The sequence below is a fragment of the Bacillus sp. LQ16 genome (assembly GCF_057784645.1).
This window is the reverse complement of record NZ_CM173491.1, coordinates 3,075,987-3,133,657: the sequence shown is the minus strand read 5'-3', so window position 1 is coordinate 3,133,657 and position 57,671 is coordinate 3,075,987. Positions and strand designations below refer to the sequence as shown.

Sequence of the window (57,671 nt, the reverse complement as noted above, 5' to 3'; positions counted from 1 at the left end):
CTCATGGTGGTCCACAAAGTGCTGAGACGAAAGATTTCAGAGCATTATTTCAATATTTATTAAGGCAGGGATATAATATTTTTGCGCCAAACTTTAGAGGTAGTACAAGATATGGTTCAACGTTTACAAAAATGATTGAAGGTGATTGGGGAGAAGCGCCGCGTTTAGATTGTGTAGCAGGGATCGAATGGTTATTTGAACAGGGGATATCAACTCCTGATAAATTATTTGTTATGGGCGGTAGTTATGGAGGATATATGACCTTATTGCTTCACGGGCGTCATTCAGAGTATTTCCGTGCAGCCATTGACATTTTTGGACCTAGCAATTTATTTAGTTTTATCGAATCTATGCCTGAAAATTGGAAACCGCTCGCAGTTAATTTAATAGGTGATATTAATAATGATAAAGATAAGCTTATACAAGATTCACCAATTACTTACTTAAATCAAATGAATAAACCACTCCTTATCATCCAAGGGGCAAATGATCCACGAGTTGTAAAGGAAGAATCGGATCAAATTTTTCAAGCGTTGCAAGAACAAGGAGTAGATGTAGAATACCTAGTATTAGACGATGAAGGGCATGGATTTTCAAAAAAAGAAAATGAAATATATGTATATCGTCGCATAACAGAATTTTTAGCAAAGCATAAGTAAAAGAAATGGCATTTTACGGGTTATGATCATATCGCTATCAGGCTAAAAATGCAGAGAAATGACAATGAAATTATTGAATAAATAAGAATGAAACAACTTAATTGTTACGTAACAAAAACGCTATTCTTTCCCTAGAATCAAAGGAAGAGATGGCGTTTTTGTTATGAACTTATCAATTTTTTATGAACTGGAATTGTTGTCTAAAGAGTTGCAACAGATTTTTTTATAAATTGAAAGACAAGGAGACGAACTTGGGTGGAGTATTGGAAGCACACAATAAATATATTGAGGAGTACATGTTTGAAAACATTAAATCAATGGAAAATGAAATATTTTGTTGGAATGTCTGAGCTGCGGACCAATTCTATCACTTTAATTAACTAAAAGAAGAATTTCCCCATCCCGATTAGACTACTGATCATTCCTATTCCACTCATGGTGCCTTTTCCTGCTGTAAGTAAGTTTCCAAGCATTCCTAGCTGACCGTTACCTCCGTTATTTCCCCATCCCATTGGGGCCCACGGACTACCCCATCCTGGAGGGTTTCCAAAAACACCCGAGTTATTGGTATTGAAATGAAAAGACTTGGCTGGCGGCGATAGTAAAGCCGCAAGATGACCTTGTGCGAACATCCCTGTATGATTGAATGGCTGGGCCCAGGGGAAGGAAGCATTTTGAAAATTAAAACCTGCATGACTTGGTAATGGAGTCCAATTAGCAGGCTGACCTTGTGGCATTATCCCTGCATAATTGATTGGCTGCCCCCAAGAGAAGGGAGGGGGTTGGGGATTGAACCTCGTATAATTGGCTGATGAATCCCAACTAACTGGATAAACTCGGTAACTCCAATTCTCAGGAATCTTCAAATCATTCATTACCTCAGATTTAGTTAATTCGGGCTGTGAATATAATGAAATTTCGTTAGTATATTGTTCCCCGTTTCCCTTTGAATTCAAATACCAATATTGGTCCATACGCTTATTCTCCTCACTTTAAAAATGTAATGTTAGACTTAGCCTATGTAATATTCCTTTTTATGGATGGTTACATAACTAGATCTACAAGCCTGTATTTAAAGGAATGGGTGCGTGGTCTTTTTGATTTTTCTCGCTGCCCGTAAAATACCCATTGATTTAAAGTTTCACTTTATTTTAGAAGGTGATTTTCAGTTGCTTATTTTGTGTATTTCAGCCTAATTTAAATTCCGTTAACAAACGTTTTTATAAAGGTTTCATCAACAAAAAGATTTTAAAATGGTATGTTGAGCAAGTGGAATTGCTAAAAAGAGAATATCCATTCGAAGAGTTTGGCAAAATACTGCAAGGGTAATGTTTTCTTGTGCAAATATGTAAACGATTTAAACGAATCAATGAAATTTATAATGAAGGGGCAATTAAATATATGAGTGAAACATTACATAAAAGAAAACCACCATATTTAATGCTTGTAATCCTTTTTATTGGGGCATTTGTTTCATTTCTAAATAACTCCCTTTTAAATGTAGCCTTGCCATCAATAATGAAAGATTTAAACATTCAAGATTATTCAACGATCCAGTGGCTTTCTACAGGGTATATGCTTGTAAGTGGTGTATTAATTCCGGCATCAGCATTTTTAATAACGCGTTTTTCAAATAGGAGCCTATTTATTACATCTATGGTGATTTTTATTCTTGGTACTGCCTTAGCGGCTGTAGCACCGAACTTTGGTTTATTACTTACTGGTCGGATGGTTCAAGCGGCAGGCTCTTCAGTTATGGGACCTTTGTTAATGAATATTATGCTAGTAAGCTTTCCGAGAGAAAAAAGGGGAACAGCAATGGGGATTTTTGGACTAGTTATGATTACAGCTCCAGCAATTGGGCCGACACTATCAGGTTATATTGTAGAGTATTATGACTGGCGCTTGCTTTTTGAAATGATTTTACCGTTAGCAATCATTAGCTTACTGTTAGGGATTTGGAAATCTGAGAATGTCATGAAACAAAATAAAAATGCAAAACTTGATTATCTCTCATTACTATTATCTTCTGTCGGTTTTGGTGGTTTGTTATATGGATTCAGTTCTGCAAGCTCCGATGGCTGGACGAATAAAGTTGTCTTAACAGCCTTAATCATAGGCGCTATTGCCTTAATTGCTTTCATTATCCGTCAATTAAAAATGGATGAGCCGTTATTGGATTTACGTGTTTACAAGTACCCAATGTTTGCACTTGCGTCTGTAATTGCAATTGTCAACGCGGTGGCCATGTTTTCGGGTATGATTTTAACACCAGCTTATGTACAAAACGTCCGTGGTATTTCGCCGCTGAGCTCTGGGCTGATGATGCTTCCAGGTGCGGTTATAATGGGGATTATGTCACCAATTACAGGTAAACTATTTGATAAATATGGTCCTCGGATTCTTGGCATAGTGGGGCTTTCCATTACAGCTGTTTCAACTTATATGTTGGCAAGTCTGCAAATTGACTCTAGTCACACACATATTATTCTTATCTACACACTGCGAATGTTTGGGATGGCGATGGTTATGATGCCACTTATGACAAATGGTCTTAATCAATTACCAACTCGCTTAAATCCGCACGGTACAGCTGTTAATAATACGGCTCAACAAGTGTCCGGTTCGATTGGTACTGCTATTCTTGTTACGATTATGAACTCTGTAACAAAAACAAAAGCTGAAAGTTTAATGTCTCATATAGATCCAACAACCTTTACAGAAACTACGAAGGCAATAGTAACTCAGAAGGCTTTATTATCTGGAATTCAATATTCATTTTATGTAGCGCTTGGTATGAATGTTGTTGCACTACTATTAGTTTTTTTCGTTAAACGTGTAGATACAAGTGCGGAAGCTGTCGAGAAGTTAAATCGGTAGAGAAGAATAAAACGTTAGATAATGATTCCTACAAGTTGTTTGCTGCTAAGGCGCCGGTATTTAAAGCTGGAAAAGAACTGAAAGAAGCAGTGAAATAATTATGTGGTGAAAGAGGACCTGATATGAATATCAGGTCCTCTTTCATTAGTAACACGGTATACTTGCTTATCGTATTGGTTTAACTAAACTACTGATTTTTCGAATACTACAATCTTAAGCTCGTCAACTTTTCTATTTTGGGGTGTTTTAGAAGAAAATAAATCAAAATAATCGTTTTTATAAACAAATACAAGAGATGAGATCCGTTTGCAATTTCTCATAAACATTACAAGTCTAGATTATCTTTTAACACCAACATTAAAAGGCTCCAACTATATTTATTCGTTTCATTTTAATTTAGTATTTTTCTACAAGTTATAAGTCTAATTGCCAAGCTTATACGTAATATCATAATCATGAATAGTTAGGGAAAAGATAAAATAAGGTAATCAATTACATATCTTTATCCCAGGCGATTAGTTGCTATTTCTTCTTTATTAAATGGGATATTTTATCCCGAATTAACGGGCAGTAAGACCCCCACCTCAAAATTTAGCGGAAGCAAAGAAGTTAGGTGGGGGACCAACTGCCCGTAAAAGCCCGATTGGTTCAACTAATAATCAGTGGGGGATGAACAAAACCCCCACTGATTAAAGTTTCACTTTATTTCATGCTTTTTTGAAAGGGTGTTTTAAATGGAAAAAAAAGTATCTGCCATTCCTCAGCCGAAAACATATGGACCGCTGGGTAATCTCCCATTAATCGATAAAGATAAACCGACCCTATCCTTTATCAAGATAGCGGAAGAGTATGGTCCCATTTTTCAAATTCAAACTTTAAGTGATACCATTATTGTCGTTTCCGGACATGAACTGGTAGCAGAAGTCTGTGACGAAACACGGTTCGATAAAAGTATAGAGGGTGCTTTAGCAAAAGTTCGCGCCTTTGCTGGAGACGGATTATTTACTAGCGAGACTCACGAGCCTAACTGGAAAAAAGCTCATAATATTTTGATGCCTACATTTAGCCAACGGGCAATGAAAGATTACCATGCTATGATGGTTGATATTGCTGTACAACTCGTTCAAAAATGGGCACGACTTAATCCGAATGAAAACGTAGATGTTCCGGAGGATATGACTCGTCTTACGTTAGATACAATTGGTCTATGTGGTTTTAATTACCGATTCAATAGCTTTTATCGTGAGACCCCTCATCCTTTTATTACTAGCATGACCCGTGCTCTAGATGAAGCGATGCACCAATTACAGAGGCTGGATATAGAAGATAAACTCATGTGGAGAACGAAACGTCAATTTCAGCATGATATTCAATCTATGTTTTCTTTAGTAGATAATATTATTGCTGAACGTAAAAGTAATGGGAATCAGGAAGAAAATGATTTACTTTCCCGTATGTTAAATGTGCCAGATCCGGAAACTGGTGAAAAATTAGATGATGAAAATATTCGTTTCCAAATTATTACCTTTTTAATAGCTGGACATGAGACAACAAGTGGATTGTTATCTTTTGCAATTTATTTTTTATTAAAGAATCCGGATAAGTTGAAAAAAGCCTATGAAGAAGTAGACCGTGTTTTGACAGATCCTACTCCAACATACCAACAAGTTATGAAACTGAAGTATATACGGATGATTTTAAATGAATCGCTACGTCTATGGCCTACCGCTCCAGCATTCAGTCTCTATGCAAAAGAAGATACAGTGATTGGCGGGAAATACCCAATTAAGAAAGGCGAAGATCGTATTTCTGTTCTTATTCCACAGCTACATAGGGATAAAGATGCATGGGGAGACAATGTGGAAGAATTCCAACCTGAACGATTTGAAGAGCTGGATAAGGTTCCTCATCATGCTTATAAGCCATTTGGAAATGGCCAGAGAGCATGTATCGGTATGCAATTTGCACTTCATGAAGCCACTCTTGTAATGGGAATGCTTCTTCAACATTTTGAATTAATCGATTATCAAAACTATCAGCTGGACGTAAAACAAACATTAACGCTAAAGCCCGGTGATTTTAAGATTAGGATTCTACCCCGAAAACAAACTATTAGTCATCCTACTGTTCTTACACCTACAGAGGACAAGCTTAAAAACGATGAAATTAAGCAGCACGTTCAGAAGCCACCTTCTATTATTGGGGCCGATAATCTTTCACTTCTTGTTCTGTACGGCTCGGATACAGGTGTAGCAGAAGGTATTGCAAGAGAATTAGCAGATACAGCTAGTTTAGAAGGAGTTCGAACGGAAGTGGTAGCTCTTAACGATCGGATTGGAAGTTTGCCAAAAGAAGGAGCGGTTCTTATTGTAACTTCTTCTTATAATGGAAAACCGCCAAGTAATGCAGGACAGTTTGTGCAATGGTTGGAGGAACTAAAACCGGATGAGCTAAAAGGTGTTCAATACGCAGTTTTTGGTTGTGGAGATCATAATTGGGCTAGTACCTATCAACGGATTCCAAGATACATTGATGAGCAGATGGCTCAAAAAGGAGCAACAAGATTTTCTAAACGCGGAGAAGCAGATGCAAGTGGTGATTTCGAGGAACAGCTTGAGCAATGGAAACAAAACATGTGGTCTGATGCGATGAAGGCATTTGGATTGGAGCTCAACAAAAATATAGAAAAAGAGCGCAGTACTTTGAGTCTGCAATTTGTTAGTCGTCTTGGAGGATCTCCTCTTGCACGAACATATGAAGCAGTTTATGCATCTATACTAGAAAATCGTGAACTCCAATCACCCAGCAGTGATAGAAGTACACGACATATCGAGGTATCTTTGCCAGAAGGCGCTACATATAAAGAAGGAGACCACCTTGGAGTGTTGCCAGTTAATAGCGAGAAAAATATCAACCGAATTTTAAAACGTTTTGGATTAAATGGGAAGGATCAAGTTATACTGAGTGCAAGTGGACGAAGTATAAATCACATACCTTTAGACAGTCCTGTTAGTTTATTGGACCTTCTTAGTTATAGTGTTGAAGTTCAAGAAGCTGCCACTCGAGCACAAATACGAGAAATGGTAACATTCACAGCATGTCCTCCTCATAAAAAAGAATTGGAAGCATTATTAGAAGAAGGAGTTTACCATGAACAAATACTAAAGAAACGGATTTCAATGTTGGACCTTCTTGAAAAGTATGAGGCTTGTGAAATCCGATTTGAACGCTTTTTAGAACTTCTTCCTGCGCTCAAACCGCGTTACTATTCTATTTCAAGCTCTCCACTCGTTGCACACAATCGTCTGAGCATTACGGTCGGTGTTGTTAATGCGCCTGCATGGAGTGGGGAAGGGACATATGAAGGAGTCGCTTCTAATTACTTAGCTCAGCGTCATAATAAAGATGAGATTATCTGTTTCATTCGAACGCCACAATCAAACTTTGAATTACCTAAAGATCCAGAAACACCAATTATTATGGTTGGGCCAGGTACTGGAATTGCACCATTCCGTGGATTCTTGCAAGCGCGTCGTGTTCAAAAGCAAAAAGGTATTAACTTAGGACAAGCGCATCTATATTTTGGTTGTCGTCATCCTGAAAAAGATTATCTCTATCGTACAGAATTAGAAAATGATGAAAGAGATGGATTAATCTCTTTACACACAGCTTTTTCTCGTCTAGAGGGACATCCAAAAACATATGTACAGCATTTAATAAAACAAGATAGAATCAATTTAATTTCGTTATTAGATAATGGAGCTCATCTTTATATATGTGGTGATGGAAGTAAAATGGCTCCAGATGTAGAAGATACCCTTTGTCAAGCATATCAAGAAATTCATGAAGTCAGTGAACAAGAAGCAAGAAATTGGTTGGATCGTGTGCAAGATGAAGGGCGATATGGAAAAGATGTTTGGGCTGGTATATGAATGTTTCTTAATTAGTTACGTATTAACTAATAAATTTCACTTTATTAGTATAGTGTATCTAGATGAATAATGATTAACCGGACTATTTAGTATCTACTAAATAAAAACAGGACCTGATATTCATCTATCAGGTCCTGTTTCACATAGACATTATACATGGATATTTTCCACACATTATCAATGTTTGTAATGTAGTTAGCCTTGTGGGTCAGCAATAAAATCAGATATTATTTTTTCGATATCGAAAGGAGTAATCCCTTTATCCAAAGAAAAAATGCTTTCTGCTTCTTCGATTTCTTGAACGAGTTCACCTCTAGCTTCAATATGTAATCGGAACAAGTCATATAAATTCGGTTTAACTAAATTAGTTAAAGCCTTTCCAACTAGTATCATACCTTTTTGATTAGCCTCGATGGTATTATCATAAGTTAGATCTCTTGTAAGAGACAAATCTGTCCAAATCAATTTTCGTTCCTTTAAGTCTAAAATAACTGGAATAGAGATTTGGGTGTCGGCAGTAATATCTACTTTATCTTGAACAGTAGAAGGTTCAAATACTTCACCTGAACCAGGATATTGACGAACCATCCAACCAGTAAAGCATTCTGGTAAATCTTTATATGGTTGGTCTGTGTAAGAAAGCAAAGTCATAACTACATAGCGTCCACCATATTTCAGCACAGACGGAATATCGAAATCAATGAATTCAGATGCTCCCTTTGGTGCAGAAGTAATATCTCCGCTATGGTAGGCTTTGAAATTTTTTGAACGTAAGTTCGTGAAGGATACATGTTCTTTGTATTGCCAATCTTCGTCGTACATTGCAGCAGACAAATCAATGTCAACGCGTCCTGTATGTTGTCCATTCACATAGCCTTCTTTCCACCATAGGAAAAAACGAATCGTATCTCCTTCTGGCAAATCTACTTTACTTCCTCGAGATAATGTGCGAAGCGCTTTGCTGGCTGAACGTTGAGAGAAGGGAACTAAGTGATTTTTTAACTGTTCATCCAAAAATACTTTTCCAAGACTTGGAAGTTCTGTGAAGCGATTTTTTAAAGTATCTTCACACATTTTTACAATCATTAAACAAATATCCTCTGAGATAAATGGAAGTGTATTTTCAATACCTATAGCTTTTGCTACATTTCCCTTTGGAAAAAAGGTACGAAATTCATTTTTATCATTTCGATGCTTAAAATGAGCCGTGAGTTGAAGTAATACAGGAGTAGAAACGTTTCCTATTATACTTAGAAAATCTTCGAGAATATTGAAAACATCTGTTGACTTATTACTACATAAACGGATTAAATGATCCAAGCGTCTGGCAAATTCCCCCGGGCGAGTTTTTAAAAGATTTTTCGCTGTCATGATATCACGATTCAACAAAGCTGCTTCTATTTTTCCATTAAATGTTTCAACTTTAATGTTGTTGCGAAGCATCTCAAATGCTCGGTGGGTTTTTGGGAAACGAGTATGATATTCTGCTGGATGAAGAATTTCACCTAAACGAATCCAACGTTTTTTGTATCGAATCATATCTTCGGTAATGTTTCCGCATTGCTCTAACAATCCTAAAAGGAAGCGTCTTTCTGCTCGGTTAAACTTCTTGAATCGAACGGAGGATGCTAAACTCACATCGCCTTCAGATAAAGCAACTGCAAGGCGAAGAACATCAGTTGCCGTTTTAAAATACTTTGCAGCAGCATCGGCTGATATTTTTCTGTTTATTAATAAAACCCCAATTATAAAAGACATATTTTCCTTATGAGGAATTACATTAGGTAGAAAACAGGAAACATCTTCAGTGTGTGTAATAGCCCATTCTACATCTGTCTTATCAGTTGAGGAAATAGAGCTGTTTGCACTAATCAATTGAGAAATCATTTGATTGAAATCTTCTTCACTTCCTAAGTCAATAACTTTCAAATCAACGCTATCTAAAAGAGGGAGTCGTTCTTCTACTTTTGATACAGGTAGGCGCAACGTCACATAATGAATAACGGCATTGATGTATAAATCAGCGTCACTTAAATCCATCATTTGTTGCGGAAAGTTTGGATACATAGGAGTAAACTGAATATGTGCACCAACCATTTCTTTTAAATGTTTTACCAACTCTTTGTAAAACGATGTGAATGCATCAACCGAAAGTGTTTGCAACTCTTCTATTAAAGGCTCGGAAAAAGTAAATCCTAAACTTTCCAAGTTTTTTAAAACAGTGGCTAAATACATGTTCGGTAGTTTATTTTCTTCTCTTTTTATAATTACTTTCAAACTTCTTCTTATGTAAATAGAATTTTTCATGAGAACGCCAGCTATTCACTCCTTATAAAAGAGGGGAATAGTCTGACTGTCCTCCTTTCAGTGGTAGATTTTTATTTTTACATGCATAAACACACTAATTGTAGAGAAATGCACTGAGGGTATAAAGCTATTTTTTAGTGAAAAATTAGGGGTATAACATTTAGTTGTTAAGTGGTAATTTGTTAATTAAGAAAAGAAAACCTCTACATCAATGGTTGATAAACTAAAGTTTATTCAAACCCAAAGAAGAAAGAGGTTTTATAGTCTAATTATTTTCATAGGAAATTGACAACTCTAAAACAATTTGAAATTTCTACAAAGAAGGAAGAATTGTCATAGCCTATGTGTTTAGCAGGAAAGTAACATCCCTATTTCGCCAAAGAAGTTAGAAGGAAGGAACGTCATAGCCTGCTTTATTAGTATATTCTCTTGCGGAGAGCAATTCAAGTATACTGTCTGATTTTTTAAAGTTTTCCTAAATGGGAATTTTCATGTTTATCCCGTATTAAAGGAGGATTTTTATTTTTGATATATTATGGAATGGAGTTGAATGAGTATTATAAATACAAAAGGTGAAATTAAAAAAACAAAAAGAAAAGTATTACTAACTATACTTACTATGTTAGTAATTATAATTGGATTTGGATATTGGAAACTTTTTAGTTTGCAAGGTGTTCCAAAAGGGGAATTAATTCGAACAGTGAAATCTCCAGATGGAAAATATCTCATCAAGACTTATTTCCATAATGCAGGATCATTAAGTGCGGATGCTGTTAGGGGTGAATTAGTTAACCTTGATACAGATTCAGAGAAAAATATATATTGGAATTATCCAGATACCGATCCATATATTGAATGGGTAAATAAGAATATTGTTAGAATTGGAGATCAAACTTTAGATGTTTCGCAGAAAGAAACCTATGATTGGCGTGATGATGATAAGCACGTTAAAGAAATGCCTAAACAGTTTAGTAGATAAAACAAGAAAATTTAAATGTATTTAATCTTATTTGTTTAACTATAGATAGTATTATATGAGTGAAAGAGTCCATTTAAATCTTCTAAATGGACTCTTTTAGGTTTCTAGATACGACTACTGATAAAAATGGAACAAACTTGTTACTTAGGTTGTCTATTAAGTATACGTATAAAACAGGTGTTCATGATAGTTCAATCATTTTATGAAAAGTGAGATGCAAGAAGAGTGATATCCGATACACTCTTTAATTGTATCGATATGTATAACACCTAGAAAAACTATATATTCTTGAAAGAGGTTGAAAATATATGATAGTCTTAAACAAGTTTTTTAACATTTTACATTACAAAAAGATGGTACCTGTAGTATTTCTTTCGTGTGCAACGCTTATAGGCTGTTCCGATGGCAATACTCAGTCTGAATTACCTAAACAAACAAAACAAACGAAACAAACAAATCAAACCAAACAAGAAACTACTGGTAATGATTCTTTTGCTAAACTTGAAAAAGAATTTGATGCTAAACTCGGTATTTATGCATTGGACACTGATACGAATCAAACCGTTACGTATCAATCAGATAAACGGTTTGCATACGCATCTACCCACAAAGCTTTAGCTGTGGGAGTACTTTTACAAAAGAAATCAATAGAAGATCTAAATCAAAGAGTTTTGTATACTCGTGAAGATCTTGTTAATTACAATCCAATTACAGAAAAGTATGTTGATAGGGGTATGACTCTGAAAGAGCTTGCAGATGCTTCCCTTCGATATAGTGATAATACTGCCCAAAATCTTATTCTTAAACAATTAGGTGGACCTAGTGAATTCAAAAAATCACTGAGAGAAATAGGAGATACCGTTACAAATCCTGAACGTTTTGAACCAGAGTTAAACGAAGTGCATCCAGGAGACGTACATGATACTAGTACCCCAAAGGCATTAGCTACTAGTCTTCAGGCTTTTGCGCTAGGAGATGTACTTTCAACTGAGAAACGGGATTTATTAATAGATTGGATGAAAAGGAATACTACGGGAGACAACTTAATTCGTGCTGGAGTTCCAGGAGGATGGGAAGTAGCTGATAAGACTGGATCAGGATCTTATGGAACCAGAAATGATATCGCAATTATTTGGCCACCAAATAAAAAGCCAATTGTTCTTGCGATACTTTCTAATCATGATAAAGAGGATGCTAAATACGATGATAAGCTTATTGCAGAAGCAACCAAAATAGCGCTGGGTGTCTTAAAAGCTAAAAATAAATAATAATAGTATTAGTTATTGAAATTTTCTTGTTTTTTAGTCACAATACTGTGACGGTCTTTTTGTGTATTTTACAAAAAATCGTCTTAAGTAAAGAAAGAAGATAGAAACCATCTCTATTAAGTTTATTAACTAAGTAACAACAAATATATGCTTTATTGGATACTTATTGCATTTAATGTGGAGGAATAATATGGAGTCAAAAATTCTTATTGTTGATGATGATAAAGAGATTAGAAATCTTATCTCTGTATATCTGGAAAATGAAGGCCTAAAAACTCAAAAGGTAGAAGATGCTATACAAGCTTTACAACTGTTAGAAGAAAAGGAATTTGATTTGATTATTTTAGATATTATGATGCCGAATATGGATGGCATTGAAGCATGTATGAAAATTAGGGAAGATCGCAATATGCCTATCATTATGCTATCTGCAAAATCTGAGGATATAGACAAAATTCAGGGCCTAGCCTCTGGTGCAGACGATTATTTATCAAAACCGTTTAACCCACTAGAATTAATTGCTAGGGTAAAATCCCAATTAAGAAGGTTTAAAAAATACAATACGTCCATAGAACATAATAAAAGTATTCTAGAAATTGGTGACTTAACCGTGAATACAGATACTCGTCAAGTATGGGTAAGGGGAAAAGAAACAAGGTTAACTCCAAAAGAGTTTGCTATTCTCGAACTACTCGCCCGCAACAAAGGGATTGTCCTGAGTGTAGCAAAAATATATGAAGCAGTTTGGAAAGAGGTTTTTTATAAATCAGATAATACCGTCATGGTGCATATTACAAAAATAAGAGACAAAATTGAAGAAGATTCTAAACATCCCATTTATATTAAAACTGTTTGGGGAATTGGGTATAAAATATGAAGAATGTTAGTTTCAGAAATAAGATTATTATAAAACTTCTTGGTGCTGTTGCAATTAGTTTTTTTATTTCATTTGGTTTAACAATTCTCATTGTGCAATACGTCATAGATCCATTTTTTATAAAACACGAAGATTTTGGCATGTTTGAAGTGAGACTCGCAATGTTGTTCTTATTTACGTTCGCAATCTTAAACTTTATAGTAATCTTTTTGCTATTGGTTCGAAAGAAAATAGTATATTTGAAGCTCATTTCGGAAAATGTGAATGATATTGCAAATGGAAAACTGGGTTTAACAATTGGGATTAAGGGGAAGGACGAATTGACCCAACTTGCTCAAAATATCAACTATATGTCCAAGGAATTGGAGAATACATTTGAACAAGAAAGACAATTAGAACGTACAAAAAATGAACTTATCACCAATGTATCTCATGATTTACGCACACCTTTAACATCTATTATTGGCTATATAGATTTATTAAAAAGAGGGCAATACAACAGTAACATACAATTACAGGAATACCTTGAAACCACGTATTCAAAGTCACAGAGACTGAAATATTTAATTGATGAGCTGTTTGAGTATACTCGTTTATCAGGTATAGATGCTAAGTTAAACCTTAATGAAGTTGATTTATCAGGTTTGTTGGAACAAATAGTTGGAGAATACATACCTATATTTGAAAAGGAAAGTTTAATCGTTCAAAGATCTATCGCGGAAGAAACAATACCTATCTTCATAGATGTAGAAAAAATGGTACGTGTTTATGAAAATCTTTTTATGAATGCGATAAAGTACAGCATGAAACCATCCGAATTATCTATATGTCTTGAACTAATAGGTAACAAGGCAATGTTGAAAGTATCAAATAAAGTCGAGAAACCGCCTGTTAGCGATCCAAATAAATTGTTTGAAAGGTTTTTCAGGGGGGACAAGGCAAGAAAAGATGACCAGGGAAATGGACTGGGACTTGCTATTTCAAAAAGAATTGTTGAACTTCATCATGGTAATATACATGCAGAATATAAAGATGGTTGGATGTCTTTTATTGTTGAACATTCAATTAGATAGAAAGCTTATGGAACTACAGGTTCCATAAGCTTTTTTTAAAACTTAAGAAATCTTAAGGATTTTACGGGGTGTTTCCTAATTTTCATAGTTTATCATGGGTGTATTCAAAGTGATGAGGTGAGCAAAGAAGATAAAAGGAAAGATTTCATTGTAGCTTATTGTAATGAAATAAAAAAATGTAGGAGGATATAAATGATAAAGCCAGTTGTAGATGTAAAAAACATTCAAAAATTGTACGGTAAAAAAGGTGAGAATCAATCACGCGCATTAAAAGGTGTATCATTCTCAATTCAAGAGGGAGAGTTTGTTGGTATTATGGGGCCTTCTGGTTCTGGTAAAACAACATTATTAAATGTAATTTCAACGTTAGATAAAGCGACAGGCGGCGTTGTTGAAATTGCAGGAACGGATATTACGAGGATGAAGCAGGGTGAACTTTCTGATTTTCGTTCACAAAAGTTAGGATTCATTTTCCAAGACTTTAACTTATTGGAGAATTTATCTATCTATGAAAATATCGCACTCCCACTTTCACTTCAAGGTGTTTCATCTCGTAATATTGGAAAGAAAGTAGAAAAAGTAGCTGATATGTTAGGCATTACAGCGATACTTCAAAAATATCCTTCTGAAGTATCTGGTGGACAAAAGCAACGTTCCGCAGCAGCACGTGCGTTAGTTCATGAACCAGCAATTATTTTGGGAGATGAGCCGACTGGAGCTCTAGATTCTAAAAATGCAACGAGTTTACTTAATGCCATGACAAGCTTAAATAAAGAGCAAGGTGTATCCATTATGATGGTTACGCATGATCCTTACAGCGCAAGTTACTGTCAACGTATTTTATTCATTCAAGATGGTGAGTTATATAAAGAAATTCATCGCGGTAGTACCCGTGAAGAATTCTATAAAGAAATTTTAGATGTGCTTGCAAACTTAGGCACACAAAAAGCGTAAGGAAGGAAGTTCAATCATGTTATTTAAGCTTTCTATGTCAGGCCTAAAAAGTAAGTTGCAAGATTACATTGTTTTACTTGTTGGTCTTATTGTCTCTATTTCAACTTTTTATATGTTTCAAACGCTAGCATCCAATAAAACGTTCCTTGAATCTAACTCTTCTATTAGGGATATTGTGGCTGTCTTTAAAATTGGTTCCGTTTTGTTAGCGATTATCACATTTTTCTATATTTTATATGCAAACTCTTTCTTATCAGCTCTTCGTCAAAAAGAATTTGGTATGTATATGATGTTAGGAGCAAAAAAGCATAAAGTTACCTTACTTATGTTCATTGAAACAATCATATTAGGTGCCACCTCTCTTTTGATTGGAATTACAATTGGTGTAGGACTTGCAGAAGGTATCGGTCAGCTATTAATGAAACAACTCGAGTTTGCTGGCGAAGGTTATAAAGCATTTTATCTGCCATCTATAGCTATTACTTGCATCTTTTTCTTTGCACTCTTTGTATTATCTGCAATTATGAATAGTATTAAATTATCTCGTATTTCTGTACTGCAACTTGTACATGCTGATGAACAAACAGAACGTGTTGCCATAAAAGGAAAAATGACAGTTGTAGTTGCATTCCTTGGTATTCTTTTATTGGGTATTGGTTATACATCACTTATTTATATATCATATGCAAATTCGCTAATTGTTTTGGGATTAATGGCTGTTGGATTAATCTCAGCAACTGTTGGTACTTACCTTATATTTGGATCACTTCTTCCAGTTATGATTAACAAGCTAAAGAGTAATAAAAAACGTAGTGAAAAAGGCCTCAATGCTTTTACTTTTGCACAATTAAATTTCCGCATTAATAGTCTAACAAATGTGCTTGCAACAGTAGCAATTTTAGTGGCTCTTGGTGCTGGTGGAATTGCTTGTGGTATGGCATTTAAAAACAACATCCTAAAAATTACAGATCAAATACAAATTTACGATTCAGTCATTCATAATCCAACAGTGGAAGAAAAGACAATTTTGGGTAGTATCTTATTTCAAGAAAAACTTGAATATCATTACAAAGTTGATGATAGATATGTTTATTATCTTAAAGAAGATGTAGAGAAAAATCGCCCTTTCTTGCAAGGTATGAAAATAGAGAAAGCTTCAGAGGAAATACCAATTGGTGCATTTTCAATAAAACGGGCTGAAGGAGAGACAGACACAAAACAATGGATTCAGGTTTTCAGAACGATCCAGCCCAATTATTTATATCCTGATTATGAAATAAAAATTGTAGATTATAACATATACAATGGATTGAAGGGTAAAGAAAGTATTGTGTTTATGGGGAAAACAGATGATTTTGGATCATACATAAAAGAATGGAAAAAACTTGATGAATTACAGATAGCAAAATATAAAAATGTGAAAGCGGAAGAATTGGGTAGTAAGTATCAAACATATATTATGAGTCATGATTTTGCCAGCGGACTAATGTTTATGGGTTTCTTCGTTGGAATTGCATTTTTAGCAATGATGGCAAGCTGCTTAATGTTTAAAGTTCTGTCGGGAGCATCAAAAGATGTAACACGTTATCAAATGCTTCATAAAATTGGTGTTCGCCGAGAGTTATTAACAAAATCGATTTATAAAGAGTTATTCTTCATATTCTTATTCCCAGCAATTGTAGGGATTACTCATATATTAGTTGGTATGAACATGTTTAGCCCTCTTGTAATCGATCCGTACTCTCGCATTTGGTTACCACTTGTTATTTTTGTAGTAATTTACTCGATGTATTACTGGATTACTGTTCAATTATTTAAAGGAATTGTACTCCCTAAAAAAGATTAATGTAATGATGTTGTTTATCCCGCATTAACGGGCAGCACGATTGGTGAGGGCTCATAATCAGTGGGGGATGAACAAACCCCACTGATTAAAGTTTCACTTTATCTTCTACTGTACCTTGTAACTACATTTTACCTTGCTGTAGAGAAACAAAAAAACATTTTTCTTATTCAATAATTCCAATTTCTAGAGCCTTTTGAACAGCTTCTTCTTTGTTACGGACTCCCAGCTTTGTATAAGCTGTGGAAGCATAATTTCTGACCGTACCATTCGATAAATATAACCTTGATGCTATGGTAGTGTATCGAAGTCCCTTTGCTACTAGCTGCAATATTTCTATCTCCCTAGCTGTTAGCTCATAAGCGGTTGCTTTTGATTGTGGTGTCTCTTTTTGCTCATCAAATTTCTCAAATATTTTGTGAGACATTCCTTGATCAATCAGTGTCCCACCTTTGTGAATAAGTCGGATCGTATTAGCTAGCTCCAATGTTTCAATAGATTTGAGTAAAAAACCATCCGCACCGTTGCGAAGCGATTCCAACGCCTGTTCGGTATCCTGAAAAGTGGTAAAAATCAATATGCGGATATGTGGCCATTGTTGCTTAATCTTTTTGGTTGCTTCGACTCCATCCATGTGTTGCATATCTAAATCCATAAGTATAACATGAGGCTGAAGGCGCCCACACAAATCGATGGCTTCATTGCCATCCTCGGCCAAACCGACTACATTTAAATCTTCATATCTATCGAGTAGTGTCCTCAAACTTTCCCGAACAAACGGCTGGTCGTCTACAATTAACAAACGAATAAGTCCATCTTTTATTTCAGTTTGTCGCGGTATGGTACATGTAACAAGCATTCCTTCATCTGGCTTTGTATATACAGACAATTGACCTTGCAAATTCATTGCTCGTTCTTTCATTGCATTCAGACCGAAGCCTTCCTGCCATTCTACATTTCCTTTTCCATTATCTTGAACTTCTAATCTCGTATATTGTTGTTCAAACTGCAATGAAACTATAATTTCAGTTCCCTGACCATGACGTACTGCATTCGTAAGGGACTCTTGTAAGCAACGAATGAACGCTATCTTCGCTTGCCGAGACAATTCATATTCCTCTCCGTATGCCCGAAAACTTACATTAACCTGAGCGTGCTCCTGAAATTCGGCTCCAAGATTTTGGAGAGATTGAATTAAGGAAGGCGATTGACAAGGAGACTCCATTTGATGTAGGTAACCTCTCACGTCCTCGATGCTTTTACGTCCCATTTCAAGCAGAGAATCTAGCCTCTGTATACCCATTTCAGTAGCAAGTTCGGTGCGCAACGTTTCCATCCCCATAATAATAGAAGTATAAGCGTGACCAACTGTATCATGAAGCTCACTCGACAGTCTGTTTCGTTCTTCCGCCAGTGTAATGCGTTCAATCTGAGACATATATTGCTCAAGTACTGCGTTTTGTTTACGAATTGATTCATTTTGTTTATGATTGACGATTAATAAATGAAAAGCGAAGCCCATTACATATGCGAATCCATAATAGGTGACCATAATCCAATAGCTATTACTTGGCGAGACCGCATAGAAAATTCCAGTTGTTATAAAAACCGTTATTGGAGCTGTCCAATAATAGGACAAATGCTTACTATTCGCAGCAATTAGAAACACTGATATAAGAAATGTGTTGTAAGCCCCTGGAAATAATGAGGTTAAATATATACATAGTCCACCATACAGCAGTATTTCTGTGAACAAATAATATTTATAATTGAATAGTAAGGCTACCCATGGAACAGAGAAGGCAATAATTTCCCAAAGAATAATAATCCAAAGTGGTAATGTTAAACCATCCTGAAAATTTAATGTAGCTAGAATGATAGACACACTAGCAAGTAGGCGTACCCCTAACATAATCCAATCATACCAAAACCAATACTTAACCATATCTAACAAGTCCTTTACCCCCTAAATAGCCTACCATTTTACTTCCTATATTATAATTTAATCCTTCCTGCCTTATTATACTTTTTAATTTAAAACTACGATACTACTCACAAACTGCAAACTTCTATTGATTTAGTTGCCGAATCATACTACGTGTATAGCCCCCAATTTTCTTTGTCAAACCATCGACTATTCTAATACTTATGGCGGTAAATACTATACCCATAAACATTACAAAGAGTGACTTGGCAAAAGTATCTATTTGTATAAATATAATATTCATATCGATGTATCGATACAGTAGTGGTGTCAACAGGAACATAAGTGGCATTACGTAAAAAATGATTGCACTAATGAGACTGAAAATGCCAATCGTAAATTTCTGCATTAGCCAATAGACAGCACACCAAGTGCGACGATCTGTTAGCACTAATTTCACCTGAGACCAGTTCGATGTATCCATTGTTATACTTCTATCGTAAGAGTCTGTTGAAATATCTGTATAAATTTTCGTCTGTATGCGCTCGAATTGGATAAAGGGTGTGGTAGTCTGTAGTACGCGTATAACTAGTGGAATCCCAACAACAGTAAATGAAAGGGTTAAACTAAATAGCAGAGCTATTAGGTAAAAACAAAAATAAAACAATCCTGTACCGAAAGTTAGCAATAAAAAATAACCATTCTGGATGAATCTTGATTTCATAAAGTTCATCGCTCCTATCTATGTAATAACCGAATCATACTGCTTTTTTTGTCATTCTCACTAGTGTAAAAGTGTCATATGACAGTTCTAAATGATGTTAAAAAGGGGAGAGCAGCCTACTTCTGGTTAAAAAAGATGCTTTTATCCCGCTATTTACTGGGCAGTAAGACTCCCACCTCAAAATTCAGCGTTAGGTGGGGGGCGGGCTGCCGGTAAACGCACGATTGGTGAAGGCTAATAATCAGTGGGGGATGAACAAAAACCTGCTGATTAAAGTTTCACTTTATTAATCCTCACAAAACAATCCCGTTCTTACATCTGCAAGAACGGGATTGCTTTGTACTTTTATTTAATATGAGATGGACTTGTTTTTCGAATATGAAAAATAATATCAAATTGCTCAAGCAATGAAGTATCAAAATACACCGAACTGTTCGGGAGGATTTGTCCCCCTATACTTAGTAATGGTCTTTTTGCTTTAACCCATTTTTCTGCTTGTCCTTTAAGGTGACGGTTATCCAATAAAAACATTTTATATGGCACTTTTCCGAGAGTATAATTGAAACTTTTTACATCTTGTGGAATAGTGTCGGTTGTAATCTTACCTCCAGTGGAAGGATCATATTCGCTGTATAAGGTAAAATTCCCCTCCGTAGTTGTACTACCAATTGTGACATAATTATTGTCTAAACGTTCCTTCAAAAACTGCCCCGCAACATAAGGGTATAATTTCTCATCGATAATTCCTTTAGCTATATGAATATTGTGTGCCCATACCATCGTTTTACCACCAAATGTCTCTTGTGCCCACATTGCATGATCGGCCAAGTATTGTTCATGTAGTTTTATTATACTTGGATAGTCGTTAGGGAGTAGCATTGTGGTAAATTTCTCTATTGCACTTGCCGTTGCTTTCGCCCAGATGTACTCGGATGGAATTATTTCTGTGTTGGCTTGTTCATTCTCATCTTTTAGTAATCGGGCTACTCTCTCAGCGTTTGCTTTAAACTTCTCTTTCCTTTCAGGAGCAAGTTTCATATATTCCTGTATACTTCCAGTAAAAGAAGACAATTCTTTATAATTTTCTTCTACTTCTGCCAGCAAATCTGGTCGATGCAGCCTTACATAATCAATTACTTTATTAAAGCTACCTTGGTCCAACGCCTTTAAGTCGAGCCCAATAAATTGGATCTTTTTTTTATTGGATGGATCAGCATTATAATCTTTCATCCACTCAATCATGGCTATAATTTCATCAGTAGGATATAACAATTTTAAAAATTCCCTAGGGTTTCCTTTTCCTGTTTGGATATATTCATTTAGTTTTAAGCCGTTTCCCCAATCTTCTTCCATTGCAAAATTCGTAAAACCCATTTCAGTAACCAAATATTTCACAAGGCGAAACTTCATAGTAAAAATTTCAGAGCTTCCATGAGTATTCTCTCCTAATCCTACATATTGCGCGTTCCCAATCATTTTCTTAAGTGGTTTTAAATCTTCAAATGGTTTTGACGGCTCTATCGTTTTTAATGGGTTAGCCTGTGATTGTATTGATTTAACTATATTTTTTTGGACTGATTGACCTGAATTTTCGACTGCTACAGTTTGAGCGTTTCCTACTTCCGCGCATCCTGTGACTAATAAAGCTGTACTAACCATTGCAATCATTCTTTTCTTATTCATTTTTGCCCACCTCAATTGAATTATTTTTATAAACAAGATTGATTCATGTACTTGCACGAATCAATTGCCTTAATTTAATTGTTATTTATTCCATATCATATTTTCTAGTTACATATTGTCATAAGATTAATTGACACAAGTCATAGGTTAATCATTACACTTTTGTACTATCGGCTATGACAGTTTATAAATAATAATTAAATTGTTGAATCGCAAGTAAGACTAGATTATGAATTTGGGAGGGGTTTTAAAGATGAATGATCTGTATGTCAAAATATTTTTATTCTAAGTTGTAGCTGTTGAAATGACAGGAAGTAAATTTGATAAACAAATGAATAAAAGGGGAAGGGCGGATTACAATGTTATTACACGGAGAAGCATTCCACAATAAAGATAAAATCCATCGTGCTAAAATAGGACTTCAACTTTTTCTAAGTATCTTAACCATTACTTCTATTATTCTAAATGTAGTAGTAATGATTACTAAAAGTATGCCGCTTATTGTGGTATATATGTTTACCCCAGCATTTTCTTCTATTTTGACTCGCATAATATTGAAAGAAGGGTTTAAAGATGTATCTTTTAGTCTCGGTAACTTAAAGATATGGAAGGGGATTGGTTTTGCTCTGTTAATACCTATGATTATATGTGGAATTACTTATTCTATCGCCTGGTTGAGCGGAATTGCGAAGTTTCAGCCCCCGCAAGGTGGTATGCTAGAATCTATTTACAATATACTTGGATTTCAATATCTACCGATACCATTAAGTTTCATTTTTATAGTAGTACTGAGCGGAGTTTTAGGAAGCTTGCTTAACTTAATCCCAGTTATGGGGGAAGAAATGGGTTGGCGAGGTTATATGCTCACAAGGCTAATCGATGCAGAGTTTTCACGCCCGATCCTTATTAGCGGATTGATTTGGGCAACGTGGCATGTTCCAATTGTTATTGCTGGTCTATATGTAGAGGGAACATCTGCCCTACTTTCAGTACTTGGCATCTATTTTTGTATTGTGCCATTCAGTTATATTACAGCTTATTTACGACTTATCACAGGTAGCGTTTGGCCTTCGGTTATCATTCATACTACTTGGAATGCCATTATTCAAGGACCTTTCGCACGTGCAAGTACAGGAGATCAAACTGAGATTTGGATTGGAGAATCTGGTTTGATAACCGCTATTATTATCTTGGCTACTGCAATAATTATGTCTCGAATCGTAAATTTTACTAAATAGCATACGGATGTGTTTTAAATTCGATTAGTGTAATATGACGAGGTTGAAATAAGATGCTCCTAAAAATATTAGAAAAAATCTAGTTGAACGGACTCTTACTTAATCTTAGGCTGCTGGATATATGGAAGGCATCAAGCTAAGGGGTTAATTTATAAAAATAAACTTGATTGTCATAAAAAACATAATGTTTTTCATTTAAAGGCTATGAGATGAAATTTCATCATCTTCATCACGTTAGACCTTCAGGAAATAAAAAGGTAAACGATTATACAAATACTCTAACTGAAAAAACGATAGTCCTTTTATCAAAAATGTAGAAGGACTATCGTTTTTTTTTTTTTTTTTACAAAATTAGGGATTGATGTTCATAAAAATGGATAATATAATTCGTATTTTACGTAAAGAGAAAAATTCCCCCCTAGAATATTAAGCTAAATCTCTTGGTGTGACGGTTGATTTAAGTTTCACTTTATGACTTGTAAAGGGCTGTTCAATGCATCGTACTATTAAAAAATCTAAATTTAATTATTAAATTGCGATAAAATGTGGTCGGAAATAATGAAATTTTAGGAAAAATAAGGTACACTAGTCTATGATTTTAGTTGAAAATCGTTTGACGTTAATGCATACGGGGGAAAGATTGATGAACAACAATACAACAAATGAATCAGTTGAAGAAATTGATCAAAAACGAGTAAGATCAAAAAAACGTTATACAAATTGGAAGTTTATCGCAGCGGGTATTGGTGTAATTGCACTTCTTATTGGGGGAATGAGTTATTATCAGGCAACTCACTTCAATTCGAATGTTACAATTAATGACACAAAAGTTGGTGGTCTGAGCGCTGATCAGGCAATACAAAAATTAAAGACATCTGGACTAGCAAACAAAGTCTATGTTGATCAACAACAAATTTTAGATGAAAAAGATACAAAAACGGAACTTACGGAAAAAGATTTGCCTCAAGTTAAGAAACTATTAAAAAGTCAGTGGACATTTTTCCCTTCCTCAAAGGGAGAAAATTATTCATTACTACCAGAGAAGGCAGATCAGTATCGTAGTGAAACGATGAAAAAACTTGTAGAAGAAACGCTCATCTCTATGAATGAAAAATTAAAAGCGCCTCAAGATGCTATGGCGAAGCTAGAACAAGGGAAAATTGTTATTTCGAAAAGTGTTGAAGGAAAACAGTATGACGTTACTAGTCTACTGAAAGATTACGATAAGCAAAAATATAAAAGCGAAATTCATCTGAAGTCTGCATACATAAAACCTATTAAAGAAGACGATCCGATTGTCAAAAAAGAGGAGAAAGCACTACAGAATCTTCTTGGGCAGTCTGTTGAGTATAAAGTGCAGGATGAAGTTTATCCTTTAAAAGCGAAAGATTTAATTCAAAATGCCTCTATGTCAAAGGATATGAAAGTTACAATTGATGCGAGTGACATTAAGAATAAAATTACTGAAATTAATAATGCCAAATCAACATTAAATAAAGATTTCTCATTTAAAACGCATTCCGGTTCAGTTATATCAGTAAAAGGGCAAGGCTACGGCTGGGCACTAGATGTTGAAAAAGAAACTAAACAAGTTCAACAAGCCTTTGAGAAAGGCGAAAAGGCGCTTTCTGCTTCTAATATTCACGGAAATGGTTGGGAGAAGGAAGGTATCGGTTATAAAACAACAGCGAATAATGGCATCGGAGACACGTATGCGGAAGTTTCAATTGCAGAGCAACAAATTTGGATTTATAAAGATGGAAAATTAGTCGTTACAACAAATGTAGTAACGGGTAAACATAGCACGGGTGAAGATACATCACCAGGTGTGTGGTACGTCCTATACAAACGAACACCATACACGCTAAGAGGTAGCGCAGTAGGGAAAGCTGATTATGCAGTTAAAGTAGATTACTGGGTTCCATTCACAAATAGCGGTCAAGGATTCCACGATGCCGGCTGGCGAAAAGACTGGGCAAATAATGCTTATTTAACAGGTGGATCAGGTGGGTGTGTGAACCTTCTTCCTAATGTTGCAAAAACTGTATATGATAGTTTGAACACGTATGATCCAGTAATTGTGTACTAAAAAATAGCTACGTATCTAGAAATAAACAAAGTAGGAAATCTTACCTGATGGTATATGAAAAAACACCTCTTGCATTCGCATACTAAGTGTGCAAATGTAATGGAGGTGTTTTTGTTTGAATATAAAAGTGTATTGCTTATAAGAAACAAAGTAGAAAGAGATTAAGAGTAAGTATTCAAATAATCAATAAAATTGACAATGAATATCATTTTCACTTAATATAGAATCGTCGCATTTAATTAGACATGAATTTTTTGTTAATATAATAGATTTCTATTAAGTTGTCATATTTACGAACTATCATTAAATATTTTAAGAATTTAAACGTAGGAAAGGGTAATATAAAATGAACTGGAAAAAAGGCGGATTATGGGTTATTATTTTTTTCGTTGTAAAAGGCACGATTTCTACACTTTTAATCGTTACAGGTGCTAAATATTTTGATTTATCATTTATGCAACTTATCTTATTAATTCTGACCTTATTAGTGATTTCTCTAATAAGTCGAAAGTTACTGTATAGACATAAACAAAACAAAAAGCAAAAAGAGCTAAATATATAAGGAAGCCCCAGAGACCATTGGATTTCTGGGGTTTTATTTTGATAGTTTTTTCGCATGTATATTAATTTAACAGAATAGGTTGTCCAAAATGATAAAATCGATGATGTTTAAAATGCGTCAGTTATTTTTACATAAGGATTGTTGAGAGCCTTTGAATCAATCTTTATTCTGAAGCGACAGACACGTATAAATTATGCTCTTTTTTCAATTGGTAGTTTAAATGTAAAAGTACTGCCTTCTCCTAATTTACTTTCAACCGTAATTTCTCCTCCATGTAGTTCGACAATCCATTTTACCATCGACAATCCTAAACCTGTGTTTCCGATGTTTGAAGATGTTCGTGCTGCGTCAACTCGATAGAAGCGGTCCCATATTTTAGTAATATGTTGCTCGCTGATGCCGATGCCATTATCGGAGACTTTACCTATTATGTTGGTTTCATCACGGAATAGTTGCATATGCACAGTTCCGCTCGCTTTACTATAAGTAATCGCATTCGTTAGTAAATTCATTAATAAACGCATCATCAATGTTTGATCTGCTTTAATAAACAGGTCTTCCTCTATATTAGTTGTTAATTCAATCGAAGCTTCTTGAACCATTAATGAAAGTTCTTCTACAACGATTTCCGTTAATTCACTCATATTGATACATTCAAATTGGAAAGTATTATGGTTTCCTTGGTCAGCTCTTGCTAATAATAAAAGTTGTGAGATTAGAGCGGACATTTTACGTGATTGCTTTAAAATTACTTCTAACGATTCTTCCATTTCTTTCGGGTTATTCCTCTGCGATAAAGCGTATTCGCATTGTGAAATAATAACAGATGTTGGTGTTCTTAATTCATGAGAAGCGTCAGATGTAAATTGTTTTTCACTTTCAAATGATGTCTCCAATCGCTCAAACATTTTGTCAAAGGTTTGTGCTAAATGATACATTTCGTCTTTCGGTGAACCTTGTAAATTAATTCTCTTCGAAAGGTCTTTACCATCACCAATTTTACTGGCGGAATCACTCATTTGTTGCACAGGTCGAAACGCCCTTTGCGTGATAAAATATCCTCCGAATGCCGCAATAAGAATAAGTAATGGGAATGAGATGATTGTTACCACGATAAGCGTATTCATCGTTGAGGATAATTGGTTCATAGTCATTATTCCACGAACCCAGACTTGCTCATCTCCGCCTGCATTATGGAGAAAATCATATACTATCCATTCTTTATTGCCGTCTTTAATGGTTTGTATTTCATCGGATTTAAGCGATATCTTTTTATTAAAGCTTGTTGGACTATGTCCTACCAACAGCTCACCTTGTTTACTATAAATGCTTATATTTACTCCATCTTCTAAGGTTTCAAAATCATCGTCAATCTTTAACTGTCCATGCTTATATTCGATATCTTCCATGCTTTCTTTTACTGTGCTCTTTAATTGATCTTTCATATTAAAAAGCAAAACTTTATCTGAAGAAGTTAAAATAAAAGCTAACACGAGTGCCATAATAATTACAATTAGCCCTGTATACCACAGGGTCACTCTCATTTTTATTGATAGTCTTTTCATGATTCTACTCGCAATACGTAACCAGTTCCGCGCACTGTATGAATTAACTTCGTTTCAAACTGGCTATCAATTTTTTTACGAAGATAGCGGACGTAAACATCAATAATATTCGATCCGCCTTCATAGTCGTAATTCCACACATGTTGCTCAATTTTATCTCGTGTCAGCACAACTTCTTTATTACGAATCATATATTCTAAAATAGCAAATTCTTTACTGGAAAGAGTGATAACTTGGTCTCCTCTTGTTACTTTATGCATATTGCAATCTACCACTAGGTCAGCGATTTCAAACACATTAGATGTATTTCCTGTTTTTCTTCGCATTAACACTCGAATTCTTGCTAACAGTTCATCAAAAGCAAACGGCTTTACTAAATAATCATCCGCACCTAAGTCGAGTCCTGTTACACGATCATCAATTGTATCTTTAGCTGTAAGAAGCAAGACAGGAGTTGCATTATTGTCCGCGCGTAATCTTTGTAATACGCGTAAACCATCTATTCCGGGAATCATAATGTCAAGGACAATCAAATCGTAGGTAGCCATGTTTATATAATCCAGGGCATCTTCTCCATTCCCACATGCATCGACACTATAATGTTCTGCATTTAATCGTTTCACCAATATATTTTGTAAGTCTTGTTCATCTTCGACAATAAGAACTCGCATTAACATTCTCCTTTTCTTCTTATTAATATGTATCACTATAATTCCAAAACATTAAAGAAAGATTAGAAACTAGTTAATTATATCATTTTATCCCGCATTAACGGGCAGTAAGACTACTCCCTCAAAATTCGGTGAATGCGAGGGAGTTAGGTAGGGATTAACTGCCTGTAAAAGCCTTCACTTTATTTTTTTGTACATTAATCTTCCTTTAATGTTTGTTCGGTAATATAAAGGCAAGGATAAGGTGCACATGTAAAGGGAGGAAAACAGAATGGGAAAATGGATGCTGATGGGAGCAATGTCCTGTTTATTTTTAACAGCTTGTTCTACTCAAGTTGATAACAATACAGAAGTACAACAACTGAAAGTGGAAAATGATAAATTACAAAAAGAAGTCGCTCAACTACAACAAGAACCAAACAAAACACAAGCTGCTACAAATGATAAGAAACAAATACAAGATTTCAAAAACGAAGTCTCATCTATTGTAGAAAAGGCAAATAACACGAAACCAGTTGGAGCAAAAGAAGATAACTTAAATACGTACTTAGCAGCAAAAAAAGAAATTGACCAATTGGATGACAAGATAGATCTATCTGATAATCAGCTAGAAGCAGATTATCACGCTGGAACGATAACTGTTGAGCAATATCAAACGCAAGAAAAAGAACACGATATACTAGAAGATCAATTAGAGCAAGCAGAAAATGCACTTGAAGCAAGATTTGGAATAGAGGATTAATCATTAAGGAGTGGATAGAAATGTTAAAACATAAAAAGAAAATAATTATAAGTGTAATTGCTATTTTAGTAAGTGGTATTGCTATTGTTGGTGGATATTATGGTATGGGTTACAATTATGCAAAAAAGAATGAAAACTACACAGAGAAACAAGTTCGTGAAATTTCTTTAGCTCATACAAATGGAGAAATTATTAATGTGAAAAAAGAATTCGAATTAGAAGATGACAACTTAGCACAATCACAATTTGAATATGAAGTGGAAATCAAGACACCTGATAATCTGTTAAATATTTTAAAAGTTAGTGCTAGAACAGGTACAATAGAAATCAATAATGAAGATTAAATAAATATCGCGTATTTGAAAAAACTCCGAACAAAATTTGTTAGGAGTTTTTTCATGTTTATACTTTACTATTTTGAAAGGGGAGTGCTACATCGCTATTAAACTAACAAAACAAAATAACACCTAATATGAAAAAATACGCTGTTCTTTCTGAAGAATCCTAGGAAAGGGTAACTTGATATATCACCGCTATAAAAGTATCGTTCCAATCCAAGTGTATATTTGTGACGAGTTGAATTCAAACTTGATACCTTAGATTCACAGATTGTTCTTTTCCTCAAATCGTGCAGATTTGATTACGTATAATTACATAAAAACTTGTCATCGTAACTTTGATATCTTGCTGTTACATTCCAAAATGCATACAACAGCGTGCCTTCAAGGTTATACTGATGCTGGAGGTGATTCAAAGTGACATAAAATCGGAAAATGAGCTTTTTAATAGCCAAGAGAGCTTTAAAGATCAAGTCTTCATTTTGAAACTAAAATCGCTTTTATATTAGGCTTCGAATTTTTATGTGGTACAGACATTAGTTGAAAGATAGGCTTTTCCTGTTCTTATTTATATCGTTAACTTGATAATTTATAAATATGAATTTAGTGGGGGGATATTATGAAAGATAGCAAACGTTTTAATTTTCACAAGCTTTGGCTAGGACAGTCTATAAGTTTGTTAGGTACCCAGCTTACAATGGTAGCTTTGCCTCTTTTTGCATTAGAGGTGCTACAAACAAGCGAGGCAAATGCTGCCATGCTTCGTGGGATTATATTTGTACCCTACCTAATTTTCGGGTTAGTAGCCGGTGCTTTGATAGACATCTTTCATAGGAAAAATGTTTTGCTAATTTGTAGTATATGTCAAGGAGTATTATTTTTATCAGTATTCATACTGACTGTAACAAATATTTTAACGTTCCCTTTATTAGTGTTTATCATGTTTTTAAATGGAATATTTACTACATTTTATAACATTGCTGTTCCTTCTTTCTTACCGGAAATAGTAACAGATAAAGACAAGTTAAAAAAAGGAAATGCTCAACTAGCACTTTCGGAGTCTCTTTCTGTAGTAATTGGTCCTATGCTAGCAGGAATCATCATTACTCTATTTGGATTAACAGGCTCTTTTACTATTGACGCAGTAACGTATTTTGTTTGTTTTGCATTTGTATTATTTATTTCCAAGTTTAAACCGCATACAGAGGGCTCTTTAAAAGACGTAAATATAAAATCCATATACCAAAACATATATGAAGGCTTGGTATATTTTAAAAAACACCCTGTATTAGAACCAATTGTAACCTGTGGCGCTGTTTACGGTTTTTTTAAATACATACTAAATAGTATTTTAGTAATATTCCTGTATAAGGTAATGGGTCTATCTGAACTTGAAATAGGGTTTGTTGTAGGCTCAGCAGCGGTGGGATTTTTAATAGGTAACACGATACTCATGAAAAAAAGTCAACAAATTAATAATACAAAAATGCTTATTTATAGCGCTACTGTATCAGTTACTGGTTTGGCCTTTATACCGATAATGGGATATATGGGAACCATTATCGGTATAGTAGCTGCAAGTATCATACATGGCATGGGAGAAGGTGTATTTGGCCCTTACGCTGCAACCATACGACAACTTGCCTCACCAAGTCACATGCTAGGCCGAGTAAATGCTGTACAACGTACGCTGAATTGGGGGGCTTGGGCATTAGGAAGTTTTGCTAGTGCATTTTTAGTTTCTATATTTGGGCTTCAAACTACGTTATTCATAGGGGGATTCGGAACAACATTGTGTTTAGTGGCGTTGTTAAGACGTGGCGTATCAAAAGGAAATGATATTGAATATACGAGTTCATTTTAGAGGAGATGATTGTGATGCATAAGGTATTAAAAGGAACTGACATAGAAAATAAACCCCACATTTTATTTATAGGGGGATGGACAAAGCCTATACAAGATGCATTAGACAGTGGCTATATTGTTTCGTACATAGGATCGTACGCTAAACACATATATTTTGATGGGACTATCTTAGAAAAATGTTTCTATAAAAAAGAATTAGACACGACAAATATACCCTTGTCTATATACTATGCTGAAGAATTATTTAAAGAGAAACCATTTGATGTGGTTGTATCTTTCAACGAAACAGCATTAGATACGGCTTGCATAATTGCAAAGATTTTTAATGTTAAAGGGCCTTCTTACAATGCTAATATGATAACCCGCAATAAAGACATGATGCGTGAAATGCTAGCAGGTAAAGACTTTTCGATAGATTCGACAGTTTGCAATAACATTAAAGATATTAATGAATTTTTGAACAAAAAAGATAGTATTATAATAAAGCCCCCGATTGGCGCAGGTGGTAAAGGTGTATCTAAGCTAGACACGGGAGATGACGTAGAGGTATTTTTTGAAGAAAATGGTATTCAACTACCTGTTTTAGTGGAAGAGTACATTGAAGGTGATGTAGTTTATACGGTCGAAGCCGTTTCTTATAACAAAAAACATTCTATACTAGCGATATCAGCTGAAGTATTTAAAGAAGGTACGTTTATAATAAACTATACTATTATGCCAGCACCTATAGATGAATCTCAAAAACAATTAATTATGGAAAAAGTAATGCTATTTTTGGACGACATGCAAATGGAAAACGGCATTACTCATACAGAAGTAAAGATAGACAAAAAAAATAAGCCGATAATTATAGAATCTCAAGTTAGAATAGGTGGTGGTAATATCTGGAAGATGGTGGAACTAACAACCGGCATATCCCAATTTGGATACTATTATGATGCGTTAGCTACTGAGACTATAGATGAATTTAGATGTGTATCTTCAAAATGTCATGCTATGTCTTTAAGCTTGATTCCAAAACCAGGTTGCTTAAAAGAAATCAAGTATAAGGAGTTAAGTAACATATCCGAGGTCGTATTAATTGATCTATTACTAAAAGAGGGAGACATCATACCACCTATTGTAGATAGCACTCAACGCAAAGGATCTATATTATTTACGACTAGTGATATGAAACGTATGTACGAAGTTGTAGAGGAAATATGTAACAATATAACGTTTGTTTATCAGGATTTAACAGAATGGAAACCTTCTTTTAAAAAATATAAGTAAACAGAAATGTGGCAAATAAATGGTCTATATAAAAAAGAGAAATTTTCGAATTCCCTGATAGCGCTAAACCTAAGCAAAATAATGAACTATCCTATAGAAGAAAGTTGAGGGAGCTAATCGCATATGTTTTATTGAAAGGATGTGATTGAATTATGGAACGGCCAAATTGGGGAATTGGAGGATTAGTATTCGTTGGCTGTATGTTTCTTGGTGGAGGAGTGGGATCTATGTTAGGTAATGCCCAAACTGGATGGCTAATAGGAATGGGCATTGGATTTCTTGGGATGGCTTTAACGAGACTGTTCAGAAAATAATGTAACTGAGATTCTTCTTCTGGTAAATAAGGAAATATGTAAGTAATTCATGGCATAAGAGTTCTATAAATTATAGTTAGAATCTTCTCTTTTGTATTTGTCTTTTCAAAATTTCTCCATACATAGATACGATTCTCAAGTCGGAGGATAGCACCTTAGGGTGTCTTTTTTATGCTTTTTAAAAATGTCTTACCATATAATAGCTGAGTTTTGCTTTCAGTCTCCAATGCCCATTAAACATAAAATGAAAATTCTGCACCATTTAAACTCTGATAACAATTCATACGATCAAGAATAATTGAGCTAATAGCTCTCGGTAGATTGCCATCATTTTTTTATAGATTAGATTCATTACCGTTTCAGACCTATGTATTCATTCATAACCTAACAGTAAAAGGGGGGATGATTAAAGGTATGGCGTTTAATGATGAATTAATTTGTCAACAGTTTGCAAGAATTATCGGCGGGCAAGAAGGATTCGCCGGTGGGAAATGCGTGGCAACAATAAACCGAGATGAAATACGAGCAACAATCTTAGGAAAACGTTTTAGAGTAACAACTTCCTTTTCATTCGAATCACGAGACAATAAAACTGGACGGGCATTATGCCTAGGCCGAGTAGCACTCTTACAAAAAGAAGTCACTGAATTTGTGGCGACAATTATTAAACAAGGAATAATCGTTTCGTCTATACACAATGAGTGGTTATGTGATGATCCAAATTTGATTTACGTTAATATCGAAGACGTTGATGATCCACTAAATTTTGCAAGAAAAGTGAGAAGAGCATTGTGCAATTAACTAAGTTTTTTAGTTAAATGAGTGATTACGTTAAATAGAAGATTTCAGCGTGTTGAATGTTATATTTGTAAAATAGATTTAAGTGGATGGTTTTATAAAACGAAAGAAGGTGTTTCATATTTGGAATGCCTTTTCTTTATGTTTTCGTTGCTAATGTGGGTGGTTAACGGATTATATGCTGTTTATCTTGTAACAGCAAGAACTGAACGAGGTATCTTTAAAGGTGTTTGACTATTTGTCGATACCATATTTTATCAAATGTTATTAGAATATCATAAAACGACAGGGGAGAAATCGTCAGAGAGATACGTCAAATTAGTCATTCCTTCTATAATCTAAGGAGGCGATTTTGTTTTTGAAAAATAATAGGTAAATCATTTGACAATTAAAATAATCTACTTTAATATATGTGCCATAGCATATATATGTTGAAACAAATACATTCATTGTGAATGATTGACTGGTATGCTATATCCTTTTATATCTTAATTTATAGAGGTGATATATGAACTTACATGATTTAATAGGCTATCTTGTTCATCGTACTGATGTGAAAATGACCAATTATTTTACAAAGAAATTAAAGCCTTATGGAGTTACGCCAGAGCAGTGGGGGATCATTAGTGTTCTTTGTAGCCAAAGGAGCACTACTCAAAAAGAGTTGGCGGAAGCTATTGATAAAGATCAAACTACTGTTGTTAGAATGATACAGTCAATGGAGAGAAAAGGGATTGTAAAGAAGGCTTTGAATGCCCAAGATAGGCGTTCACATAACCTTTTTTTAACTGAAAAAGGTGACGAATTAAAGAAAACAATCTTGCCTGTAGTGAAAGACGCTCACCATTTTGTTACGAGTAATTTGAGCGAGGAAGAAATTAAAGTATTACAATCGTTATTAAACAAATTGTATGATACACACTATTAATATTTGTTCCTTATTGATGCTATGCTATTCATAAGGAACAAACTTTGTTTTAGATATTATATATGCTATAGCATATAATTTCTGTTTGTTTGGACGAATGGGAAGATAACTTTATTTTGTATCATATTTGATTCAGGTTCACTTTTTTGCCTAGTACCAGTCAAATTCCCGTATTATATATGCTATAGCATGTAATTTTTAGCCCTTTAATATGGAAAAGGGTAATGTAAATGGAAGCGACTTCCATACGGGTAATTTCAGGAAATAGGGTAAAGGTAGTGACTACTACCTGAACAATACTGAGTTTTTATCAAATAATAAGAAAGGTGTGATTACTATTTTAATTTTCATCAATATTGTAAAAGTAGTGTTGTTTCTGTTCTTTTTAATGACAGGAACGAAAATTATATCGGGGAAAATGGCAGATGAATTCAAACGATTTGGTTTACCTTCGTTTTTTAATTTCTTAACTGGAGCTTTTGAGATTGTAGGAGCGATTGGAATGTTGATAGGAATTTGGATTCCGACAGTAGCTTTATTAGCAGGATTGTTATTAGGCGGTACGATGCTTGCAGCCGCATTAACTCTAATTGTATTAGCGAGAGATCCCTTTAAGAAAGCAATACCTGCACTTGTTTTGTTTGTCCTTAGTTTAGGGATAAGTTTGTATCACATTTTTTAAACATAACTGAAAACTATTAAACTTTCACTTTATGCGTTCAAGTTACTATCGTTTTGTGATTATGTTACAAATAGGGGGATTCTCCAATTAGTGCTTGAATAATAATAGCAATACGAATTTAGACATTACTATCATTAGAATCATAGTAAAAGAATGGGAAGGATTTTATATTAAAAATAGGAGTGAGTGAAAATGGCATATTTATTACAAGTTGATTTTCCGTTTGAAGGTCCTTTTGGTGAAGAAATGGAAAAAGGATTTTGGGATTTAGCAAATAGTATTAACGAAGAAGAAGGATTCCACTGGAAAATATGGACTGAGAATGAAGAAACAAAAGAAGCTGGAGGCATTTATGTATTTGAAGAAAAACAAGATGCTGAAAAATACGCGGAAATGCACAACAGCAGACTTGAAGCAGCTGGTGTTAAAGATATTAGAGTAAGAATTTTTAACATCAATGAAAATTTAACTAAATTGAATCGTGGTTATATTAAATAATTCCGACAGTCGGAGCAAGCGTAAAAAGGAGGGGGATAATCCCCTCTTTTTTAATTCTTAAATTGATGGTGAGGGGGCTCGCATAAAAAACAATCAATTATAAAAGTGATTTTGAACGTAAGGAATTTGTAAGGAAGAGGTAAGAAAAAAGAGATTTTCATTGTGTAAGATGAAAATGTAAAGAAGAGTGAGAGGAGAAAAATACTATATATTTCTATAAAAAACAAATCAATTAATAAGACTTGTTTGGAGGAAAAGAGACATTACAAATTCAATGTCGTCCTTTTGCAGTGGGTTAAGAAGAAAGCTGTGTGATTAGTTCCAAACAGCAAATAACCATTTATACAATATGAATAGGGGAGAGGATTATTTTGATGAAAAAGCATAGTCAAATTACATGTACAGGCTTAGCTCTATTAATAATTGGAGGTTCCCTGTTTTATACACCTCTAACCTCAAATGTAAAAGCGGAGTCCATTCAAAATGTATCTAGTTCGTTACAAACAAGCACCCAAAGAGATCGTAATTCCGTCAAAGAGGCAATGCGGGATACATTGAAACTAGGATATCCAGGGATACTTGCTAAAACTTCTGAGGGTGGAAAAACATGGAGTTATGCGGCTGGTGTAGCTAATCTGAGTACCAAGAAAGCAATGAAAACAGATTTTCGTTTTCGGATTGGCAGCGTGACAAAGACGTTCACTGCAACAGTTGTACTTCAATTAGCAGGAGAAAACCGCCTAAATCTAGACGATTCTATTGAAAAATGGTTGCCTGGTGTCATTCAAGGAAATGGATATGATGATAAACAGATTACTATCCGGCAATTATTGAATCACACAAGTGGTATCGCTAATTACACAAGGTCAAAGGATTTTAATATGATGGATACAAAAAAATCTTATACTGCTGAAGGATTAGTAAAGATGGGAATATCCATGCCTCCAGATTTTGCTCCAGGAAAGAGCTGGTCGTATTCAAATACAGGATATGTATTACTAGGAATTCTTATTGAAAAAGTAACTGGGAATAGCTATGCGGAAGAGATTGAAAATCGAATTATTGAACCACTTGAATTAGCGAATACATTCTTACCTGGAAATTCAAGCGTCATTCCAGGAACCAAGCATGCCCGTGGATATATCCAATTAGACGGAGCAAGTGAGCCAAAAGATGTTACTTATTATAACCCAAGTATGGGGAGCTCGGCCGGAGATATGATTTCTACAGCTGATGATTTAAACAAATTCTTTTCTTATTTACTTGGGGGCAAGTTATTGAAAGAACAGCAACTAAAGCAAATGCTTACAACAGTCCCTACAGGAGTAGATGAGCTTGGTGATTCCGGGCTTGGAATTTTCAAAATGAAGCTTTCAAACGGTGAATCGATATGGGGGCATGGAGGAACCATTCCTGGCTTTTTAACTTTTGCTGGAGGCACACTTGGAGGCAAGCATACATTGGCAGTCAATTTGAACAGCCTTAAAGCTGATACTCCTGATCCTTTTAAAAATATTTTACTTGCTGAATTTAGCAAGTAGTCTAAAAGTAAAAACGGGTAAAATTTATCATAGTTTCATAGTTAAACAAATGAATGATGAAAACGATCAATTATTTAAGGAGGTATCCGTGATGAAAAATAAGCTAACTGGTGTGTTAGCCACTGCATTAGCGGTAACTATGATTCTACCAACAGGAGCAAAAGCATTTTCTGAAAGTAAGACTACTGTTGTAACTGGTGAAGAAGTAGCTAGTCAGGAACTGAAGAAGATTGCAGCAGAGAAGGCGGAGCTACTTACGAAGTCCCATGGGGCAGCTAGCGTGCAGTATGCACTAATTGATAATGGAAAACTTATTTTGTCGGGTCAGGCTGGCAAGAACGATATGGAAGGGGAAAAGCCGCTAACCCAAGATACTTTATACGGGATTGGTTCAGTTAGTAAAATGTATGCAACAGCGGCTGTAATGAAATTGGTCGATGAAGGAAAAGTCGATTTGGATGCTCCTGTTGTCCGCTATGTTCCTGATTTTAAGATGAAAGACGGTCGATACAAACGTATTACACCGCGTATGTTATTGAATCACTCCTCTGGATTGCAAGGTTCTACGTTAGGTAATGCATTTTTATTTAACGATAATGATACCTATGCCCATGATACTTTGTTACAGCAATTGTCAAATCAAAACTTGAAGGCGGACCCTGGTGCTTTCTCGGTATACTGTAACGATGGTTTTACGCTGGCCGAAATTTTGGTGGAAAGAGTTAGTGGTATGAGCTTTACTGAATTTCTACATCAAAACTTTACAGGGCCTTTAAAAATGAATCATACGAAAACGCCGCAGGACAAATGGAGGGATGAAAATCGGGCTGGACTATATTACCCGGCGTACCAAGGGCAACTTCCAATTGAATCGGTGAATGTTATTGGTACGGGAGGTATATCTTCCACGGCAGAAGATATGGTGCGATTCTCACAACTATTTATGGGACAGGGAAAAGGAATCCTCTCTGATAAGGTAGTTAAGGCAATGGAGCAAGAGGAATATAAAAAAGGAATGTGGCCGGGGGCTGGCGAGAATATTTTTAACTATGGTCTTGGCTGGGATAGTGTGAAACTATACCCATTCAGTGAATATGGGATCAAAGCTTTGGCTAAGGGCGGCGATACTGCATTGCAACATGCTATATTAGTCGTGCTTCCGGAACAGAAAATAGCAGCGGCTGTATTGACATCTGGTGGACGGAGCTCTACAAATCAGCTAATGGCAACTGAATTGCTGCTCGCTACGCTTAAAGAAAAAGGTACTATTAAGGAAATCAAGCCGAACAAATCCTTTGGTAAGCCGGTCAAAGTCAAAATGCCTCAAGGCGTAGCAAAGAAAGCTGGATTTTATGGCAATAGCGAAACTCATTTCAAAATTGAAATTACGAATAACGGAGAACTGTTCTTACCATCTAATCCAGAAGAAAAATATGTATATACTACTGATGGAAGCTTTATTAATGAGAAGGGGACTTCCAAGCTCAACTTCGTAACCGAGAAAAATGGAAGAACTTATTTGAAGGAGAGCGCATATAAATCGCATCCAGGTTTAGGGCAAAGTGTGATGACCCACTATTTAGCTGAGAAACTAGAAGACAACGTGCTATCGAAGAAAACCGCTGCTGCATGGGCAAAGAGGGAAGGTGTCAAGTTTTATCGTGTAAACGAGAAATTTAGTTCTATTCAATATCTTGTTCAGTCGAAACATCTTAGTACTCAAATTACTCGCAAGGAAGGCCCAGCAGGCTATTGGGATGGCAGAAAAATTACAGGTCCGAACACCGCGGTGCATCAGATCCAAGTACCCGTGATGAATGGTCGTGATACGACGGAAACGCATTTCTATACAGAAGGCGGCAATGAATATATGGAGATGGCTGGATTGTTATACGTAAGTGAATCTAATGTAAAACCAATTGATGTAGGCCAATCATCCAAAGTTACGTTGGATGCAAATGGGCATGCGAAATGGTTTACAATTCCACAAGCGGCAACAGACAAAAGGATGACCGTGACGCTGCCATCAAATGGTTCATTTGCGGTGTATGATGAGAAGGGAGTTTGCGTCAACTTCACCATTGTGAGTGGCAATAACAAGGTGGAACTTCCGAAGAATGGAACAATCGTATTCGCTGGGGCACCGAAATCAGAATTTGCAATCTCGGTGAACTAGCTATAATTTAAGATGATCTTAAACAAAACCAGTACGGTACAGAAAAGATGTATTACTGGTTTTGTTTGTATTTATGCATTCTCAATGAAAAAATTTGAATAATATCACTCTCAAGCACTATAAAAACATCAAAACTAGAAAATTAGTATCTCTAGAAGATGTACAGTTTTTTGGGAGTTGAATAATTTTAACAGCGTAGAGAGATAAAATTTCTACTCTTTTTCTTCTTAATTGGGGTACGACCTCAATTAAGAAGGTTTCTTCAATTAATAGAAATGTATGTACATACACATTGTATTTTTATTCCATAACTTTTAAAATTTTGTTCACGATAGTTTGATATTGTAAAAAAAGAAAATATGTGGCACGACATCACTTTGTTTTTTATACAGCTTTGTAATTAAACTATAGTATTGTATTTTTTTTCATTATTGAAATTAGTAATAATAAAATGTATTATTGAAAAGCACAATTTATAATTCAAGTAATCAAGCATATGTACCCATAATAATTTGAACATTCAGAAATTATAATATTATCTAAAAACGAGGTGAGATTCATAGAAACAGTACATATTAAGTGGTATGGCATGTATAGTATAAATGACTTTTATAATAGGGAAGAAGCTTCTAAGAAGGGGATATTTGCAATCTCTAGAGTATTTGCTAAGAATGTAACATTGCTCTATATAGGACAAACCAAAAGAAGCTTTATACAAAAGATAAGAGAACTTAATAAAGAGTGGACTTTTGATGAGAGCGAATTAAAGATTACATTAGGAATAATAGAATTTCCTAGTGGTGAAATTTACTCTGAAAAGAAGGTAAAAGAGATAAAATCTCTTTTGATTTTACGACATACCCCATTAGAAAACGAAACATCTTTATTATACTATAGAGGGAAATTTAATTTAAAAATTATAAATAAGGGAAGAAGAGGCTTAATTGTTAAAAAGCTTTCTACAGGAGATCTAATGTGGACGTAATTGGAATCACCTTTGAATAAAATTGAAGGTTTCTTAAGTGCAGAAGCTTATCAATTTTTAATGTATTAAACTATTTTGAATAACATATGTCAGATACTTGAAAAAACACAAATTATATTATGATATGAAATCCTGTATGGAAAGTGTAGTTTATTTCTATTGTTTAATAAAAATATTAAGAATTTTAGGGATAATACATAAAGAGTAGAGGAGAAAGTAAAAACGGAGGTTTGAAGAATGGGACAAGTAAGCAGATTTCAAGAAAAACAACAGAATCGTCGTCAAAAGGCAATTTTTAATATTGCATTTACTTTGGTATTAGTGACAGTTGGTATAGTGACATACCAGTTGTTTACCCCTTCTAATACATCAAAGAAAGCAATTGCTCAAGAAAAGAAAGTAACAAAGATAGAAGAGAAGAAAACTAAAGATAAAGAAACAGCAAAGATAGAAGAGAAGAAAACTGAAGATAAAGAAACAGCAAAGATAGAAGAGAAGAAAACTGAAGATAAAGAAATAGCAAAGATAGAAGAGAAGAAAACTGAAGATAAAGAAGCAGCACAGTTAGAAGGGAAACAAAAAGTAGAAAAATCGGTAAAAACGAACGGAACTGAAAATAAAGAGGAAGAAAAAACGGTATCTCAAGAAAAGGATCCTCAAACTAATCCTTCATGGAAGCCAATTGGTACAGAGCAAGGAGCAAAACCTGATATGAAATTTAAAGAAGGAACAGTAGATTGGAGTGAGATGAAAAAAGCAATCTCTTATGCTGTTGATGTTCCAGAGAGCCAATTGATTTTCGATTTTATTGGAAATAATGGTAATAATAAAGCCTACGGTAATGTACGAGATAAACAAAGTAATAAAAAATATAAGGTTAATATTGATTGGGTAGAGAATCAGGGGTGGAAACCAGTATCTGTACAAGTGGTAAAATAAATAGTAGAAATGTAATTATATGTTTAAAAGTTTACTCTTGTAAAACTCATAAAAGAGTTTGTTTCAATCAGGACTCTTTTGCTATGTTGACAGGATTAATTACTCAGGCTCAATTGTGAGATCCTGATGCAGACAAAGTTCGAAGTTTATTAAAATCTATCTAATTTAGTGCTTCGAAAGGTTCAAAATTGCATTTTTAAAGCATTAAATAATTAATGGTACCTTTTGAAATATTTTTGGTCTCATTTTATTAGAAACAATTCCGTCTATATAACTAAAAAATGTATTATGATATCTATTGAACATATGAATAGGATAACAATTACCTGCTGTTAGCAAGTTGCAGTATATCTAATGAAAAGATCACTTGTTTCTAAGACAAGTGATCTTTTTATATGCATTTCCTTTACTATTTTTGAAATTGAATAGATATTTCAATCTGTGTAATTACAATAGACTTGATTAAAATTAAAACTGCAACAAGGATAATACCGTCCATATTTGTAGTAAGAAATATATATATAATATCTTAATGCAAGGTTGGCCTATGTTCTATGAAGATACTAAAGAATTATAGGAAACATTGATAAATGGGAATTATTTTTATTACAATATTTATGCATCTTTAGGCCTAAATAGCTGGGTATTAGCTAAGAAACTTGAGATATCAGACTCCTATTAAGTTAAAAATGGCCTTAAGTGTACTTCCCATAAAGAAAATTATGTAAATAAGCTGTCCATATGGGCAGCCTATTGTATTTTTTGGCTTAGCTTGTTTTTTTCGAAGTGCTGGCGGTTCCTCTACAAGTATTCTTGCATTTAAATTATTTTTAATATATTATATTTATATGGTTATATAGAGATTGATGTATACAAAAAAGACTCAAATCTATTAATAAGATTTAAGTCCTTTTCAAAGATAAAAAGATTGTACCGAAATGGAATACAACTTATACTTTTCTTTTTAATATGTATCTAGTAAAAAGACATTTTTTATCAATAAAATTGTATTTTCAATATAAATGGAAGTTCATTTATATTCAATGATAGGAAATAGTGGGTCTAGAACATAGAGGAACAAAGAACCATACAGAGAAATCTGAAGAACCTGAAAGCTATTGTATGTAGTTTGTTCATCTCAAGTACAATAAAAGAGTCTTACCTCTGTAGGCAAGACTCCACTAGTATCGTTGTATAATATTTACATATCAACTAAAAAACAAAAACCATATAACACCAAGTAGCAGAATCCTAATATTCCTCCTACAGCTAATACTTGTTTAAACCAACTTTTAAATTTTATATTACTGTAAATACCTTGAACTTTTTCCATATTTCCTCCTATTAAGGAGAACCCTTAAAGACTCTCACTTCGTTATGGTACCATTAAAGAATGACTAATAGAGGTTAAATATTGTCAAAATGTATAAATATGCAATATTGCATACAGAAATGTATTGTTACAAATGTAAGCGTTTACTATAATAAGGGTATAAAGTTTAATCACATCCCAGTACTAACAAAAGAGGAGGAAATAATATGGAAATCGCAATGGCAGTTTTAAAATTTATAGGTGGAGCAATCCCATTAGTTCAAGAGCTTCTAAAAGCATTTATGTAAATTCACTATTTAGCAATTATTTATAAAAATTATCATTCGTATGAGTAAAGCCCCTTTAACAATATTAGGGGGCTTTTTAAATTTCTAAATATTTAAGGTTACGTCACATTAACATCAAGTTAAAAGTAAATTTTAAGAATAAATCTATAGAGGATATTTTATAGTGAATCAAGATCCTTTTACAAAGTTGTAGGCATTAAACTCCTACGGCTTTTATTATACTTTATTGAAGTAAAAAGTCTCTTCAGAAAATCTAAAAGGACCTTTTTAGATTTTTAAATACATGACCTACTGATAACTGGGGAGTGTAGAGAATATATATTTGATTTTTAAACAAATATGACAAATTACATGTGTAAGTTAGGTCGATCTTTATCGTAGATTAAAGGGACTTGAATAAAGTTCTTTTTTATTTGTAATCACATCCCAGAGTGGCCCCTAACCTAATACCGGGAATCGTCTCCTATCCCCTTATACGCTAAGATATTTTTGGAAGTAAAAACCCAAACTTAGACCCCGAATTTGCTTTAACGTGAGGAGAGTCTAATGTCGACTGTCAGAAACGTGCGACAAAAGTCTTAAAAGAATTATTAAACACCTATCGAGGACAGAAAATAGTATTAGGCACTCATGGAGCTGTAATGACTTTGATGTTGTATGAGCTTAGCTTGATAGCGATGGGGTACCGCCAACAAGACTCGAATTTTGCACGCTAAGCAAAAAAACAATAAGCTGTCCACATGGACAGCTTATTTACATAATTCTTGTTATTGGAAGTCGTTTTGAAATTCTATATGTTTACTTTTTTCTTGTTCTTACGAATAAACCACAACACCACAGTTAAAAATAATAAAAAGCTCAGTAAAAAGAGCGGTATTTTTTGAATAAAGAAAAATCCTTTCCAAAAATCTAACCTAGTACTATCAGGAGAATCTGTTGCCATCCCACCTATAAAAAAAGACAACGGAATAGTAAGTATATTTATCCCTAAACCGATCATTACGAATGATAGATTTTTACTCCAGATTTTTGGTAATGCAGCCATAATAAATAAAACTAATGCAGTAACAATTATAAGAAACAGTACTCCAAAATAAAATGCAAAATATAAAAAAATTCCCATAATCCCCCTCCAAGACTTTAATTGTACCATCAATAAGGGCAATTTTGGATGAATATGATATTCGTATATAGTTAACACAACGCCCCATTATCGGTAGCAAATAATTTCATAGAATCCTTGTATGTACAGGGGTTCTTGTTTTTTGTCTATGTATCTCTTATATAGGATTTTATACATCATTGGTATAGCGGGGATATGAGGGATCCTCGCTTTTCTTTTTTTCATAAAATTTTGTATGAAAACAGTTGAGTTATAATGCTTTATGCTGAAAAATAAAAACTTTTCTTTGAATTTGAAAAGAAGGTGTTACTTTGTCAAGTGTTGAAGAAAATGAGATAGCAACTTTTGCTACAGATAGTGTAGCGGATACAGAACACGAACTTCATCACATGAGGGTCATCCGAAATCGGTACTTGAGTTAATTGTCAGCTGAGGTCTTTGGAATTGAATTGACGGGTAACTTTAACAAAATAAGGAGTACAATTAAACAGCCTCAAATATGCAAGTTTTTATGCGGAACTGCTTGCGTATTTTGGCTATTTTTGCATTCGTAAAAGATACTGCTATAAGTAAACAGCATTTTTGAATTGCAAAATACCCCCATGACATCAATAGTATAAGTACCAAAAAACGATAATAAAAACTGTCTTCATCAGTTTCTACTCCTTATGTGGATCATAAAGTTATTATCCCGTTTATTGTGGGCTGACTAAAGTTTCCCTTTATCTCTCCGTCTCAAAAAACTCAATCCACTCCCCATCAGGACCAGCGAAGAATATGTAACGTGTTCCATCTGGTAATGTTTCGATTTCTTCTCCTAGTAAAAAGGTTACGCCGTGTTTTAGTATTCTTTCAATTTCATCCTCTAATGAATCTACCTTAAAGCAAATGTGATGTACTTTTCCTTCTGCTGGCAAGGAAGAATTGTAGCCTTCAATGAGTTCGAGTATCGTTTCTTTCGATTCTTCCACACCTAAAAAAGCGAGTTTTAAATCTGGATTCGGGTGCCCCATACGTTTAAGGAGCTGTAAGCCGACTACTTCTTCATAAAATGAGATAGATGCTTCTAAGTTTGCAACCATAAGTCCTACGTGTTCAATTCTTCTAACTGGCATGTAGATTCCTTCTTTCTGAAAATTATATACAATATATTATTGAAAATTAAGAAAATAAGCAAGATAAAAACCTTACAAATTTTAGCGTGTTGTATGGTATAGTGAGAAAGTATGTTTGGGGAGAAGGAAGGAGATTATACGATGAATACAACTACTCAAACTCCTTCATTATCAGAAACGATGAAAGAGTGGCATTATGCATTAGCATATGAAATTAAACATTGGAAAACGATAGGTGGTAGTAAAATTTCTATCATGAACGGTCGTTTTTTATATACAGATTATGAGAATACAGTGTATATATTTCAGCTTATTTCGGAAGTAAGCTTACCTGAAGGTTCACCAATTCGAATTGAGTTCGATGGTGAGGAAGCGACAGGAGAAGTATTATCTGTACATGGATTAGAAATAGAACTGAAATTAAATGATTATATACAAGGTGAAATAAGAGAAGCGGTTTTATACAGTGAACCGTGGCAACTTTTAGAGCAACTGCAAGAGCGATTGAAAGAAGCACGTAAAGATAAGCTGAAACGTAATCGTATAAAGCGTCTTGTTGATGGGACGAGCAGTCCGAAACATATTGAGAAGATGAAAAATCCAAAAAATGAACTGGCATATCGTTCGTTTTATAATCCGACAACGTACGTATGGGGACCGCCGGGAACAGGGAAGTCTTACAATTTATCACGTATTATTTCGGCTCATTATCAAAAAGGAAAATCGGTACTTGTGTTAGCTCATAGTAACGCGGCAGTAGACGTATTAATGAGTGAAGTAACGAAGCAAATTGAAAAGAAAAAGAAATGGACGCCTGGCGAAATTGTTCGTTACGGTTATAGTCAGCATGAACATATACGAAATCATGAAACGTTACTTGCATCTAAGTTAGTTGAAACGACGAACGGATCATGGGGTGAGGAAAGACTCTACTTAGAAGAGACACGCCAAGATCTTCGTGAAAAAATCTTATCGTATAAAGCAACATCTGCTGATAAGAAGCGTATACAAGAGATTGAAAGTGATCTTCGAAAGCAAAAGGCTAAAATTAAAGAAGTAGAAAAAGAGTATATTGAAAATGCGAAAGTAATTGGTGCAACTTTATCGAAATGTGCCATTGATTCACTTATTTATGAGCGTACATTCGATTTAGTTGTCGTAGATGAAGTGAGTATGGCGTTCGTTCCGCAAATCGCATTAGCTGCTTCACTTGGAAAACGTATCGTTGTTTGTGGCGACTTTTTACAATTACCTCCAATTGCGATGGCAAACCATGAACTCGTTCGCAAATGGCTTGGGGAAGATATGTTTTACCACGCTGGGATTGTTGATTCTGTAAATAAATCAGAAGCGCATCCGAACCTATTTATGTTGCAGGAACAAAGACGTATGCATGCGGATATATCGAAGTTTACAAACTCATTTATTTATAAAAATAGAGTATACGATCATCCGTCTGTTTCAGAGCGTAAAGAACTTGCGCAATTGCAGCCGTTCGCAAATGAAGCGAGTGTTTTATTTGATACGAGCCAAATGGGAGCTTTTTCGTTAAAAGATGCTGCTTCTGGTTCACGTTTTAACATTATGTCTGGTTTAGTAGCGATGCAAATGATGTTAATCGGATTGTTAGACGGTGTTCAGTCTATTGGTGTTGTGACACCTTACAGGGCGCAGTCACGCTTTTTATCGACGTGTATTAGAGAAATGTTGCAGAGAACGAAATATCAAAACATACCAGTTTTAGCGGCGACAGTTCATAAGTTCCAAGGTTCTGAAAGAGATATGATGATCTTTGATACAGTTGACAGTTATCCGCAGGAACGACCTGGCGTATTATTCTTTGATCACAAAAACCATCGCCTCGTCAATGTAGCAGTGACAAGGGCGAGAGGGAAGTTCATTCAATTATCAGATTGCCATTATATGCGTAAAAATCTTTCTAGAAAACAAGCGTTATCGCAATTAACAGCTCATATAGAACGTCATGGAGATGTGTATGATCGCACGACATCAAGACAATTGTGGGAACGGAAAATTTCGAAACGTTTACGCTGGTTTATGGAAATGAATCTTGAAGAGCCGAAAGGGCTATTAAAAGATATTCTAGCCGCAAAACGAAAAATTATTATTTCACTTCCAAGTACAAAACAAGTGGATAAGCGAGTATGGCAAGCGTTAATGCGTACAAATGCACAGATAACAGTTTATAGTGATGGACCAGTTCCACTGAAAAATGTAAAGTTACAAAGACAAAATAAAGCATTCCCGTTTATCGTAATTGATGATGAAATCTTCTGGGCAGGCGCACCGCTTACATCTCAAATGATGTTTGAAGGTAGTGCGGAATTTCCGTACGTATGTGCAAGACTGCAAGCACCAGAAACAATTGGTGTATTAAAAGGATTTTTAGATATTCGGTAAATTCGGATAGGAATTCCTTGACTTTTACTTAGAATGAACTTAGAATAAAAAATAATTTAATATAATTTTATGAAAATTCTTATCACGAGAGGTGGAGGGACTGGCCCTATGATACCTCGGCAGCGGATTCGTTATGAATACTGTGCCAATTCCAGCAAGGTAACTTGAAAGATAAGAAAGAAGCTCATTTTGACTGTATATACAGAAGCCTCTTTCTATCTTTTAGAAAGAGGCTTTTTTATGTGAAAATAAAAGGAGGAAGAACAATGGGAGCGACAGGAGTAACGTCACAAAGAAAAACAATTGAAGAGAGTATCGAAAGAAATAAGGAAAAGTACATAGAAACAAGTCATGATATTCATGCGAATCCAGAGATTGGTAACCAAGAGTTTTATGCATCTAGAACGTTAAGTTTATTGCTAGGCAGTGCAGGATTTCAGTTGCAGCACAATATAGCTGGACATGAAACGGGATTTATCGCGCGAAAAAGCTCTGGAAAACAAGGACCAGCAATCGCATTTTTAGCGGAGTACGACGCTTTACCAGGACTAGGCCATGCGTGTGGTCACAATTTAATCGGCACAATTAGTGTTGCAGCAGCAATTGCATTATCAGAAACGCTTGAAGAAATTGGCGGGGAAGTTGTTGTGTTTGGTACGCCAGCAGAAGAAGGCGGGCCAAATGGTAGCGCGAAATCAAGTTATGTAAAGGCAGGTTTATTTAAAGATATTGATGCGGCGCTTATGATTCATCCGAGCGGAAAAACAGCGACAACGAGTCCTTCACTAGCAGTCGATCCACTTGATTTTCATTTTTACGGAAAAACAGCTCATGCTGCAGCTTCGCCAGAAGAAGGGATTAACGCATTAGATGCGGTTATTCAGCTTTATAACGGTATTAATGCACTTCGCCAACAACTTCCGTCAGACGTGAGAATTCATGGCGTCATTACAGAGGGAGGAAAAGCACCTAATATTATTCCTGACTATGCCGCAGCAAGATTCTTCATCCGCGCAGCAACGCGAAAAAGATGTGCAGAAGTAACAGAAAAAGTAAAAAACATTGCTGAGGGAGCAGCGTTAGCAACAGGTACAAAAGTAAAAATTCATCAATTCCAAAATGAAATCGATGAATTACTCGTAACAAAAACATATAACGATATCGTAGCGGAAGAACTAGAACTATTAGGTGAAGATGTAAATCGTAAAGAAAGAGTAGGGATCGGTTCAACCGACGCAGGAAACGTAAGTCAAGTCGTACCGACAATTCATCCGTACATTAAAATCGGACCAGATGATTTAATTGCACATACGAATGAATTTAGAGAAGCAGCACGTTCAGAACTTGGAGATAAAGCATTAATTACATCGGCAAAAGCATTAGCAAATACGGCGTATCGATTAATTACGGAAGAAGGGTTGTTAGAGAAGGTGAAGGAGGAGTTTAGAGAGGCGCAGAGGAATCAAGGGTAAGGGGATTAAAGTGCTCTTTTCAAAGAGTAATCTAATTAATAAGTAGAGATACAAAAAGAACATTGAAATATCAATGTTCTTTTTTGTTTACTAGTCATTGATTTTGTTGGTTTTTCTCAAGAAAGAGAAACTTTTACTGTTAGTGAGGATAATACGTATCCCTTTATCAAAACGACAATTTCTCCTCAAATTCACTCTTTAATACTATTAAAGGAGATGACAAGCCAAATTGCATTAAGGAGTCTAAAAATGCAGCGAGGGAATCCATCGAATCGCTCATGACCTTCATCATATAATTAAATTCCCCACTAATTCGAAATAAATCTGTTACTTCAGGAGCTGCATTACAATACTGGATAAAATCAGAGCATTGGCTCGTTTTAAACATGATGAATGCTTGAATGTTTTTATTAATTTTTGCAGGCTCAAATTTCGTTCGATAAGCCGCTATAACTCCTTGATCTTCAAGCTTGTTAATACGTTCTTTTACAGCAGGTTGCGTCATGGATATAATTCGTCCTATTTCTGAAACAGAAATTCTCGCATTTTCATACAACAAGTTCATAATTTTATGATCGATTTCATCCAGTTTTACGGCGTTTTGCATTGTGTAGCCTCCTTATTTTTGTTTTCTAAAGTAAATTACGAATTATAACTATAATATCATAAGTGAACGGGCTAAATTACCTATAAATCTATATTTAAAATGATTGGTGTTTGCATGAAAATATAAGTATAGATTTTTATCAAACAGAAATTTAGGAAGGATGGAAAAAATGAAGAATCTTGATGGAAAAGTAGCGTTAGTAACAGGGGCGAGTCGCGGAATTGGTCGTGCGATTGCGATGAGATTGGCAAACGACGGTGCATTAGTTGCGATTCACTACGGCCGAAATAAAACAGCTGCAGATGAAACGATTAGTGAGATTGAATCTAATGGAGGAAAAGCGTTCTTAATTGAAGCTGAACTCAATTCAATTGATGGTGTCAAAAAGCTAGTAAAACAGTTAAAGAATGAATTACAAATAAAAGTTGGTACATCAGAGATTGATATTTTAGTAAACAATGCAGGGATAGGTACACAAGGAACGATTGAAAATACGACAGAAGAAGTTTTTGATGAAATTATGTCTGTGAATATTAAAGCACCATTCTTTTTAATTCAGCAAACATTACCATTAATACGAGCAGAGGGTCGCATTATTAACATTTCATCAGCTGAAGTAAGGCTTGGTTTTACAGGCTCAATTGCATACGGCTTAAGTAAAGGTGCGCTTAATACGATGACACTGCCTCTAGCTAAACACCTTGGAGAAAGAGGTATAACAGTGAATACAATTATGCCTGGATATACGAAGACAGATATCAATGCAAAATTGCTAGATAATCCAGAAATACGAAATTTTGCTACAAACTCATCTGTGTTCGGGCGAATAGGGCAAGTTGAAGATATTGCAGATGCAGTAGCATTCCTTGCTTCTTCTGATAGCCGCTGGGTAACGGGGCAGATTTTAGATGTTTCTGGTGGGTTTTGTTTATAGGGGCACTACTCCATACCTATCAAGATAATCAAGTAAATTACTAGTTATGAAACGATCCTTGTTTCATAACTAGTAATTTATAGAAAGGTAGGGATGATAAAGAAGTCTATTAAAACGTGATTTTTTCGCTAGGCAATTTGAATAAGGGGGCTATTTTTTATTATTCGTAATCTAAAATAATCAAATTTTATTTTACAGTAACAATAAAACAAAATTATTGACCGCATGGTACAAAAAGGGTATTCTATTCATGTTATCTTTAAAATGAGAGGAGGATACGATTGAATAAACGCGGCAGACCTCGAGAGTTTGATTATTCCTCAATTGTAGATGTTGCAATGAAAACATTTTGGTTAAGAGGATATGAAGGGTGTTCTACACAAGATTTATGCAGTGATACAGGACTTGGAAAAGGAAGTTTATACAATACTTTCGGTAGTAAACATGAACTGTATAAACAAGTATTAGAACGCTACCATGAAATTGGGATTAGGGAACAAAGGAAATTGTTACATACTTCAATTCCAGTTAAAGAACGATTAAGTAATTTTTTTGAATGGGCATTGAAAGAAGACTTTGAGAATATGGATCAAAAAGGATGTTTATTGATTAATGCCAGTATAGAACGTGCTAAAAACGATTTAATGGTACAAGAAATTTTCTCGAAGCATGTTGAACTTCTTAAACAAGCTATTGAAACAGTGATGGAGGAAGGATTGCAAACAGGTGAAATTTCAAAGAAGCAATCAGCTGAGGAATTAGCTAGTCTGCTTTTAAGCAGTTATTACGGATTCCGTGTTCTTAATGTATCGATGCAAAATCGGATGTTGTCTGAACAAGTTATCAAAGGAACAATAGAGTCTATTTGTGGCGCTTAGTGCGCTCTTTTTTCGCACTATTTTTGTACCGATCATTACAATAATGAATAAGGAGTGTTTTTATGCCATCGATTATTTATTTATTAGCTTTAGCAATCTTTTGTATGACTACATCAGAATTTATGGTTGCAGGTATGATGAATGAACTTGCTCTTGCATTCCAGGTTCCTGTATCATCTATTGGGTATTTAATTTCAGCTTATGCAGGAGCAATGGTAATAGGAGGCCCCATTTTAACTGCAATCCTCTTACGAATGCGCAGCAAACAAGCATTATTGTTTTTAATGTTCATATTTTTAATTGGTCAATCGCTCGGAGCTATCGCTTGGAACTATGATATTATGATGATTTCACGTATTATAACTGGTATTGCTTCAGCTTCAGCTTCAGCTTTTGGAGTTGCGATTTCCTTTTCTGCGACATTGGTTCACTCTGATTCAAGGGGAAAAGCTGCATCAATTGTACTTGCAGGTTTAATGTTCGCAACTGTATTAGGTTTACCTATAACGACCGTTATTTCGCAATATTTTGGCTGGCGTATTAGTTTTGGGGCTGTTTCTGTTCTTGTGCTAGTATCAGGGATTATGATTCAACGGTTGTTACCATCCTCTTCAAATAAAGAGCAATTAAATTGGAAAGACGAACTTCTGCGATTTAAGAATATTCATCTTTGGGCAGCGTATATAACAAGTATGTTCATTATTGGTGGTACGTTTGCAGCATTTAGTTATTTCACTCCTATCTTTACAAATGTTACAGGGTTTTCAAGTGCAAGTATTCCATATTTACTTGCTCTCTATGGTAGTGCGACGGTAATTGGGAATATAATAATTGGCAAGTTTGCTGATAAATTTACAATGAAAATACTTACGGGTGGATTAATTATATTAATCATAGCGTTGTCTTTATTTGCTTTAAGTGCAGAGAATAAATACATTGCAGTGATTTCTACGATTTTTATTGGTTTAACTGGTGTAGCATTGAATCCAGCTATGGTTGCGAGGGTGATGAAAACAGCTAGTAATGGAATAATGATAAATACCGTTCATAGTTCTTTTATTACGCTAGGTATTGTTATTGGTTCGTCACTAGGTGGTATTGGGATCAGTAAAGGATATGGTTTTGTATCTCCGCTATGGATTGGAGCTTGTTTAGCTATCCTTGGGGTAATTTCATTATTCCCATATTTACATAAAAGCAAGGCAGATTAAGATGTTTAAAATTTCTTTATATGGGGTACCGCCGCATCACCATCAAGCTAATACTTCCATATTCCCCTAAATTAAAATTTTCTTTCTCTACAGATAGCTATTCTGAGAAGCCGCTCATTTTTTCGTTTTTGAGGCATTTCTTTTTCTTAAGTTGATGGGCAGGTATGGTGACCTCTATTAGACGATAGTGAATGAACAATTTCGGGGTTCAGTTCAACTTTATTCAAAATAAGATTTTTTTGCAGTAAAATTAATGTTAGTGGAACTTTTTTAATCAAACTTTTTTAAAAATTAACATAAATACTTGCAATATTTAAATTAGTACTATATAGTTCTAGTTATGACAAAGATAAAATTAATGAATCAAAAACGTGTGATTGAAGTAGCTGCAACATTATTTTTAGAAAAAGGGTTTGCTTATACAAGTATGGATGAATTAGTACGTGTAAGCAAAGTTTCAAAGTCTAATGTGTATTATCACTTTTCTAATAAGGAAGTATTATTAGAAGGGGTCGTTGATTATTGGATTGAAATGTATCAATCTGCAATTGATGACATACTTTCTCAGAACCAATTTTTAGTTGAAGATCGTATCCAACTGTTTTTAAAGCAATTATCACAAGGAGTTCAGTCGAGAGAGTATAAGGGGAGCTGTCCATTTATTACTCTTTATATTCAAAGTCCTAAACAGGCCACGCAAATAAAAGAAAAAATAGGTCTTTTTTTTACAGGATTACAAAAGAAAGTTTCTCTATTACTTAAACAAGGGGTAGAGAATGGAGAATTTAGAAATACGATTAATATTGATGAGGTTGCATCACTTTTTATTACAAATCTTGAAGGAGCGTTATTTATTTCAGAAACATTGAAGGATGCAACTGTAATCACGAAAACAGCAGATCATTTTTTAAAATTGCTTCGATAAAAGAAGCATTTTTTTTACATCAAATTAGTACTGATTAGTACTAAAAAGGAGATCTTATATGAGAACACTATTTTTAATTGGTGGAACAGGCTTTATTGGAAAGCAATTAGTGACAGAATTAGCCAAAGAGGATGTTAAAATTCTTCTTTTAGTGAGGTCAAAAAGTAAAGCAATACGCCTTTTTCAAGAAAGAGGCATCTTAAAAAAGGAAGTTATGCACTTTATTGAAGGTGATTTGACGAAAATAGATTTAGGTCTAAGTGCTGAAGATAAGGAGAGGGTATTGAAAACGGATGTGATTATTCACGCAGGAGGCCCCATGGATATTCAAGCGACAAGTAAAGAGGCAGCTTCCGTATTTTTAAATGGTGCCAAACATATTAGTGAATTAGCTAAAAGTATTCATCAATTGAAGGGCTTGCAACAATTTATTCATGTTGTAGGTTATATGAGTCCCTTTGATGATAAAAATAGCAAGATTGCAATTGATGTGTTTAAAGAAGGAAACAATTATTTGAAAATAAAAAATCCATATGAGAGAACAAAATTTTTAGCAGATCTTTATATCCGTCACCAGGCAGCGGCAGTAGGTTATCCGCTTTCTGTAATTAATCCGCCAACTGTAGTCGGTAGTAGTAAAACAGGGAGTACAGAGCAGATAGCAGGATTAGGTTTGCTTGTGATGAGTATGCGAAGAGGGCTCATGCCAGTGATTCCTGGAGGTAAGGGATATAGGTTACCACTTATTTCAAACGATGAGCTTGCGAAGTTTATTGTGCAGGTTTTCAGATTGGAGCAACCGACTATTCAAACATATACACTTGTTGAAGACAAACAGTACGATCAGAACATCGCTGAATTATTAAGTATTATGTCGGAAAGTATGAATATGGGGGCACCAAAAATCTTTGTCCCAATGCCACTTATGAAAGCAATTATGAATAGTGGAGTAAGTAAAATAACAAAAATTCCTTCTGATGGACTGAATTTTATTACAAAACGAAAATTTTCAAATGTTTCAGCGAAAAAAATTATGGGAGGAGATTGGTTTAAGGAGACGAATGTAATGAAATTTTTCCCTGCCGTAGTAGCTGATCTGGATTATCGAATGATGTATCAAAATGGCCAACATAATCAATTATTTAAACGAACATTATGCGATAACACTACCCTTTACCAATTACAAGGAGAGGGTAAACCGTTTATATTATTACATGGTTTATTGAGTGATGGAGAGGATTTATTTCCTTTAGCACAAGAGCTTCATGAAAAAACTGGTCAACCTGTATGGATCTTGGATCTTCCAGGTTTGGGACGTTCTCCTTTTAAACTAGAGAAAAATCTTCTAGATATCTATTTGAATGTAGTGAAAAAATTATTGGAGAAAGCTACGAATGGTGCACATCTAATTGGCCATTCATTCGGTGCGTTTATTCTTCTGGAAGCATTGGTACAAGAGTACATAGATAAGAAGTATTCAATCACTTTACTTCAGCCACCTGTTGTTAAAAAAAATGCTAAATTGTTAAATGTTCCTCAATTTATGAACAAATGGACATTAAAACTGGCAACTACTAATTTGATAGGGCGTTATTTATTAAGTAATGGTTTGTTTGAAAGTATCGAGAGTATCCCTGAACATTATATTGAAAAAATAAGAAACAGTTTTACTTCTCCTAGAATTTTAAATACTACGGTTCAGCTTAACAGTTTACTACTGAAAAACAATCAAGGTGATTTCAATGAAGTAACAAAGTATAACCTTCACATTATTTGGGGGGATTATGACAGAGGCTATTCTGCTCCATCGCATCTTGGTAAGGTTGATTTTGTTCCATATGGCCATCATTTTCCTCTTAGCCATCCGAGTGAAACGGCAACATTAGTAATAAAAAATAGTAATATTAGCAGATGAGAGTGTGGGATAAATAAAAAGTGTGTAGTAAGATCGTTGTGTCTTTGAAATAAAATCTTACTGTTTGGGGTCCCGCCACATAGCTATCAAGTTAATATTTTAAATTACCCCCATAACGAAAATTTTATATCACTACAACAGTCATTTATGAGAAGTTAGGCCATTTTATTTATTGTTATGCTGTTTTCTTGTGACACAGAGTACAATTATAGGCAACATCTAAAATATTAAAGACTTTCTTTTTTTCATAACAGTGGAACTTTCGCCGTTTTTCTGTAGGAGGATAAACAGGCGAAGCAGGATTACTTGAGTTGAAAGCTCTTGATACAATCCGATATAAGCTTCGTAAATTTCGTGGGTTTGTCCTGGTTATAGCTGGAATGAATTTGACAATTGTTACAGAAAAAAGAACTGACATTCTTACAAATCTGGAAAATTGATAATGGCTGTTTATGAAACTTTCAATATTTATAATTAAAGTTGGTGCTACTTCTTTATTGCATTAGATAGCAATGTAATTTATAATACGTTTAAATGATTAAATTATTAAACGGAAGGTAATGTTAGCGAAATGAACTGTAATGATAAAGTAATGCATATTTTAGAAAATTTAAGACCATGTTTCCAAGGGTTGGGAGATCCAACTCGTCAGCAAATTGTATCGCTTTTAATTGATAAAGATAGCTTGAATGTGACACAAATTGCGGAGCATATTCCCATGTCAAGACCTACTGTATCTCATCATTTGAAAATATTGAAACAATCAGGGTTACTTCGAGTTCAGAAAAAAGGCACTGAAATGTATTATTGTCTTGAATTTTATGAAACAATAAATCTTTTAAAAGAACTTGTTTCTTTAGTTGAAGATGAATGTAAGAATTAGGTACTCATTTATAGTTTAGGGACAGCTTTTGTCCCTTTTTTTAGCGAAATTATGTTAAAAGGTTTAAGTTTTTAATCATTTAAACATATGATCTCAAACTAATTAAAATGGAGGTTTCAGATGAATAAGAAAACAGTATTAATTGTTGGTGGGTATGGTGTTGTTGGTAGTCAAATTGCTCAAATTTTACATGATCGACATCCTGATTTGGAAATTAGATTAGGAGGAAGAACTTTAGGGAAAGCGTTACCTTTTGAATCAGATAGAGTAAAAATAGTCACTGTAGACAACACATTAGATGATCCGTTAAGAAATTTGGATGATAATTTCACATTAGTTGTTAATGCGGTTAATGACCCGCAAGATAGACTACTTCTATCTGCAGTTCAAAAAAAAATTCCATTGGTTGACATTACTCGTTGGACTGAACGTTTTAAGAGTTCTATTGATCGATTAAAAAATGTTGAGGTCCAATCCCCTGTTGTATTAGCTTCAGGGTGGATGGGAGGGACAGCAGCTCTTTTTGCTAAAATGTATTCAAAAGAACTTCAAGAGGTTACGGTTGATATCAACGCACTATATTCTCTTCAAGACAAAGCGGGACCAAATTCAACAGCATATATGGACCGGTTAACGATTCCATTTGAAGTCAAAGCTCGAGAGGGAATGCGACAGGCTTATCCAATGACTGATCCAATCAAAGTCAGCTTTCCCAACGGTTATATAACCAAATGTTATCGTTTGGATACTCCTGATCACGTAACCCTGCCAGAATCAATTCATGCTGTTTCGGCTAACTTCCGGATTGCTTTTGATAGTAAAATATCTACATATGGACTGGTTTCTCTGGTGAATACAGGAATTTGGAAACTGATCAGTGGAGAAAAATTTAATGACTTACGAAAAAATATTCTTTATAAACCCGGAAGTGGAAGTGCACATAACATAGTTATTCACCTTAAAGGTTATGATGCTAATGGTGTATTGCATAGACGATGTGTGAACATATCAGATCCGTTAGGACAGACACATCTTACTGCTTTAGGAGCAGCTGTCCAAGCAGAGAATATTTTACAAACATCTGATATTGTGGTTCCGGATGCTAAAATTTACTTTCCGGAAAATTTATTAGATTTGGGTATGAATGCATCTGTAATTTTAGATTTTTATAGGGAATATGGGGTTAATATTACGAAAGAAAATATATAAAAGGTATCGTTCTATTCGTGGTAGTACACATATGGCTATCAAGCAAAGAAGAGCAAATACCCCGAATAACTTAATGGCAGTTTAGTTTAATAAGAACCAATGGTAAAATGATGAGAATTAATTATGCTATGGGGCTGGTCAGTTGTAATTTTATAAAGGGGTTGTGAAAAGTTGAAATATCGCAAAGCAAATATCGATGATATTGATAAATTGGTCGAGTTAAGAAAAAAGCAATTAGTTGATTAGTTGATGAAGTTAAGATTTCAGGTATCTCACAAATATGGCTTGGGGCTTCAAAAATGGGTAGACCAGTGTATAAAAAGTTTGGTTTTATGGAAACTGATGAATTTCTAGAATTAGGGTGTTTGTGCCCATCCACCGAAAAAGGGGAATAAGACAAGATATTCAAATGTGGAAAAGTAACTCTAAAATCAACCTTTATTGTATATTTTGGAGTTACTTGACGTTTACTTTTCTACGGAAAGTTGACACTTTTATCCTATGCCTAAAGGCGGATTGAATTCCTGCATAGGCTTTCCAGTATCACTGAATTTGTAAAGAAAAGTTGTGAACATTTGAAAAAATAATGGTTGGAATAATGAAAGGTGAGAAGGAGTTTATTTCTAATAAGCGAAATATTATATTGTAATGTTTTATCCTAAATTATTTGTAAAGGTGGATACATAATGACAGTAAAGAAGCTTTATTTCCTCCCAGCAGGTCGTTGTATGTTGGATCATTCTTCAGTTAATAGTACACTTACACCGGGTAAACTACTAAACTTACCTGTTTGGTGCTATCTTTTGGACACAGAAGAGGGACTTATTTTAGTAGATACAGGTATGCCAGAAAGTGCTCTTAATAATGAGAATCTTTTTAAAGGTACATTTGTTGAAGGACAAGTTTTACCTAAAATGAATGAGAACGATAGGATCATAAATATTTTAAAGCGTGCCGGATATGAGCCAGATGATCTTCTTTATATCATTAGTTCTCACTTGCATTTTGATCATGCAGGAGGAAATGGCGTTTTTACAAATACACCAATTAT

At 34.7% G+C, this 57,671-nt stretch carries 46 protein-coding genes, 4 pseudogenes and 1 riboswitch (2 of these 51 cut by a window edge); of the genes and pseudogenes, 38 read left to right on the top strand and 12 right to left on the bottom strand.

From position 1 onward, the window contains the following. Positions 1-659, top strand: the 3' end of a protein-coding gene (locus AC3EMB_RS15710) for a S9 family peptidase (RefSeq protein ID WP_088022883.1). The gene continues 1,132 nt to the left of window position 1, outside the view; 659 of the gene's 1,791 nt are visible here — the last part of the coding sequence; its start codon lies beyond the left edge, outside the window; the stop codon is at positions 657-659. Between the two features lie 380 nt (positions 660-1,039). Here the strand turns inward: AC3EMB_RS15710 and AC3EMB_RS15705 are convergent, their stop codons facing one another. Continuing rightward, positions 1,040-1,633, bottom strand: a complete 594-nt coding sequence (locus AC3EMB_RS15705) for a hypothetical protein (RefSeq protein WP_340783304.1) — start codon at positions 1,631-1,633, stop codon at positions 1,040-1,042. Positions 1,634-2,060: 427 nt separating this feature from the next. Between AC3EMB_RS15705 and AC3EMB_RS15700 the strand changes: the two genes are divergently transcribed. Both AC3EMB_RS15700 and cypD read left to right on the top strand, forming a co-directional pair. After that, positions 2,061-3,539 carry a DHA2 family efflux MFS transporter permease subunit gene (locus tag AC3EMB_RS15700; protein WP_340783307.1) on the top strand — a complete coding sequence of 493 codons (1,479 nt, stop codon included), beginning with the start codon at positions 2,061-2,063 and terminating at the stop codon, positions 3,537-3,539. A gap of 734 nt (positions 3,540-4,273) precedes the next feature. Continuing rightward, a complete protein-coding gene (cypD, locus tag AC3EMB_RS15695) occupies positions 4,274-7,471 on the top strand; it encodes a bifunctional P-450/NADPH--P450 reductase (protein ID WP_078401018.1) in 3,198 nt (1,065 codons plus the stop codon). A 195-nt stretch (positions 7,472-7,666) separates the two neighbouring features. Here cypD and AC3EMB_RS15690 read toward each other — a convergent pair whose 3' ends face one another. Further along, positions 7,667-9,778: a TerD family protein gene (locus tag AC3EMB_RS15690; RefSeq protein WP_340720026.1), complete on the bottom strand. Its 2,112-nt coding sequence runs from the start codon at positions 9,776-9,778 to the stop codon at positions 7,667-7,669. A gap of 550 nt (positions 9,779-10,328) precedes the next feature. Here AC3EMB_RS15690 and AC3EMB_RS15685 point away from each other — a divergent pair. The 6 genes from AC3EMB_RS15685 (at position 10,329) to AC3EMB_RS15660 (ending at position 16,775) form a co-directional block, all read left to right on the top strand. Next, on the top strand, positions 10,329-10,757 hold the full coding sequence (locus tag AC3EMB_RS15685; protein WP_000022543.1) for a DUF5412 domain-containing protein: 429 nt from the start codon (positions 10,329-10,331) through the stop codon (positions 10,755-10,757). 308 nt (positions 10,758-11,065) lie between these two features. After that, complete coding sequence (gene bla / locus AC3EMB_RS15680; protein ID WP_071731926.1) at positions 11,066-12,025, top strand: class A beta-lactamase; 960 nt, start codon at positions 11,066-11,068, stop codon at positions 12,023-12,025. A gap of 190 nt (positions 12,026-12,215) precedes the next feature. After that, positions 12,216-12,902, top strand: a complete 687-nt coding sequence (locus AC3EMB_RS15675) for a response regulator transcription factor (protein WP_000444089.1) — start codon at positions 12,216-12,218, stop codon at positions 12,900-12,902. Beyond that, positions 12,899-13,975, top strand: a complete 1,077-nt coding sequence (locus AC3EMB_RS15670) for a HAMP domain-containing sensor histidine kinase (protein WP_488517123.1) — start codon at positions 12,899-12,901, stop codon at positions 13,973-13,975. Before AC3EMB_RS15675 ends, AC3EMB_RS15670 begins: the two co-directional genes overlap by 4 nt. A 192-nt stretch (positions 13,976-14,167) precedes the next feature. Next, positions 14,168-14,929 carry an ABC transporter ATP-binding protein gene (locus AC3EMB_RS15665; protein WP_043937121.1) on the top strand — a complete coding sequence of 254 codons (762 nt, stop codon included), beginning with the start codon at positions 14,168-14,170 and terminating at the stop codon, positions 14,927-14,929. A 16-nt stretch (positions 14,930-14,945) separates the two neighbouring features. After that, complete coding sequence (locus AC3EMB_RS15660; RefSeq protein WP_488517122.1) at positions 14,946-16,775, top strand: FtsX-like permease family protein; 1,830 nt, start codon at positions 14,946-14,948, stop codon at positions 16,773-16,775. Positions 16,776-16,938: 163 nt separating this feature from the next. Here AC3EMB_RS15660 and AC3EMB_RS15655 read toward each other — a convergent pair whose 3' ends face one another. The 3 genes from AC3EMB_RS15655 to AC3EMB_RS15645 all read right to left on the bottom strand — a co-directional run bounded on the left by AC3EMB_RS15655 (position 16,939) and on the right by AC3EMB_RS15645 (position 21,103). Next, positions 16,939-18,726, bottom strand: coding sequence for a helix-turn-helix transcriptional regulator (locus tag AC3EMB_RS15655; RefSeq protein ID WP_053564014.1), 1,788 nt, complete (start codon positions 18,724-18,726; stop codon positions 16,939-16,941). 115 nt (positions 18,727-18,841) lie between these two features. Beyond that, entirely contained in the window at positions 18,842-19,420 is a 579-nt protein-coding gene (locus AC3EMB_RS15650) for a sensor domain-containing protein (RefSeq protein ID WP_071731931.1), read from the bottom strand. Positions 19,421-19,765: 345 nt separating this feature from the next. Beyond that, positions 19,766-21,103, bottom strand: coding sequence for an erythromycin esterase family protein (locus tag AC3EMB_RS15645; protein WP_001036230.1), 1,338 nt, complete (start codon positions 21,101-21,103; stop codon positions 19,766-19,768). A gap of 359 nt (positions 21,104-21,462) precedes the next feature. Between AC3EMB_RS15645 and AC3EMB_RS15640 the strand changes: the two genes are divergently transcribed. The 3 genes from AC3EMB_RS15640 (at position 21,463) to AC3EMB_RS15630 (ending at position 24,992) form a co-directional block, all read left to right on the top strand. Beyond that, a complete protein-coding gene (locus AC3EMB_RS15640; RefSeq protein WP_488517121.1) occupies positions 21,463-22,341 on the top strand; it encodes a CPBP family glutamic-type intramembrane protease in 879 nt (292 codons plus the stop codon). 643 nt (positions 22,342-22,984) lie between these two features. Beyond that, positions 22,985-24,430 carry a L,D-transpeptidase family protein gene (locus tag AC3EMB_RS15635; protein WP_423096896.1) on the top strand — a complete coding sequence of 482 codons (1,446 nt, stop codon included), beginning with the start codon at positions 22,985-22,987 and terminating at the stop codon, positions 24,428-24,430. Positions 24,431-24,776: 346 nt separating this feature from the next. Further along, entirely contained in the window at positions 24,777-24,992 is a 216-nt protein-coding gene (locus tag AC3EMB_RS15630; RefSeq protein WP_001104104.1) for a hypothetical protein, read from the top strand. A 191-nt stretch (positions 24,993-25,183) separates the two neighbouring features. On the opposite strand, the gene AC3EMB_RS15625 is transcribed toward AC3EMB_RS15630, so the two are convergent. Continuing rightward, positions 25,184-26,557: a sensor histidine kinase gene (locus AC3EMB_RS15625; RefSeq protein WP_488517120.1), complete on the bottom strand. Its 1,374-nt coding sequence runs from the start codon at positions 26,555-26,557 to the stop codon at positions 25,184-25,186. Next, positions 26,554-27,228, bottom strand: coding sequence for a response regulator transcription factor (locus tag AC3EMB_RS15620; RefSeq protein WP_001264528.1), 675 nt, complete (start codon positions 27,226-27,228; stop codon positions 26,554-26,556). Before AC3EMB_RS15620 ends, AC3EMB_RS15625 begins: the two co-directional genes overlap by 4 nt. Before the next feature lie 271 nt (positions 27,229-27,499). Between AC3EMB_RS15620 and AC3EMB_RS15615 the strand changes: the two genes are divergently transcribed. The 13 genes from AC3EMB_RS15615 (at position 27,500) to AC3EMB_RS15555 (ending at position 40,307) form a co-directional block, all read left to right on the top strand. Next, entirely contained in the window at positions 27,500-27,970 is a 471-nt protein-coding gene (locus AC3EMB_RS15615; RefSeq protein WP_488517119.1) for a zinc ribbon domain-containing protein, read from the top strand. A 20-nt stretch (positions 27,971-27,990) separates the two neighbouring features. Then, complete coding sequence (locus AC3EMB_RS15610; protein ID WP_440607219.1) at positions 27,991-28,314, top strand: PepSY domain-containing protein; 324 nt, start codon at positions 27,991-27,993, stop codon at positions 28,312-28,314. Positions 28,315-28,927: 613 nt separating this feature from the next. Then, positions 28,928-30,172 (top strand): MFS transporter, encoded by a 1,245-nt coding sequence (locus tag AC3EMB_RS15605; protein ID WP_000655287.1) that lies wholly within the window; start codon positions 28,928-28,930, stop codon positions 30,170-30,172. A gap of 14 nt (positions 30,173-30,186) precedes the next feature. Next, positions 30,187-31,446, top strand: a complete 1,260-nt coding sequence (locus tag AC3EMB_RS15600) for an ATP-grasp domain-containing protein (protein WP_142947124.1) — start codon at positions 30,187-30,189, stop codon at positions 31,444-31,446. Positions 31,447-31,598: 152 nt separating this feature from the next. After that, the gene (locus AC3EMB_RS15595; RefSeq protein WP_000441009.1) at positions 31,599-31,760 is read left to right on the top strand and encodes a hypothetical protein; all 162 of its coding nucleotides are present in this window, start codon (positions 31,599-31,601) and stop codon (positions 31,758-31,760) included. A 402-nt stretch (positions 31,761-32,162) separates the two neighbouring features. After that, on the top strand, positions 32,163-32,561 hold the full coding sequence (locus tag AC3EMB_RS15590) for a DUF1259 domain-containing protein (RefSeq protein WP_000589729.1): 399 nt from the start codon (positions 32,163-32,165) through the stop codon (positions 32,559-32,561). Positions 32,562-33,066: 505 nt separating this feature from the next. Continuing rightward, positions 33,067-33,486 (top strand): MarR family winged helix-turn-helix transcriptional regulator, encoded by a 420-nt coding sequence (locus tag AC3EMB_RS15585; protein WP_440607213.1) that lies wholly within the window; start codon positions 33,067-33,069, stop codon positions 33,484-33,486. A 331-nt stretch (positions 33,487-33,817) separates the two neighbouring features. Then, positions 33,818-34,168, top strand: a complete 351-nt coding sequence (locus AC3EMB_RS15580; protein WP_033657524.1) for a DoxX family protein — start codon at positions 33,818-33,820, stop codon at positions 34,166-34,168. 192 nt (positions 34,169-34,360) lie between these two features. After that, a complete protein-coding gene (locus AC3EMB_RS15575) occupies positions 34,361-34,666 on the top strand; it encodes a monooxygenase (protein ID WP_088114950.1) in 306 nt (101 codons plus the stop codon). Positions 34,667-35,040: 374 nt separating this feature from the next. Continuing rightward, positions 35,041-36,207 (top strand): serine hydrolase domain-containing protein, encoded by a 1,167-nt coding sequence (locus AC3EMB_RS15570; RefSeq protein WP_075718054.1) that lies wholly within the window; start codon positions 35,041-35,043, stop codon positions 36,205-36,207. 91 nt (positions 36,208-36,298) lie between these two features. Continuing rightward, on the top strand, positions 36,299-38,383 hold the full coding sequence (locus AC3EMB_RS15565) for a serine hydrolase domain-containing protein (RefSeq protein WP_460229222.1): 2,085 nt from the start codon (positions 36,299-36,301) through the stop codon (positions 38,381-38,383). A 550-nt stretch (positions 38,384-38,933) separates the two neighbouring features. Next, positions 38,934-39,368: a hypothetical protein gene (locus AC3EMB_RS15560; RefSeq protein WP_015055158.1), complete on the top strand. Its 435-nt coding sequence runs from the start codon at positions 38,934-38,936 to the stop codon at positions 39,366-39,368. Between the two features lie 237 nt (positions 39,369-39,605). Next, on the top strand, positions 39,606-40,307 hold the full coding sequence (locus AC3EMB_RS15555) for a YrrS family protein (protein ID WP_095690579.1): 702 nt from the start codon (positions 39,606-39,608) through the stop codon (positions 40,305-40,307). A gap of 1,201 nt (positions 40,308-41,508) precedes the next feature. Here AC3EMB_RS15555 and AC3EMB_RS15550 read toward each other — a convergent pair. Next, positions 41,509-41,640, bottom strand: a complete 132-nt coding sequence (locus AC3EMB_RS15550; RefSeq protein ID WP_000416933.1) for a hypothetical protein — start codon at positions 41,638-41,640, stop codon at positions 41,509-41,511. Between the two features lie 99 nt (positions 41,641-41,739). Between AC3EMB_RS15550 and AC3EMB_RS15545 the strand changes: the two are divergent. Both AC3EMB_RS15545 and AC3EMB_RS15540 read left to right on the top strand, forming a co-directional pair. Then, a pseudogene (locus AC3EMB_RS15545) lies at positions 41,740-41,927 on the top strand (hypothetical protein). A gap of 497 nt (positions 41,928-42,424) precedes the next feature. Beyond that, a pseudogene (locus tag AC3EMB_RS15540) lies at positions 42,425-42,583 on the top strand (histidine phosphatase family protein); the annotation flags it as partial. 134 nt (positions 42,584-42,717) lie between these two features. Here AC3EMB_RS15540 and AC3EMB_RS15535 read toward each other — a convergent pair. Beyond that, on the bottom strand, positions 42,718-43,050 hold the full coding sequence (locus tag AC3EMB_RS15535; RefSeq protein WP_095690580.1) for a hypothetical protein: 333 nt from the start codon (positions 43,048-43,050) through the stop codon (positions 42,718-42,720). 722 nt (positions 43,051-43,772) lie between these two features. After that, a complete protein-coding gene (locus tag AC3EMB_RS15530; protein ID WP_095690581.1) occupies positions 43,773-44,165 on the bottom strand; it encodes a VOC family protein in 393 nt (130 codons plus the stop codon). Between the two features lie 111 nt (positions 44,166-44,276). Between AC3EMB_RS15530 and AC3EMB_RS15525 the strand changes: the two genes are divergently transcribed. Then, positions 44,277-46,586 (top strand): AAA domain-containing protein, encoded by a 2,310-nt coding sequence (locus AC3EMB_RS15525; protein ID WP_488517118.1) that lies wholly within the window; start codon positions 44,277-44,279, stop codon positions 46,584-46,586. 76 nt (positions 46,587-46,662) lie between these two features. Continuing rightward, positions 46,663-46,764: riboswitch (SAM riboswitch) on the top strand. An 88-nt stretch (positions 46,765-46,852) separates the two neighbouring features. Beyond that, the gene (locus tag AC3EMB_RS15520; protein WP_000501365.1) at positions 46,853-48,058 is read left to right on the top strand and encodes a M20 family metallopeptidase; all 1,206 of its coding nucleotides are present in this window, start codon (positions 46,853-46,855) and stop codon (positions 48,056-48,058) included. Between the two features lie 166 nt (positions 48,059-48,224). Here AC3EMB_RS15520 and AC3EMB_RS15515 read toward each other — a convergent pair whose 3' ends face one another. Beyond that, positions 48,225-48,665, bottom strand: coding sequence for an Lrp/AsnC family transcriptional regulator (locus AC3EMB_RS15515; protein ID WP_001178563.1), 441 nt, complete (start codon positions 48,663-48,665; stop codon positions 48,225-48,227). Positions 48,666-48,834: 169 nt separating this feature from the next. Between AC3EMB_RS15515 and AC3EMB_RS15510 the strand changes: the two genes are divergently transcribed. The 5 genes from AC3EMB_RS15510 (at position 48,835) to AC3EMB_RS15490 (ending at position 54,528) form a co-directional block, all read left to right on the top strand. Next, positions 48,835-49,599, top strand: a complete 765-nt coding sequence (locus tag AC3EMB_RS15510) for an SDR family oxidoreductase (protein WP_488517117.1) — start codon at positions 48,835-48,837, stop codon at positions 49,597-49,599. A gap of 281 nt (positions 49,600-49,880) precedes the next feature. After that, the gene (locus tag AC3EMB_RS15505; RefSeq protein WP_001042196.1) at positions 49,881-50,477 is read left to right on the top strand and encodes a TetR/AcrR family transcriptional regulator; all 597 of its coding nucleotides are present in this window, start codon (positions 49,881-49,883) and stop codon (positions 50,475-50,477) included. A gap of 62 nt (positions 50,478-50,539) precedes the next feature. Then, the gene (locus AC3EMB_RS15500; RefSeq protein WP_488517116.1) at positions 50,540-51,688 is read left to right on the top strand and encodes an MFS transporter; all 1,149 of its coding nucleotides are present in this window, start codon (positions 50,540-50,542) and stop codon (positions 51,686-51,688) included. Positions 51,689-52,046: 358 nt separating this feature from the next. Then, positions 52,047-52,613 carry a TetR/AcrR family transcriptional regulator gene (locus AC3EMB_RS15495; RefSeq protein ID WP_001072312.1) on the top strand — a complete coding sequence of 189 codons (567 nt, stop codon included), beginning with the start codon at positions 52,047-52,049 and terminating at the stop codon, positions 52,611-52,613. A 58-nt stretch (positions 52,614-52,671) separates the two neighbouring features. Continuing rightward, a complete protein-coding gene (locus AC3EMB_RS15490) occupies positions 52,672-54,528 on the top strand; it encodes an alpha/beta fold hydrolase (RefSeq protein WP_488517115.1) in 1,857 nt (618 codons plus the stop codon). A gap of 175 nt (positions 54,529-54,703) precedes the next feature. Here the strand turns inward: AC3EMB_RS15490 and AC3EMB_RS15485 are convergent. Beyond that, positions 54,704-54,852 (bottom strand): annotated as a pseudogene (locus tag AC3EMB_RS15485) (IS4 family transposase); the annotation flags it as partial. A gap of 247 nt (positions 54,853-55,099) precedes the next feature. Between AC3EMB_RS15485 and AC3EMB_RS15480 the strand changes: the two are divergent. From AC3EMB_RS15480 to aiiA, 4 genes and pseudogenes are all read left to right on the top strand, one after another. Further along, positions 55,100-55,411, top strand: coding sequence for an ArsR/SmtB family transcription factor (locus tag AC3EMB_RS15480; RefSeq protein ID WP_050845349.1), 312 nt, complete (start codon positions 55,100-55,102; stop codon positions 55,409-55,411). A gap of 120 nt (positions 55,412-55,531) precedes the next feature. Further along, entirely contained in the window at positions 55,532-56,620 is a 1,089-nt protein-coding gene (locus tag AC3EMB_RS15475) for a saccharopine dehydrogenase family protein (protein WP_095690587.1), read from the top strand. Between the two features lie 242 nt (positions 56,621-56,862). Beyond that, positions 56,863-57,015 (top strand): annotated as a pseudogene (locus AC3EMB_RS15470) (GNAT family N-acetyltransferase); the annotation flags it as partial. Positions 57,016-57,306: 291 nt separating this feature from the next. After that, positions 57,307-57,671: the 5' portion of a quorum-quenching N-acyl homoserine lactonase AiiA gene (gene aiiA, locus AC3EMB_RS15465; protein WP_440607091.1), read on the top strand. 388 nt of this gene lie beyond the right edge of the window; only the first 365 of its 753 coding nucleotides appear in the window; the start codon lies at positions 57,307-57,309; its stop codon lies off the right edge, out of view.

Bases quoted from the DNA above. Each gene is read 5' to 3' on its own strand.
- AC3EMB_RS15625 (WP_488517120.1), bottom strand. From the start codon at position 26,557: ATGAAAAGACTATCAATAAAAATGAGAGTGACCCTGTGGTATACAGGG.
- AC3EMB_RS15495 (WP_001072312.1), top strand. From the start codon at position 52,047: ATGAATCAAAAACGTGTGATTGAAGTAGCTGCAACATTATTTTTAGAA.
- AC3EMB_RS15690 (WP_340720026.1), bottom strand. From the start codon at position 9,778: ATGAAAAATTCTATTTACATAAGAAGAAGTTTGAAAGTAATTATAAAA.
- AC3EMB_RS15555 (WP_095690579.1), top strand. From the start codon at position 39,606: ATGGGACAAGTAAGCAGATTTCAAGAAAAACAACAGAATCGTCGTCAA.
- AC3EMB_RS15490 (WP_488517115.1), top strand. From the start codon at position 52,672: ATGAGAACACTATTTTTAATTGGTGGAACAGGCTTTATTGGAAAGCAA.
- AC3EMB_RS15595 (WP_000441009.1), top strand. From the start codon at position 31,599: ATGGAACGGCCAAATTGGGGAATTGGAGGATTAGTATTCGTTGGCTGT.
- AC3EMB_RS15665 (WP_043937121.1), top strand. From the start codon at position 14,168: ATGATAAAGCCAGTTGTAGATGTAAAAAACATTCAAAAATTGTACGGT.
- AC3EMB_RS15520 (WP_000501365.1), top strand. From the start codon at position 46,853: ATGGGAGCGACAGGAGTAACGTCACAAAGAAAAACAATTGAAGAGAGT.
- AC3EMB_RS15685 (WP_000022543.1), top strand. From the start codon at position 10,329: ATGAGTATTATAAATACAAAAGGTGAAATTAAAAAAACAAAAAGAAAA.
- AC3EMB_RS15630 (WP_001104104.1), top strand. From the start codon at position 24,777: ATGAACTGGAAAAAAGGCGGATTATGGGTTATTATTTTTTTCGTTGTA.
- AC3EMB_RS15600 (WP_142947124.1), top strand. From the start codon at position 30,187: ATGCATAAGGTATTAAAAGGAACTGACATAGAAAATAAACCCCACATT.
- AC3EMB_RS15605 (WP_000655287.1), top strand. From the start codon at position 28,928: ATGAAAGATAGCAAACGTTTTAATTTTCACAAGCTTTGGCTAGGACAG.
- AC3EMB_RS15610 (WP_440607219.1), top strand. From the start codon at position 27,991: ATGTTAAAACATAAAAAGAAAATAATTATAAGTGTAATTGCTATTTTA.
- AC3EMB_RS15645 (WP_001036230.1), bottom strand. From the start codon at position 21,103: ATGAATAAGAAAAGAATGATTGCAATGGTTAGTACAGCTTTATTAGTC.
- AC3EMB_RS15575 (WP_088114950.1), top strand. From the start codon at position 34,361: ATGGCATATTTATTACAAGTTGATTTTCCGTTTGAAGGTCCTTTTGGT.
- AC3EMB_RS15475 (WP_095690587.1), top strand. From the start codon at position 55,532: ATGAATAAGAAAACAGTATTAATTGTTGGTGGGTATGGTGTTGTTGGT.
- AC3EMB_RS15525 (WP_488517118.1), top strand. From the start codon at position 44,277: ATGTTTGGGGAGAAGGAAGGAGATTATACGATGAATACAACTACTCAA.
- cypD (WP_078401018.1), top strand. From the start codon at position 4,274: ATGGAAAAAAAAGTATCTGCCATTCCTCAGCCGAAAACATATGGACCG.
- AC3EMB_RS15530 (WP_095690581.1), bottom strand. From the start codon at position 44,165: ATGCCAGTTAGAAGAATTGAACACGTAGGACTTATGGTTGCAAACTTA.
- AC3EMB_RS15620 (WP_001264528.1), bottom strand. From the start codon at position 27,228: ATGCGAGTTCTTATTGTCGAAGATGAACAAGACTTACAAAATATATTG.
- AC3EMB_RS15705 (WP_340783304.1), bottom strand. From the start codon at position 1,633: ATGGACCAATATTGGTATTTGAATTCAAAGGGAAACGGGGAACAATAT.
- AC3EMB_RS15585 (WP_440607213.1), top strand. From the start codon at position 33,067: ATGAACTTACATGATTTAATAGGCTATCTTGTTCATCGTACTGATGTG.
- AC3EMB_RS15670 (WP_488517123.1), top strand. From the start codon at position 12,899: ATGAAGAATGTTAGTTTCAGAAATAAGATTATTATAAAACTTCTTGGT.
- AC3EMB_RS15480 (WP_050845349.1), top strand. From the start codon at position 55,100: ATGAACTGTAATGATAAAGTAATGCATATTTTAGAAAATTTAAGACCA.
- AC3EMB_RS15570 (WP_075718054.1), top strand. From the start codon at position 35,041: ATGAAAAAGCATAGTCAAATTACATGTACAGGCTTAGCTCTATTAATA.
- AC3EMB_RS15650 (WP_071731931.1), bottom strand. From the start codon at position 19,420: ATGAAATCAAGATTCATCCAGAATGGTTATTTTTTATTGCTAACTTTC.
- AC3EMB_RS15565 (WP_460229222.1), top strand. From the start codon at position 36,299: ATGAAAAATAAGCTAACTGGTGTGTTAGCCACTGCATTAGCGGTAACT.
- AC3EMB_RS15515 (WP_001178563.1), bottom strand. From the start codon at position 48,665: ATGCAAAACGCCGTAAAACTGGATGAAATCGATCATAAAATTATGAAC.
- AC3EMB_RS15590 (WP_000589729.1), top strand. From the start codon at position 32,163: ATGATTAAAGGTATGGCGTTTAATGATGAATTAATTTGTCAACAGTTT.
- bla (WP_071731926.1), top strand. From the start codon at position 11,066: ATGATAGTCTTAAACAAGTTTTTTAACATTTTACATTACAAAAAGATG.
- AC3EMB_RS15510 (WP_488517117.1), top strand. From the start codon at position 48,835: ATGAAGAATCTTGATGGAAAAGTAGCGTTAGTAACAGGGGCGAGTCGC.
- AC3EMB_RS15535 (WP_095690580.1), bottom strand. From the start codon at position 43,050: ATGGGAATTTTTTTATATTTTGCATTTTATTTTGGAGTACTGTTTCTT.
- AC3EMB_RS15550 (WP_000416933.1), bottom strand. From the start codon at position 41,640: ATGGAAAAAGTTCAAGGTATTTACAGTAATATAAAATTTAAAAGTTGG.
- AC3EMB_RS15700 (WP_340783307.1), top strand. From the start codon at position 2,061: ATGAGTGAAACATTACATAAAAGAAAACCACCATATTTAATGCTTGTA.
- AC3EMB_RS15640 (WP_488517121.1), top strand. From the start codon at position 21,463: ATGTTATTACACGGAGAAGCATTCCACAATAAAGATAAAATCCATCGT.
- AC3EMB_RS15675 (WP_000444089.1), top strand. From the start codon at position 12,216: ATGGAGTCAAAAATTCTTATTGTTGATGATGATAAAGAGATTAGAAAT.
- AC3EMB_RS15500 (WP_488517116.1), top strand. From the start codon at position 50,540: ATGCCATCGATTATTTATTTATTAGCTTTAGCAATCTTTTGTATGACT.
- AC3EMB_RS15660 (WP_488517122.1), top strand. From the start codon at position 14,946: ATGTTATTTAAGCTTTCTATGTCAGGCCTAAAAAGTAAGTTGCAAGAT.
- AC3EMB_RS15635 (WP_423096896.1), top strand. From the start codon at position 22,985: ATGAACAACAATACAACAAATGAATCAGTTGAAGAAATTGATCAAAAA.
- AC3EMB_RS15615 (WP_488517119.1), top strand. From the start codon at position 27,500: ATGGGAAAATGGATGCTGATGGGAGCAATGTCCTGTTTATTTTTAACA.